The sequence below is a fragment of the Rhizobium sp. CNPSo 3670 genome, from assembly GCF_057784555.1.
In genome coordinates this window covers 1-55,598 of the sequence record NZ_JBXSOL010000007.1, presented here as the reverse complement: position 1 = coordinate 55,598, position 55,598 = coordinate 1, and the positions used below count along the sequence as shown (strand labels likewise).

General features: G+C 61.6%; 55 protein-coding genes, 1 other RNA gene and 2 pseudogenes (1 of these 58 running past the window's edge). 26 read left to right on the top strand and 32 right to left on the bottom strand.

From position 1 onward, the window contains the following. From AC13QO_RS09140 to AC13QO_RS09120, 5 genes are all read right to left on the bottom strand, one after another. On the bottom strand, positions 1-378 hold the 5' portion of the coding sequence (locus AC13QO_RS09140; RefSeq protein WP_097597281.1) for a tetratricopeptide repeat protein. Its footprint begins 237 nt before the window's first position; the window shows 378 of its 615 coding nt (coding positions 1-378); it begins with the start codon at positions 376-378; its stop codon lies off the left edge, out of view. A 107-nt stretch (positions 379-485) separates the two neighbouring features. Beyond that, positions 486-611, bottom strand: a complete 126-nt coding sequence (ykgO, locus tag AC13QO_RS09135; RefSeq protein ID WP_003582204.1) for a type B 50S ribosomal protein L36 — start codon at positions 609-611, stop codon at positions 486-488. A gap of 165 nt (positions 612-776) precedes the next feature. Beyond that, positions 777-1,853, bottom strand: a complete 1,077-nt coding sequence (locus tag AC13QO_RS09130; protein WP_488540495.1) for a 5-(carboxyamino)imidazole ribonucleotide synthase — start codon at positions 1,851-1,853, stop codon at positions 777-779. Beyond that, a complete protein-coding gene (purE, locus tag AC13QO_RS09125) occupies positions 1,850-2,344 on the bottom strand; it encodes a 5-(carboxyamino)imidazole ribonucleotide mutase (protein WP_064811306.1) in 495 nt (164 codons plus the stop codon). Before purE ends, AC13QO_RS09130 begins: the two co-directional genes overlap by 4 nt. A 16-nt stretch (positions 2,345-2,360) precedes the next feature. Continuing rightward, the gene (locus AC13QO_RS09120; RefSeq protein WP_010028538.1) at positions 2,361-2,564 is read right to left on the bottom strand and encodes a YdcH family protein; all 204 of its coding nucleotides are present in this window, start codon (positions 2,562-2,564) and stop codon (positions 2,361-2,363) included. Between the two features lie 228 nt (positions 2,565-2,792). Here AC13QO_RS09120 and AC13QO_RS09115 point away from each other — a divergent pair, with 228 nt between their 5' ends. Then, positions 2,793-2,966 carry a YdcH family protein gene (locus tag AC13QO_RS09115; RefSeq protein ID WP_008533139.1) on the top strand — a complete coding sequence of 58 codons (174 nt, stop codon included), beginning with the start codon at positions 2,793-2,795 and terminating at the stop codon, positions 2,964-2,966. 200 nt (positions 2,967-3,166) lie between these two features. Here AC13QO_RS09115 and AC13QO_RS09110 read toward each other — a convergent pair whose 3' ends face one another. Continuing rightward, positions 3,167-3,427 carry an ArsR/SmtB family transcription factor gene (locus AC13QO_RS09110; RefSeq protein ID WP_003542830.1) on the bottom strand — a complete coding sequence of 87 codons (261 nt, stop codon included), beginning with the start codon at positions 3,425-3,427 and terminating at the stop codon, positions 3,167-3,169. Positions 3,428-3,497: 70 nt separating this feature from the next. Beyond that, a complete protein-coding gene (locus AC13QO_RS09105; RefSeq protein ID WP_285192594.1) occupies positions 3,498-4,262 on the bottom strand; it encodes a sulfite exporter TauE/SafE family protein in 765 nt (254 codons plus the stop codon). Between the two features lie 107 nt (positions 4,263-4,369). Here AC13QO_RS09105 and AC13QO_RS09100 point away from each other — a divergent pair, with 107 nt between their 5' ends. Beyond that, positions 4,370-5,023: a thiamine phosphate synthase gene (locus AC13QO_RS09100; RefSeq protein WP_183698791.1), complete on the top strand. Its 654-nt coding sequence runs from the start codon at positions 4,370-4,372 to the stop codon at positions 5,021-5,023. A gap of 10 nt (positions 5,024-5,033) precedes the next feature. Next, positions 5,034-6,116 (top strand): tetratricopeptide repeat protein, encoded by a 1,083-nt coding sequence (locus tag AC13QO_RS09095; RefSeq protein ID WP_085779375.1) that lies wholly within the window; start codon positions 5,034-5,036, stop codon positions 6,114-6,116. A gap of 18 nt (positions 6,117-6,134) precedes the next feature. Here the strand turns inward: AC13QO_RS09095 and AC13QO_RS09090 are convergent, their stop codons facing one another. Further along, positions 6,135-7,874 carry a chemotaxis protein gene (locus tag AC13QO_RS09090; RefSeq protein WP_488540494.1) on the bottom strand — a complete coding sequence of 580 codons (1,740 nt, stop codon included), beginning with the start codon at positions 7,872-7,874 and terminating at the stop codon, positions 6,135-6,137. 339 nt (positions 7,875-8,213) lie between these two features. Here AC13QO_RS09090 and AC13QO_RS09085 point away from each other — a divergent pair, with 339 nt between their 5' ends. From AC13QO_RS09085 to AC13QO_RS09025, 13 genes are all read left to right on the top strand, one after another. Continuing rightward, positions 8,214-8,543 carry an STAS domain-containing protein gene (locus AC13QO_RS09085; protein ID WP_285192600.1) on the top strand — a complete coding sequence of 110 codons (330 nt, stop codon included), beginning with the start codon at positions 8,214-8,216 and terminating at the stop codon, positions 8,541-8,543. Continuing rightward, positions 8,540-8,908: a response regulator gene (locus AC13QO_RS09080; RefSeq protein ID WP_488540493.1), complete on the top strand. Its 369-nt coding sequence runs from the start codon at positions 8,540-8,542 to the stop codon at positions 8,906-8,908. The genes AC13QO_RS09085 and AC13QO_RS09080 overlap by 4 nt, the downstream gene beginning before the upstream one ends. Then, positions 8,905-10,944, top strand: coding sequence for a chemotaxis protein CheA (locus AC13QO_RS09075; protein WP_183698799.1), 2,040 nt, complete (start codon positions 8,905-8,907; stop codon positions 10,942-10,944). The genes AC13QO_RS09080 and AC13QO_RS09075 overlap by 4 nt, the downstream gene beginning before the upstream one ends. Next, positions 10,941-11,450: a chemotaxis protein CheW gene (locus AC13QO_RS09070; RefSeq protein ID WP_285192605.1), complete on the top strand. Its 510-nt coding sequence runs from the start codon at positions 10,941-10,943 to the stop codon at positions 11,448-11,450. The genes AC13QO_RS09075 and AC13QO_RS09070 overlap by 4 nt, the downstream gene beginning before the upstream one ends. Positions 11,451-11,479: 29 nt before the next feature. Beyond that, complete coding sequence (locus AC13QO_RS09065; RefSeq protein WP_488540492.1) at positions 11,480-13,183, top strand: methyl-accepting chemotaxis protein; 1,704 nt, start codon at positions 11,480-11,482, stop codon at positions 13,181-13,183. A gap of 265 nt (positions 13,184-13,448) precedes the next feature. Then, entirely contained in the window at positions 13,449-15,371 is a 1,923-nt protein-coding gene (locus tag AC13QO_RS09060) for a HAMP domain-containing methyl-accepting chemotaxis protein (RefSeq protein WP_488540491.1), read from the top strand. 205 nt (positions 15,372-15,576) lie between these two features. Next, positions 15,577-17,382, top strand: a complete 1,806-nt coding sequence (locus tag AC13QO_RS09055) for a methyl-accepting chemotaxis protein (protein ID WP_488540490.1) — start codon at positions 15,577-15,579, stop codon at positions 17,380-17,382. Further along, positions 17,379-17,861 (top strand): chemotaxis protein CheW, encoded by a 483-nt coding sequence (locus tag AC13QO_RS09050; protein ID WP_488540489.1) that lies wholly within the window; start codon positions 17,379-17,381, stop codon positions 17,859-17,861. Before AC13QO_RS09055 ends, AC13QO_RS09050 begins: the two co-directional genes overlap by 4 nt. 29 nt (positions 17,862-17,890) lie before the next feature. Further along, entirely contained in the window at positions 17,891-18,745 is an 855-nt protein-coding gene (locus AC13QO_RS09045; RefSeq protein ID WP_488540488.1) for a CheR family methyltransferase, read from the top strand. Between the two features lie 8 nt (positions 18,746-18,753). Continuing rightward, positions 18,754-19,851 (top strand): protein-glutamate methylesterase/protein-glutamine glutaminase, encoded by a 1,098-nt coding sequence (locus AC13QO_RS09040; RefSeq protein ID WP_488540487.1) that lies wholly within the window; start codon positions 18,754-18,756, stop codon positions 19,849-19,851. 199 nt (positions 19,852-20,050) lie between these two features. After that, positions 20,051-20,851, top strand: a complete 801-nt coding sequence (locus AC13QO_RS09035; RefSeq protein ID WP_488540486.1) for an inositol monophosphatase family protein — start codon at positions 20,051-20,053, stop codon at positions 20,849-20,851. Between the two features lie 112 nt (positions 20,852-20,963). Continuing rightward, a complete protein-coding gene (locus AC13QO_RS09030; RefSeq protein WP_097597296.1) occupies positions 20,964-22,067 on the top strand; it encodes a MotA/TolQ/ExbB proton channel family protein in 1,104 nt (367 codons plus the stop codon). Between the two features lie 3 nt (positions 22,068-22,070). Then, positions 22,071-23,102, top strand: a complete 1,032-nt coding sequence (locus AC13QO_RS09025) for a peptidoglycan -binding protein (protein ID WP_085779362.1) — start codon at positions 22,071-22,073, stop codon at positions 23,100-23,102. Here AC13QO_RS09025 and AC13QO_RS09020 read toward each other — a convergent pair whose 3' ends face one another. The 5 genes from AC13QO_RS09020 to AC13QO_RS09000 all read right to left on the bottom strand — a co-directional run bounded on the left by AC13QO_RS09020 (position 23,103) and on the right by AC13QO_RS09000 (position 28,221). Next, positions 23,103-24,353, bottom strand: coding sequence for an RNA polymerase sigma factor (locus AC13QO_RS09020; RefSeq protein ID WP_488540485.1), 1,251 nt, complete (start codon positions 24,351-24,353; stop codon positions 23,103-23,105). It lies immediately after the preceding gene. 7 nt (positions 24,354-24,360) lie between these two features. Next, complete coding sequence (locus tag AC13QO_RS09015) at positions 24,361-24,699, bottom strand: YciI family protein (RefSeq protein WP_085779360.1); 339 nt, start codon at positions 24,697-24,699, stop codon at positions 24,361-24,363. Positions 24,700-24,951: 252 nt separating this feature from the next. Beyond that, positions 24,952-25,140 (bottom strand): YegP family protein, encoded by a 189-nt coding sequence (locus tag AC13QO_RS09010; protein WP_064694384.1) that lies wholly within the window; start codon positions 25,138-25,140, stop codon positions 24,952-24,954. 145 nt (positions 25,141-25,285) lie between these two features. Next, positions 25,286-26,278 (bottom strand): Bug family tripartite tricarboxylate transporter substrate binding protein, encoded by a 993-nt coding sequence (locus tag AC13QO_RS09005; RefSeq protein WP_488540484.1) that lies wholly within the window; start codon positions 26,276-26,278, stop codon positions 25,286-25,288. Between the two features lie 140 nt (positions 26,279-26,418). Next, a complete protein-coding gene (locus AC13QO_RS09000) occupies positions 26,419-28,221 on the bottom strand; it encodes an ABC transporter transmembrane domain-containing protein (protein WP_488540483.1) in 1,803 nt (600 codons plus the stop codon). A gap of 192 nt (positions 28,222-28,413) precedes the next feature. Here AC13QO_RS09000 and rpmE point away from each other — a divergent pair, with 192 nt between their 5' ends. Then, the gene (rpmE, locus tag AC13QO_RS08995; protein ID WP_003566413.1) at positions 28,414-28,635 is read left to right on the top strand and encodes a 50S ribosomal protein L31; all 222 of its coding nucleotides are present in this window, start codon (positions 28,414-28,416) and stop codon (positions 28,633-28,635) included. Positions 28,636-28,770: 135 nt separating this feature from the next. On the opposite strand, the gene rcdA is transcribed toward rpmE, so the two are convergent. The 3 genes from rcdA to AC13QO_RS08980 all read right to left on the bottom strand — a co-directional run bounded on the left by rcdA (position 28,771) and on the right by AC13QO_RS08980 (position 31,309). Continuing rightward, the gene (rcdA, locus tag AC13QO_RS08990) at positions 28,771-29,286 is read right to left on the bottom strand and encodes a protease adaptor protein RcdA (protein WP_085779357.1); all 516 of its coding nucleotides are present in this window, start codon (positions 29,284-29,286) and stop codon (positions 28,771-28,773) included. A gap of 390 nt (positions 29,287-29,676) precedes the next feature. Then, a complete protein-coding gene (locus tag AC13QO_RS08985) occupies positions 29,677-29,868 on the bottom strand; it encodes a DUF1192 domain-containing protein (RefSeq protein ID WP_488540482.1) in 192 nt (63 codons plus the stop codon). Positions 29,869-30,028: 160 nt separating this feature from the next. Further along, entirely contained in the window at positions 30,029-31,309 is a 1,281-nt protein-coding gene (locus AC13QO_RS08980; RefSeq protein WP_488540481.1) for an MFS transporter, read from the bottom strand. Between the two features lie 173 nt (positions 31,310-31,482). On the opposite strand from AC13QO_RS08980, the gene AC13QO_RS08975 reads away from it, so the two are divergent. Next, the gene (locus AC13QO_RS08975) at positions 31,483-31,647 is read left to right on the top strand and encodes a hypothetical protein (RefSeq protein ID WP_285192624.1); all 165 of its coding nucleotides are present in this window, start codon (positions 31,483-31,485) and stop codon (positions 31,645-31,647) included. A gap of 28 nt (positions 31,648-31,675) precedes the next feature. On the opposite strand, the gene AC13QO_RS08970 is transcribed toward AC13QO_RS08975, so the two are convergent. The 8 genes from AC13QO_RS08970 to tkt all read right to left on the bottom strand — a co-directional run bounded on the left by AC13QO_RS08970 (position 31,676) and on the right by tkt (position 41,393). Continuing rightward, the gene (locus AC13QO_RS08970) at positions 31,676-32,599 is read right to left on the bottom strand and encodes a PhzF family phenazine biosynthesis protein (protein ID WP_488540480.1); all 924 of its coding nucleotides are present in this window, start codon (positions 32,597-32,599) and stop codon (positions 31,676-31,678) included. A 142-nt stretch (positions 32,600-32,741) separates the two neighbouring features. Further along, entirely contained in the window at positions 32,742-33,767 is a 1,026-nt protein-coding gene (locus AC13QO_RS08965) for a class I fructose-bisphosphate aldolase (protein ID WP_085779354.1), read from the bottom strand. Positions 33,768-33,989: 222 nt separating this feature from the next. Continuing rightward, positions 33,990-35,192: a phosphoglycerate kinase gene (locus AC13QO_RS08960; protein ID WP_198175466.1), complete on the bottom strand. Its 1,203-nt coding sequence runs from the start codon at positions 35,190-35,192 to the stop codon at positions 33,990-33,992. Positions 35,193-35,262: 70 nt separating this feature from the next. Continuing rightward, the gene (locus AC13QO_RS08955) at positions 35,263-37,137 is read right to left on the bottom strand and encodes a potassium/proton antiporter (protein ID WP_085779352.1); all 1,875 of its coding nucleotides are present in this window, start codon (positions 37,135-37,137) and stop codon (positions 35,263-35,265) included. Between the two features lie 400 nt (positions 37,138-37,537). After that, positions 37,538-37,714, bottom strand: coding sequence for a hypothetical protein (locus tag AC13QO_RS08950; RefSeq protein ID WP_198175465.1), 177 nt, complete (start codon positions 37,712-37,714; stop codon positions 37,538-37,540). Positions 37,715-37,879: 165 nt separating this feature from the next. Further along, positions 37,880-38,194 carry a hypothetical protein gene (locus AC13QO_RS08945; protein WP_488540479.1) on the bottom strand — a complete coding sequence of 105 codons (315 nt, stop codon included), beginning with the start codon at positions 38,192-38,194 and terminating at the stop codon, positions 37,880-37,882. Positions 38,195-38,324: 130 nt separating this feature from the next. Beyond that, positions 38,325-39,335 carry a type I glyceraldehyde-3-phosphate dehydrogenase gene (gap, locus tag AC13QO_RS08940; RefSeq protein ID WP_221157199.1) on the bottom strand — a complete coding sequence of 337 codons (1,011 nt, stop codon included), beginning with the start codon at positions 39,333-39,335 and terminating at the stop codon, positions 38,325-38,327. 84 nt (positions 39,336-39,419) lie between these two features. Further along, positions 39,420-41,393, bottom strand: a complete 1,974-nt coding sequence (gene tkt, locus AC13QO_RS08935) for a transketolase (protein ID WP_488540478.1) — start codon at positions 41,391-41,393, stop codon at positions 39,420-39,422. A gap of 332 nt (positions 41,394-41,725) precedes the next feature. Here tkt and AC13QO_RS08930 point away from each other — a divergent pair, with 332 nt between their 5' ends. The 3 genes from AC13QO_RS08930 (at position 41,726) to ssrS (ending at position 42,623) form a co-directional block, all read left to right on the top strand. After that, on the top strand, positions 41,726-42,001 hold the full coding sequence (locus AC13QO_RS08930; protein ID WP_011426717.1) for a DUF4164 domain-containing protein: 276 nt from the start codon (positions 41,726-41,728) through the stop codon (positions 41,999-42,001). A 16-nt stretch (positions 42,002-42,017) separates the two neighbouring features. After that, entirely contained in the window at positions 42,018-42,395 is a 378-nt protein-coding gene (locus tag AC13QO_RS08925) for a cell division protein ZapA (protein ID WP_488540477.1), read from the top strand. Positions 42,396-42,464: 69 nt separating this feature from the next. After that, a non-coding RNA gene (gene ssrS / locus AC13QO_RS08920) (6S RNA) lies at positions 42,465-42,623 on the top strand. Between the two features lie 83 nt (positions 42,624-42,706). On the opposite strand, the pseudogene AC13QO_RS08915 reads toward ssrS, so the two are convergent. The 4 genes and pseudogenes from AC13QO_RS08915 to AC13QO_RS08900 form a co-directional block, all read right to left on the bottom strand. Beyond that, positions 42,707-42,885 (bottom strand): annotated as a pseudogene (locus AC13QO_RS08915) (esterase-like activity of phytase family protein); the annotation flags it as partial. A gap of 37 nt (positions 42,886-42,922) precedes the next feature. Then, the gene (locus AC13QO_RS08910; RefSeq protein WP_488540476.1) at positions 42,923-43,906 is read right to left on the bottom strand and encodes an NAD-dependent epimerase/dehydratase family protein; all 984 of its coding nucleotides are present in this window, start codon (positions 43,904-43,906) and stop codon (positions 42,923-42,925) included. Between the two features lie 98 nt (positions 43,907-44,004). Continuing rightward, a complete protein-coding gene (locus AC13QO_RS08905) occupies positions 44,005-44,541 on the bottom strand; it encodes a helix-turn-helix transcriptional regulator (protein ID WP_221157197.1) in 537 nt (178 codons plus the stop codon). Positions 44,542-44,617: 76 nt separating this feature from the next. Then, positions 44,618-44,953 carry an ArsR/SmtB family transcription factor gene (locus AC13QO_RS08900; protein ID WP_085779346.1) on the bottom strand — a complete coding sequence of 112 codons (336 nt, stop codon included), beginning with the start codon at positions 44,951-44,953 and terminating at the stop codon, positions 44,618-44,620. A 55-nt stretch (positions 44,954-45,008) separates the two neighbouring features. On the opposite strand from AC13QO_RS08900, the gene AC13QO_RS08895 reads away from it, so the two are divergent. The 5 genes from AC13QO_RS08895 (at position 45,009) to AC13QO_RS08875 (ending at position 53,155) form a co-directional block, all read left to right on the top strand. Continuing rightward, a complete protein-coding gene (locus AC13QO_RS08895; RefSeq protein ID WP_085779345.1) occupies positions 45,009-45,491 on the top strand; it encodes an SRPBCC domain-containing protein in 483 nt (160 codons plus the stop codon). 112 nt (positions 45,492-45,603) lie between these two features. Beyond that, entirely contained in the window at positions 45,604-46,635 is a 1,032-nt protein-coding gene (gene gnd, locus AC13QO_RS08890; protein WP_085779344.1) for a phosphogluconate dehydrogenase (NAD(+)-dependent, decarboxylating), read from the top strand. Positions 46,636-46,836: 201 nt separating this feature from the next. Further along, positions 46,837-48,951 carry a mechanosensitive ion channel family protein gene (locus AC13QO_RS08885; protein ID WP_488540475.1) on the top strand — a complete coding sequence of 705 codons (2,115 nt, stop codon included), beginning with the start codon at positions 46,837-46,839 and terminating at the stop codon, positions 48,949-48,951. 221 nt (positions 48,952-49,172) lie between these two features. Next, a complete protein-coding gene (gene mprF / locus AC13QO_RS08880) occupies positions 49,173-51,776 on the top strand; it encodes a bifunctional lysylphosphatidylglycerol flippase/synthetase MprF (protein ID WP_488540474.1) in 2,604 nt (867 codons plus the stop codon). Continuing rightward, on the top strand, positions 51,773-53,155 hold the full coding sequence (locus tag AC13QO_RS08875) for a virulence factor family protein (RefSeq protein ID WP_285192637.1): 1,383 nt from the start codon (positions 51,773-51,775) through the stop codon (positions 53,153-53,155). Before mprF ends, AC13QO_RS08875 begins: the two co-directional genes overlap by 4 nt. Here AC13QO_RS08875 and AC13QO_RS08870 read toward each other — a convergent pair. The 4 genes and pseudogenes from AC13QO_RS08870 to AC13QO_RS08855 all read right to left on the bottom strand — a co-directional run. Further along, on the bottom strand, positions 53,152-53,715 hold the full coding sequence (locus AC13QO_RS08870) for a DinB family protein (RefSeq protein ID WP_488540473.1): 564 nt from the start codon (positions 53,713-53,715) through the stop codon (positions 53,152-53,154). The two genes, AC13QO_RS08875 and AC13QO_RS08870, sit on opposite strands and share 4 nt — an antisense overlap. A gap of 38 nt (positions 53,716-53,753) precedes the next feature. Continuing rightward, positions 53,754-54,260: pseudogene (locus tag AC13QO_RS08865) on the bottom strand (NUDIX hydrolase). 7 nt (positions 54,261-54,267) lie between these two features. Beyond that, the gene (locus AC13QO_RS08860; protein ID WP_488540472.1) at positions 54,268-55,170 is read right to left on the bottom strand and encodes a metallophosphoesterase; all 903 of its coding nucleotides are present in this window, start codon (positions 55,168-55,170) and stop codon (positions 54,268-54,270) included. Continuing rightward, positions 55,171-55,598: Holliday junction DNA helicase RuvB C-terminal domain-containing protein (locus tag AC13QO_RS08855; protein WP_488540471.1), on the bottom strand; the 428-nt coding region annotated here is incomplete at its 5' end.

The following is a 55,598-nucleotide window of genomic DNA, read 5'->3' as shown; positions in this document are numbered from 1 at the left end:
CGTGGCGCGGCGATTCCAGCTCTCGGCGTAATCGGGCTTGAGGGCAATCGCCTCGTCGAGGAAATCGAGGGCGGCGGGATTGCGTTTTTCCTCGATCGCCTTGTCGGCCCATTGCATCAGCAGGTTCACGGTCGCACTGCCGGAATCATTCCACTCCAGGCGAATTTCATTGGCGATGCTGCTGGCCTTATCAGGATCACGCTCGCGTTTCAGCTGACTGAAGAGCTGATCGAGACGCTGCTTCGGCGAACTAGTGGCATCCCTCCGCTCGACAATGACGTTCTTTTCCGCCGCGGCGACCGGAAACGGGGAGGTGGAGAGGATGAAGGCGAGCGGCAGCACCGCTGACGTCAAAGCAAAAAAGCGCATGGCGGACATATTAGTCCGCCAGCGCCGAAGATCAAACAAATTAGCCGTGATCACCGCAGCGACCCCCGGATGTCCGTTGCCGCACTCTGAGCGGCGCACGATCCGGATTCGCGCAATCAGCCCTGACGAGCCTTGTAGCGCGGGTTCAGCTTGTTGATGATGTAAATGCGGCCCTTGCGACGAACCAGACGGTTGTCACGGTGACGTGCCTTGAGCGACTTGAGCGAATTCTTGATCTTCATTTTTCTGATCCGCGATCTCTATGGGGGAATTCACATTCGCCCGTAACTTTAACAATCAAAAGCGCGCCGTCGGGGCGCGCTCTTTAGGTGGGGGTGCAGATACCTCGTCACCTCCAGCGTGTCAACCACGTGACGGTGTTTTTCCCAAGCCGCACGGCCGTTTTCTCATCCCGAAACCGGCAATTTCGGCGCCAATGTCGTGACATGACCCATCTTGCGGCCGGGGCGCCACTCGCTCTTGCCATAGAGGTGAACCAGCGTGTCGGGACGCTGCAGCCAGTCGCGGACGGCAAGGATATCGTCACCGACCAAATTCTGCATGACGCAGTCGGAGTGCCGCTCGCCATTGCCGAGCGGCAGGCCAGCGACAGCGCGGATATGCTGCTCGAACTGGCTGACCACGCAGGCGGCTTCCGTCCAATGACCGGAATTGTGGACGCGCGGCGCCATCTCGTTGGCGACCAGGCTGTCATCGGCGAGCACGAAGAATTCGATGCCGATCACGCCGACATAGTTCAACGCGGCGAGAATCTTTTCCGCCGATTGACGAGCGACCTCCGAAGTCGTCGCCGAGATTGCGGCCGGAACGGTCGAGGTGTGGAGGATGCCGTTGCGGTGGACATTCTCGGCGGGATCGAAGCAGACGACCGTCCCATCCGCGGCACGCGCGGCGATGATCGAGACCTCTCGCTCGAAGGCGACGAAGCTTTCGAGGATGAGCGGCACTGCCCCGAGCGCGGCATAGGCGCCGTCAGGATTGTCGGCGGGCGAGCGGAAAACCTTCTGCCCCTTGCCGTCATAACCGAGACGGCGGGTCTTCAGCACGCCTTGGCCGCCGAAATCTTTCAGTGCGGTTTCGAGATCGGCCTGGCTGTCGACTGCATGAAAGCGAGCGGTTGATATGCCGCAGCCGTTGAGGAAGCGTTTTTCGACGAGCCGATCCTGGGCGGCCTCGAGCGCCTTGGCAGGCGGATAGACGGCGATGCTTGCCGAGAGCGCTTCGGCGGCTGCGACGGGCACATTCTCGAATTCGTAGGTGACGACGTCGCAGGCGTCTGCCAGCTCGGCCAGCGCCGCCGGATCGTCATAGGCGGCGACGATCTGCCGGTTCGCCAGTTGGGCGGCGGGGCAGTCGAGCTGCGGCTCGAGGATGACAGTGCGGAAATTCAATCTGGCGGCGGCGATGGCCAGCATGCGGCCGAGCTGGCCGCCGCCGACAATGCCGATCGTTCCTATGGTCATTGGTCGTCCATTGGATATTCGGCGACGGCAGCACTCTGGCGCTCGCGCCATTCGTCGAGCCTGTCGGCAATCTCTTCGTCGGAAAGGGCCAGCACGGCGGCCGCGAGAAGAGCGGCGTTGACCGCACCCGCCTTGCCGATGGCGAGGGTCCCAACCGGAATGCCGGCCGGCATCTGCACGATGGAAAGAAGGCTGTCCTGGCCGGACATGGTCTTCGACTGAACCGGGACGCCGAAGACCGGCAGCGGCGTCATCGATGCGGTCATGCCCGGCAGATGCGCCGCACCACCGGCGCCGGCGATGATGACCTTGAAACCTTCCGCACGTGCGCCCTTGGCGAAATTCATCATTCGCTCGGGCGTACGGTGCGCTGAGATGATGCGCGCATCATAAGCGATTTCCAGCGCTTCCAGCGTGTCAGCCGCGTTCTTCATGGTCTCCCAATCGGACTGGCTGCCCATGATGATGGCGACGAGTGGTCTATCTGTCATCCTGCGACCGTTCCTTTCAGGCAATGATATCGGGAACGATCTGGTCTTCCAGCTTGGAGAGCTTGTCCTTGATGACGAGCTTCTTCTTCTTCATGCGCTGGATTCGCAGAGCGTCGCATCCGGTCTCGATCATGGCGTTTATCGCAGCGTCGAAATCCTCATGCTCCTGGCGCAGACGCGCCACCATGAGCCTGATTTCCGCCTGTTCCTGATCGGCCATATGCATTCCCCGTTATCGTCCTCGGACCTTGTCCGATCTGCCGATGATTTCCGCAAGCTCCTATCACCAAATACGGGTAACGGCTAGTTAGTCTTGATCATGAATTTGCCATCTCTTCTTCATCTTTTGGCCTTCGACAAGCCGTCAAAAATATGTCACAGTCCGCCCCGTTGACACCTTGATCCCCGACGATGATGGTCGGGGAGGGTAAGAGGAAGGAAGGGTCAAATGACAGTTGAAGCTCATCTTGAATCACTCCAGAAAAAGCACGTAGCACTCGAGGAGGAGTTGCACGCGCTCAGAACAGCTCCCTCTATCTCCGATACCGAAATTGCCGAATGCAAGCGCCGCAAGCTGCGCATCAAGGACGAGATTCAGCGTCTCAAGTCATCCGTCCATTAATCCTCCCAGGAGATCGCCGGTCGATCATCTTGCGTTAGAAGAGGTAAATCCATCCATTCCGCCTAAAATCAGCAAGATCCGGTGATCTCATACCAGATTTGCGCCAGTCCGATGCTTGAGGCATTGCGGCTGGCGCTTTCACGAGGGCATATTCGAGTGGTTTCATGTGATCGCAGCGTGTCCCACGGCGGGGACGCGCATCAGGCCCAGAACTGATCCAGCCATAAATTGAGCTTGTCGAAGCCTCGGTTGTTGACCGTGTAAATGCGCTTCGTGCCTTCCGAGGTCACCGAGACCAGATTGCTGTCGAGCAGCGCCTTTAGGTGTTGCGAGACCGCCGGGCGGCTGATCGGCAGCCCTTCGGCGAGCTCGTTGACCGTCCTTGGAGCGCGACGCAATTCCTCCAGCAGAAACCGCCGGTTCGGATCAGCAATCGCCGAGAAAGGGTCCGTGTTCGACATGCTGGAAAAGCTACGTCAAACCGGCCCTTCCGGCAAGGAAATTGTGCATTGCAGCGTAGCGTGGCCTTTGTCAGCCGCTAAGGCCCTCGCGCGCGATCAGAAAGGCGGCGATCAGGGCCATGGCATACATGAAAGGATAGAATATCTCCGGCTTCATGCGCCGCACGCACCAGGCGCCGGCAAGGGTAGCGAGTGGCGCGAAAGGCAGCAGCGTCGCCGAAGTCGCAAGATTCTGCGTGTCAAGCTGGCCGAGCGCGAAATAGGGGACCAGCTTGATGGCGTTGAGGATCGCGAAGAAACGCACGCTGGTGCCGGTATATTCGCGTGGCTGAAGTTTGAGCGGCAAAGCATAGATCTGGAAGGGGGCGCCGCCTGCATGGGCGACGAAGCTGCCGTAGCCGGAGAAGGCGCCCCAGAGGCCGGCGGCCACCGGCCGCTGGCCACGCGGCGGAACCACCTTGCCGGCACCCGGGCCGAAATTGTTCCAGAAATAGCGGAGGCAGAAGAGGATCGTCACCGCGCCGATGACGACGCGAAGGACGTTGCCGGGAACGAGCGCCGAGGTCGCCCAGCCGAGGGCAATGCCGAAAATTGCGCCCGGCAGCATGATCCTCAGCGTCGCCCAATCGCCATGCCTGCGCCAGATGACGAGCGAGATCATGTCCATGAAGACCAGGATCGGCAGCAGGATCGCCGCGGCTTCGAGCGGCGAGACGACCAGGGCGAGAAATGGCAGGCCGATCAGCGACAAAGCGTCGCCCATGCCGCCTTTTGCTAGGCCGACAAGCAGAACCGCGGGCACGGCGGCGTAGTAGAATGACAAGTCCTGCGGCATGCTTTCGACGTCCTCCTCTTGCAAGCCTCCTCTAACGGAACTACTCACACAAAACGAGTGCGGATCCGTCCTTTCGAGAAGGAATTCGCAGGAAACGGAAAGACCTCATGACCGAAGCCGAAAACCGCTGCCGCCTGGTGCTCATCGTCCCCGATATCGCCGACGCCGATGAACAGGCAAAGATCGTCGCCGATGCGCTGAAGGGCGGCGATGTCGCCTCCGTCATCGTGCCGCAATACGGGCTCGACGACGGCGCCTTCCAGAAACATGCCGAAAAGCTGGTGCCGGTGATCCAGGATGCGGGGGCCGCCGCGCTGATTGCAGGCGACAGCCGCGTGGCGGGACGGGCGAAGGCGGATGGCCTGCATATTACCGACAACGCCCAGGCACTGTCGGAGGCGATCGACAAACACGCTCCGAAGCTGATCGTCGGCGGCGGCAATGCCAGCGACCGGCACAATGCGCTGGAGATCGGCGAAGTCAGGCCGGATTATATCTTCTTCGGCAAGCTCGACGGGGATATCAAGCCGGAGGCGCATCCCAAGAACCTTGCGCTCGGCGAATGGTGGGCGTCAATGATCGAAATCCCCTGCATCGTCATGGGCGGCACCGATCCGGCGTCGGCTCTTGCCGTCGCTGAGACCGGAGCAGAGTTCGTGGCGCTGCGGCTGGCGGTATTCGGGGAGCCCGGCCGAGCGCCGTCCATCGTTGCCGAGATCAATGCTCTGCTCGACGAAAAAGCGCCACGGTTTGAGGATTGAAATCCCGCTCATGCCGATCCTGCCCGCCCGCCCTTTGAAATATCTGCTTGCCAGCATGGTCGCCCTCACTGCGGGCGGGTCTGATATCGCCGTGGCGCAGGCACCGGACAGCGTCATCAGCCAGCCAGGCACCGCGCCGGCGTCAAGCTTTCGCACCGACCGGCTCCCCAACGGGGATGTGAAGCCCTCGGATGGCGTCGGCGTTTTCGACCGCATGGGCGCGAAGTTGCCCGACCTTCCGCCGGAGAAGGACTACAAAGGGCCGATTGACGAGGCGTACGGCGCCTTTCAGCGCGGTTACTATCTGACCGCGATGGACAAGGCGCTGCCGCGCGCCCAACTGGGCGATCCGGCGGCGCAGACGCTGATTGGCGAAATCCTCTCGCAGGGTCTCGGCGTCAAGAAGGACGTGAAGAACGCCGCCTTCTGGTATGGCAAGGCGGCCGAAGGCGGCGATCCTGCGGCGATGTTCAAATATGCCCTGATGCTGATGGAAGGCCAGGGTGTGCCGCGCGACAAGGCCAAAGCCGACGACTATATGCGCAAGGCCGCCGAAGCCGGCAATCCTTCAGCCGAATTCAACTGGGCGCAGATCCTCGTCGCCGACAATCCCGGCGAAAAGGGGCTGAAGCTCGCGCTGCCGTTCTACGAGAAATCAGCCGAGCAGGGCATTGCCGATTCGCAATATGCCGTGGCGCAGATCTATGGAACGCTGAAGGACCTGCCGCAGGAAAAGAAGCAGCTCGCCCGCGAGTGGATGGCGCGCGCAGCGCGTGCCGGCTTCGACACCGCCCAGCTCGATCTCGGCATCTGGCTCGTCAACGGCGTTGGTGGCCCGAAGGATTACGTCAAGGGTTTCGAATGGCTGAAACTTGCCGCCAATGGCGGCAATGTCGTTGCGCAGAACAAGCTCGCCCATCTCTACATCAACGCCATCGGCACGCCGCCGAACCCGATCGAGGCGGCGAAATGGTATGTGCTGTCGCGCCGTGCGGGGCTTGCCGATCCGGCGCTGGAGGATTTTTATCTCGGCATCGAGGACGATCAGCAGAAGGCGGCTATAGATGCCGCCAACAAATTCCGGCGGCGATAGCCGCCGCGGTTTTATGCTCTAGAAAAGCGCGTCGGCGAAAAGATCCTCGTCGTTTTCGGCTTTAGCGGTCTCGGCAAGCGCTGAAATACTCTCCTCGCTTGCCGGGATGATGTCGCGATGAATGTTGCGCTCCTGGACCATCGTATAGAGCTTGAAAATCTTGCGGTCGAGCGGTGCGATGACCTCCGCGAGATCGGAGATATCGGCGACATCGGTGCCGGCGACGCCTTCGAGCGCATCGGCGCAGCGGGCAAGGACATCGCCGAGTTCGTGCTGGAAGTCGAGCTTGCCGATCAGCAGGCCGATCTTGGCGGCGACCTCGCGGCCGTTCTCGGCGAGCACCTTCAGCTCGTTTTCCATGACATTGGCCGCGGAACGGATGTTGCCGACGGCCGAGGTCAGGCTCTCGCCCAGTCCGCCGGCGGTGGCCGTGGTGGGAGCCACGCGCCCGGCGGCGGCTTCGAGCGCCGGCAGGCCGTTGACGATGGCGTCGGCGGATTCATCGAGTTTGCCGGCGAAGATGCGCAGCTCGGCGGTGACGACGTTGATCGATTTGCCTTCCTCGCCAAGCCGGCTGCAGCGCAGATTGGTGTTCAAGGCCATGTAATGGATGTCGGTCCTGACGACGCGAATGTTGACGATGGCTTCGGAAAGCTTGGCGGCCGTGCCGATTGTCGTATGGCTTACCTGGTCAGCCTGCAGGCTTGCCGTGTCGACCTGCTTGACGATCTCGTGGGCGGCAGAAACGCTGGATTCCAGTGCGCGCATGAAATTGCCGCCGGCTTCGCCGCTTTCGGTGCCCATTTGATCGCGCAGCTTGAGGATTTCCCGCATGTCGTGGTCGAAACTCGCAATCGTCTTGACGACGTTCTCCGAATCCCGCTGGAAATTGACGCACATGTCGCTCATCTGCGCCGCTGTCAGATGGTGAACGACATTCTGGAGACGCTGGCGCGCACCGGCGTCGAGCCCGGCGCCATCTTCGCCGGCGAAGAAATCTTCAAGCAGCGAAAAGGTTGCCTGTACATGTTCGATACGCTGACGGGTGATATCGCCGATTTGCAGGGCTGATAGAGTCGAGCTGACCTTGCTCTGGACGCCGCGTGCGATCGCGCCGACCTCGCGGGCGAGGATGCCGAGATTTTTGCGGTGTTCGGCGATCTTGGCGGCATCGTCGCGCAGGGCTCCGGCGACGGCCGGAACGGTATCGGCGTAGCTCCTGGAGACGTTAGCCCCGAAGGAAGCGGCGAGTTTGACCTCTTTCTCGAGGCTGTCGAGATGGGCGGCGAAGCGATTCACCTCATCGGTGCCCGAATAGATACGTTCCAAAATCTCCTGCGCAAAGCCGGCGAATTCGACAAGGCCGGCGCCGGTGATCTTTACAGTCACGGCAAAGGTTCTGAGATAACGCATCGTCTCCTGCATATCGGCGACGTGCTTGCGCAGTTCCCTGCCGGTTTGCGCCAGCGAGATGAGCGCCTGCTGGCGATTTTCTTCGGTGACCGGCAATGCAGTCAGGCTTTCCACCGTGGCGCGGAGATCGGCGCTGGTATCGCTCGCCTCGTTGTCATCGAGTGCCTTGGCGACACTTTCGAGCGAATTCAGCAGGCGGTTGAGGACATCCATCACCGACAGCAGCACCGACCCGCCCTCGAGAAAACGCTCCTCGACTTGGCTGCGGGCGGATTCCAGGATCTGACTGATCTCCCGCCCCGATGTGTAGGCTGCAGCGTTGGATGTTACCAGAGCGTGTGCCACATTTATACCTTTTCTTAAAACGCAGGCCATTTTGACTCTATTTCTACGGGCAGGATGGAAATGTCCGGTAAACGCGCCAGACTCGCCTGCGTTGTGATTAATGAAAGGTGTGAGACAAGGCTTTCGGTGCGGCGCATGGCAAGTGAGATCATTTAAGATTTTGTTCTTATTCTATTATTTCCGAGCTTAGAGAGAAGGATACAACTTATTCTCGATAAGAATTAGGAGTCGCGGAATGCGCTTCACGTCGGTTTTCTACAACCTCTGTTTACGCTGCATTAACGCTGTCGTGAGAGTCCTCTTAGGGTCGAAAGTATTTCTCGGGCCCAGGAGGCTGCATTGGATACTCAGAGTCAATATTGTGAATCTATAACTTTGCCAGACGTGCTAAACATTCGGCACGCGGCTGAATTACACACCAAGATCAATGACGCATTTGGTAGTAAAGATACCATCCTCTTTAGCATTCCTGCTGATGCTGAAGCTGATCTGAGTTTCATCCAACTTATGGAAGCGGCCCGCCGTCAGGCAAAAGCCGCCGGAAAGACGCTCAACCTTTCTTCTCCCGCCAGCGGCTCCGTGTTGAACGTACTTGAGCGTTCCGGTTTCATCGAATCCTTCGATCATGAAGACTTAAAGTTTTGGTTGCATAAAGAGGTGACATTATGAGTGCCAACATCCTGACGGTAGACGATTCCGCCAGCATCCGCCTGACCACAAAGGTCACGCTGACCAATGCCGGCTACAGCGTCACCGAAGCGGTCAACGGGGCGGAAGGCCTCATTGCGGCCAAGGGCAGCAGCTTCGATCTGATCGTGACGGATCTCAACATGCCTGTCATGGACGGGCTGACGATGATCGAGGAACTGCGCAAGGTGCCGGCGCAGGCCGGTGTTCCGATTATCTTTCTAACGACGGAATCTGACGCCGACCTCAAGGCACGTGCAAAGGCTGCCGGCGCGACCGGCTGGCTGACCAAGCCGTTCGATCCGGAAAATCTCGTGAAGATCGTGAAGAAGGTTCTCGGAAGATGAGTACGCTCGACCCCGTCGCCGTATTCCGCACGGAGGCTGCCGAATGCCTCGAAGCGATCGAGACCGGCCTTCTCGACCTCACGCACCAACTCGACAATAGGGATCTCGTCGACGCGGTATTCCGCGGGCTTCACACGCTCAAGGGATCGGGCGCGATGTTCGGTTTCGAGGCGCTGGCGGCCTTCACCCATCATTGCGAAACGGCCTTCGACCGCGTTCGAAAGGGCGAGGTCGCGGCCACCAGCGAACTCGTCGCCGCCGTTCTCGCCGCCCAGGACCATATGCGTGCCCTCGTCGATCAGCCCGACGCCGATCATGGCGACACCGGGCACAAGCTTCTGGCACAGCTGCAGGCCGCCGTCGGCGCAAAGGCTGCGGCGCCAGCCACCGTCGCAGCGCCCGTGCAGGAGGCGTCGACGAAAAAGACGAGGAACAGCTGGCGCATCCGCTTCAGCCTGCCGGCCAATTCGATGGCCAACGGCACCAATCCGCTCGGCCTGCTGGACGAACTGCGCGATCTCGGCGAATGCACCGTGCGCGCCGACACTTCGGCCATTCCGCCCCTCGATGAGCTCACGCCGACGGAACTCTATATTTCCTGGGATGTGACGCTGATTAGCGAGCAGGACCGTTCAGCGATCGACGACGTCTTCATCTTCGTGCTCGACGACATGGAACTCAGCGTCGAGGAGATCGACGGCACTGTAGCGGCAACGGCCGCTCCGGCTGAAACAATGCCGGTGCCTGCCGCTGCCGCCTCAGCACCACCACCGCCTGTCCCGGCGGCCGCCGTGCCGGAATTTCGTCCCGTCGAAGCGGTTCCCGTCAAGCGTGAGGCACCCGCCGCCAGCCAGGCGAAGGCTGCCGAGAACGTGCGCGTTCCGGCAGAGCGCCTGGACGAACTGATGGACCGCGTCGGTGAGCTCGTGATCGCGCAATCGCGCCTCAGCCAGCTCGCGAGCGCCAGCACCGATATCGCACTGCGCTCCGTCTCGGAAGAAATCGAACGTCTGTCCGGCGAATTGCGCGACACGATGATGGTGCTGCGCATGGTGCCGGTTGCGACCCTCTTTTCCCGTTTCCGCCGCCTCGTCCACGATCTTGCCCGCGAGACCGGCAAGGTGATCGAATTGGTGACGGAAGGCGAGAGCACCGAGGTCGATAAAACGGTGATCGAACGGCTGGCCGATCCGCTGGTGCACCTGGTGCGCAACTCGATCGATCACGGCCTCGAAGTGCCCGCCGACCGCCTTGCCGCCGGCAAGGCCAAGGCCGGCACGGTAACACTTTCGGCCCGTCAGGCCGGTGGCGAGGTGATTATCTCGATCAAGGACGACGGCCGCGGCATCAACCGTGAACGGGTCCGCGCCAAGGCGGAATCCTCCGGCCTCATCCATCCGGGCCAGCCGCTTTCGGACCCCGAGCTCTTGCAACTGATCTTTGCTCCCGGGTTTTCGACGGCGGCGGCGATCACCAATCTGTCCGGCCGCGGCGTCGGCATGGACGTGGTCAAGAAGACGGTCGAAGAGCTTCGCGGCGCGATCGATATCGTCAGTGTGCCCGGACAGGGTTCGGAAGTGTCGCTGCGCATTCCGCTGACGCTTGCCATTATCGACGGTCTGTTGGTGCGTGTCGGTACCGGCCGTTACGTCATCCCGCTTTCGGCCGTCGAGGAATGCCTCGAACTGTCGCTCGAGGAGGATCTGCGCTCGCGCGGCCGCAGCTTCATCTCGCTACGCGACAGCCTGGTGCCGTTCCTGCGCCTGCGGGATCTTTTCCGCACCGGCACGAAGCCCGACGTGCACCAGAAGGTCGTCGTCATCTCGACCGGCACGGAGCGCGTGGGCCTCGTCGTCGACCAGATCATCGGCGACCATCAGACTGTCATCAAGTCGATGTCGAAACTGCACAACGACGTGGCGACTTTTTCAGGCGCCACCATTCTAGGCGACGGCAGCGTCGCCCTCATTCTCGACGTCGGGCACCTGGTTGCCGCGGGTCAGCAACAGGAGGCGCAATTGCGGGTAGCAGGATGAGTGCAGCAGCAACAGCCGAACGTTTCGACAATCATTGGAGCTATGCCGAGGAAGTCGAGGTCCTGACCTTCGATCTCAACGGCGAGACTTTTGCGCTGGAGGCGGTCATCGTCCAGGAAATCCTGGATCTGCTTCCGGAGACGGCGGTGCCGGGCAGCCAGCCCTTCGTCGCCAGCGTCATCAACTTCCGCGGCAAGGTCATTCCGCTCGCCGACCTGCGTCTCGCTTTCGGGATGGAGGCGACGGAGGCGACGATCGACAGCCGCTTCATCGTCATTGAGATCGATCTGCAGGGCGAGCCGACGCTCGTCGGCCTCAGAACCGATAAGGTGAACGAGGTGACGACGCTCGCAAAGATCGCGAGCGAGGCGCCACCGAGCGTCGGCATGCGCTGGCGGGCCGACTACATCAACTGCCTGGTGAAGAGGGGTGGAGAGTTCATCATTCTCCCGAATCTGCAGGCGATTTTTTCATCGCGACATGACGCAGCTGGGGCCGTCAGTTGACGGCACGTAATCCAAGAGGGGTTGGGACGATGAGACTGACAATCAAGACGAAACTGGTGACGGCGTTCACCTTTATTATTCTCATGTTATTGGGCACTGCCGCTTATGGCATTTTCAGCCTTGGATCACTGAACGATACCATCGGAAATCTTCTTGCCGGCCCGGCAGCCCGCCTCGACCTTGCGCAGCAGATCAACATCGCGCAGCTCGAAGCCATCCGCCAACAGAAGAACCTGCTCACCGCCCGTACTTCCGAAGAAAGTGCCCGTGCGACCGACAAGGGCAACGCGGCTCGTAAGGATTTCAGCGATGCCTTCAACCAGGTTCTGGCGCTTGCCACGGAAGAAGGCAAGGCGCGTTGGGCGCGTATTGCCGAGCTTTCCAAGGCCTTCAACGCAGCCGACGACCAGATCCGCGACTATCTGAAGGCCGGCAATGCGGACGGTGCCAACACTATCTCCATCACGACGGCGCGTGCCGCCGCCAACGATATTGACTCGACACTCGCCGAAATTCTTGCGCTTGAGAAGCAGCGCATGAAGACCGCCGACGCCGATGCCGACGCGCAGTATGCGACCACACGCACGACGATGATTGCCGTCGCTGTCGTTGCACTGCTGGTTGCCGCGATCACGGCCTTGTGGATCGCCAGCACGATCAGCAAAGGCCTCGGCCGCGCCAACACCGTGGTTCGCGAAGTGTCCGAAGGCGACCTGACGAAAATGGCCGATATCACCAGCCATGACGAAATCGGCGAGCTTCTGGGCAATGTCAACATCATGATCGAACGCCTGCGGGGCGTCGTCACCGATGCGCTGTCGGCCGCGGAGAACGTCTCGTCCGGCAGCCAGCAGCTTTCGGCGAGCTCCGAACAGGTGTCGCAGGGCGCCACGGAGCAGGCCGCGTCCGCCGAGGAGGCCTCCGCTTCGATGGAGCAGATGGCCGCCAACATCAAGCAGAATGCCGACAACGCCGCCCAGACCGAAAAGATCGCCCGCCAGTCGGCCAGGGACGCCGAAGCCAGCGGCGAAGCGGTAACGCGCGCTGTCGACGCCATGCGCACGATCGCCCAGAAGATCGGCATCGTGCAGGAGATCGCCCGTCAGACCGATCTGCTGGCCCTCAATGCCGCAGTCGAAGCCGCACGCGCCGGCGAACACGGTAAAGGTTTTGCCGTGGTCGCCTCGGAAGTGCGCAAGCTTGCCGAACGCAGCCAGTCGGCGGCGGCCGAAATCAGCTCGATGTCCGGTGATACCGTCAAGGCCGCTGCTGATGCCGGTGAGATGCTCGGCCGCCTGGTGCCCGACATCCGCAAGACGGCGGAACTCGTTTCCGAGATCAGCGCCGCCTGCCGTGAGCAGGATATCGGTGCCTCGCAGATCAACGAAGCGATCCAGCAGCTCGACAAGGTGACGCAGCAGAACGCCGGCGCCTCAGAGCAGATGTCGGCAACCTCCGAGGAGCTCGCTTCCCAGGCGGAAGAACTGCAGACGTCGATCGCCTTCTTCAAGGTCGATACGACGGGCAGCGCGCGGTCCGGCGCCCAGAAGATGCCGGCGAACGGCTCAGCCAAGGTGGTGAAGGCCCCGGCCCGCAAGGCTCCGGCGCAGGTCCAAAGCCAGGGCCGCGGTCAGACGGTTTCGGCTCAGCAGCAGCGTCTCAAGGGCTTTGCTCTCGATATGTCGATGGGCGGTCCGGACGCCAGTGACGACGACTTTCGGGAAAGCGCGTAGGCGCTTCCCGGGGCGCGCATAGCGTTCCGCCGGCGAGGCAGCTGAGCCGCCTCCGCCCTCATCGGAAATCTCGGGCCGCTCCGGTGGCCCGAGGCGGAATGTCCCCAACGCGTGTAGGCGTTGGCGCTGCGACGATAGATGTCCGGCTGCCGGGAAGTGAATGCAGTCGCTTTCCCTCTTTCAGACACGTCACTCTGAAGTTCGGCGTTCCCGGATCGGAACGTCTCTCTATTCAATCGTTTTGGCGCATAAAATGGGGTATCACATGCGTTTCACTATCAAACTGAAATTAGGTCTCGCTTTCGGGATCATGACGCTGCTGCTGATCGGCATTGCGGTTTATGGAAGCTTCAGCCTCGGCACATTGAACGAGGCGAGCGGCAACATGATCAACGGCCCGATGCGCCGGCTGGAACTGGCGCTGAATGCAAACATCGCCGAAGTTAACGCCATTCGGGCTCAGAAGAACGCGCTGCTTTCCACCGATCCGGACGCGGCCGCCGGTTTCTACAAAGAGGCCGATCAGAATCTGCAGGCCATGTTCGACGCTGTCGACGCCGGCTTGGCCATCGCCTCTCCGGAAGGGAAGCCGCATTGGGAGAAGCTGCGGAGCGTTGGCGGGAAATTCCGCGAGAAGTCCGCCGAGCTGCAGCAACTCGATGTCAGGGGTGACAAGGCAGGCGCCCTGGCGCTTTCACTTGGCGATCTCCGGGCGATGACCGGCGACATGGGCGATGCGATCGCAGCCCTCACCGAGATCCAGCGTAAAGGCATGCAAGCGACCGATCAGTCGAACAGCGATCTTTACAATTCCACCAAGCTCATCCTCACCACAGCATCCGGGCTCGCCGTGCTTGTGGCGCTCGGCGCCGCATTATGGATCACGCTCGGCATCAACAATGGTCTGAGAAAGATCACGAGCGTCGCAAACGCCGTGGCAATCGGCGATCTCAATCAGAAAGTCGATGTCAGGACCAATGACGAGATCAAGGACCTCATCGAGACGGTCAACACCATGACCGCCAATCTGCGCGCGACCGCCGCCCTTGCCGACCAGATCGCCACGGGCGATCTGACCACCGATGCCAAGCCTCTCTCGGACAAGGACTCGCTCGGGATTGCGATGCAGAGCATGATCGCCAATCTGAGGACCACGGCGGGGATTGCCAACCAGATCGCCAATGGCGATCTCACCGTGTCTCCGAAGCCGCTTTCCGACAAGGATGCGCTGGGCCTTGCGCTGGAGCAGATGGTCGAGCGGTTGCGCGGTGTGGTCGCGGACGCGATTTCGGCCGCCGAGAACGTCTCCTCTGGCAGCCAGCAGCTCTCATCGAGTTCCGAGCAGGTGTCGCAGGGCGCTACCGAGCAGGCGGCTTCGGCCGAAGAAGCTTCCGCCTCGATGGAGGAGATGGCCTCCAACATCAAGCAGAATGCCGACAATGCCGCCCAGACCGAGAAAATCGCCCGGCAGTCGGCCAAGGACGCGGAAGCCAGCGGCGAAGCCGTCGCCCGAGCGGTTGATGCCATGCGCACGATCGCACAGAAGATCGGCATCGTGCAGGAGATCGCCCGTCAGACCGACCTCTTGGCTCTCAACGCTGCCGTCGAAGCCGCACGCGCCGGCGAGCATGGTAAAGGTTTTGCCGTAGTGGCCTCGGAAGTGCGCAAGCTTGCCGAACGCAGCCAGTCGGCCGCTGCCGAAATCAGCGCCATGTCAGGCGACACAGTGACAGCCGCCCAGGAAGCCGGCGAAATGCTGGGGCGCCTGGTGCCTGATATCCGCAAGACGGCGGAACTCGTTTCCGAGATCAGTGCTGCCTGCCGTGAGCAGGATATCGGTGCAGCCCAGATCAATGAGGCGATCCAGCAGCTCGACAAGGTGACGCAGCAGAACGCCGGCGCCTCCGAACAGATGTCGGCGACGTCCGAAGAGCTCGCTTCGCAGGCGGAAGAACTGCAGACCTCGATCGCCTTCTTCAAGGTCGATATAGCGGGTGGGCGCCGCGATCGCACACAGGGCGCCAAGATGACGGTTCGTAGCCCGGCCCCTGCCGCTCGCAGGCCGGCGGCCAAGAAGCCGGCAACCGACAGCGTTGCAGGCCAGCAGGCCCGCGTGAAGGGCTTTGCCCTTGACCTGTCGATGGGCGGCCCTGACGCCGGCGACGACGATTTCAGGGAGAGCGCATGACGCTTCCCAGAGAATAGGCGGCTTTCCCTTGCAACTGTCGTGGGCCAGCCAGCACGGCCCGCGACGCAATTCCGGCGCCCCGGGGGCGTCGCCACGGAAGTCCGCCAATTCTTCTTACCTGTCTTCGCCTGCCGGACTTTCTTTGCTGCATGACGCCGCGCGCCCGGTCCACATCATTCCTTCGCTCTCAGAGAGGAATATTGAGATGCGTATCACGATCAAACTCAAACTCGCAGCCGCATTTGGTGTCGTCATACTATTGCTGGTGGGTAGCGCGATTTATGGCATCATCAGTCTCAGTTCGCTGAACGACGCTGTCGGCAGCCTTATCTCCGGTCCTGCAAAAAGCCTCGAACTGGCTCTGGAGGCCAAGACGGCCGAGCTCAATGCGGTTCGCTGGCAGAAGAATGCCCTTCTGGAAATGAATCCCGAAACAGCGGTCAAGAACTATCAGAACTCGGCAAAGAGCGCGGATGATATGCTCGCCTTCGCTACAAGCGGTCAACAGCTCGCAACCACCGAGGGCAAACCCAACTGGGATAGGCTGATCGAGCTGGCCAAGCGCTTCAGCGAAGGTTCCGCCAGAGTTGCCGCAAGCCAAGAAAGCGGTGACAGGGCAGGGGCCGCAGCGCTTTCGTCAGGAGAGGTTCGCGCTGTCGTCGTGGAACTGGAAGAGGTGTTCGAGGCGCTTGTATCGCTGCAGCAAAAGGCCATGATACAGGCTGATAACGACACTGAAGTCCTCTATGGCTCTACCAAGAACATGCTGATCGTCATTGCGGTTGGTGCGTCAGTTATCGCTTTCGCGGCTGCACTGTGGATAGGCCTCGGCGTCAACAGCGGCCTGCGCAAGATCATGGACGTTGCCAATGCCGTCGCCATCGGCGACCTAAACCAGAAGGTGGAGATCAAGAGTAATGACGAGATCAGGGATCTCGTGAATACAATCAATGTCATGACCGATAATCTTCGAGCCACCGCCGACATCGCTACGCAAATCGCCGGCGGCGACCTGAGGGTCTCGCCGAAGCCGCTATCGGAGAAGGATACACTGGGCATCGCGCTGGAACAGATGGTCGAACGGCTGCGCGGCGTCGTCGCCGATGCGATCTCGGCCGCCGAGAACGTCTCGGCCGGCAGCCAGGAACTTTCGGCAAGCTCCGAACAGGTGTCACAGGGTGCCAGCGAACAGGCAGCCTCCGCCGAAGAGGCTTCCGCCTCAATGGAGGAGATGGCCGCCAATATCAAGCAGAATGCAGACAATGCCGCCCAGACAGAAAAGATCGCTCGCCAGTCGGCCAAGGATGCGGAGATGAGCGGCGAAGCCGTTTCGCGCGCGGTGCAGGCGATGCGGACCATCGCCGACAAGATCAGTATCGTCCAGGAAATCGCCCGCCAGACCGACCTGCTGGCGCTGAACGCCGCCGTCGAAGCGGCGCGCGCCGGCGAACATGGCAAGGGCTTTGCGGTCGTCGCCTCCGAGGTGCGCAAGCTTGCTGAGCGCAGCCAGTCGGCGGCGGCCGAAATCAGCTCTATGTCGGGCGATACCGTTAAGGCTGCCCAGGAAGCCGGCGACATGCTCGGCCGCCTGGTGCCCGACATTCGTAAGACGGCCGAACTCGTGGCCGAGATCAGCGCCGCCTGCCGCGAGCAGGACGTCGGTGCGGCCCAGATCAATGAAGCGATCCAGCAGCTCGACAAGGTGACGCAGCAGAATGCGGGTGCCTCCGAGCAGATGTCTGCGACCTCAGAGGAACTTGCCTCCCAGGCCGAGGAACTGCAGGCCTCGATCGCCTTCTTCAACGTCGATGCGGCCGGCAACCGCCAGTCCCGCACGCCGGCCGCCAGAATGACGGTCCGCAGTCCGGCTCAGGGCTCCGCCCGCAAGCCTGCCGCCAAGAAACCGGCCAACAGCGTTGCCGGTCAACAGGCGCGGGTGAAAGGTTTCGCTCTCGATCTCTCCATGGGCGGCCCCGATGATGGGGACGCTGAATTCAAGGAAAGCGCATGATCATGGCTACCATATCTCTGGAAGCGCAATTCGTGACCTTCAGCCTCGGCGACGAGATTTTCGCCGTGCCGGTTGAGGTCGTACGTGAAATCCTCGACTATGCGGAAGCCTTCAAGATTCCGAACGGTCCCGACTATCTGCTCGGCCTGCGCGACGTGCGCGGGCAAGGCGTGCCGACCATCGATCTTCGCTTGAAGCTTGGCATGACCAAGACCGTGCCGACGCCGCACACGCGGGTGCTGGTGCTCGACGTGCCGATGGAAAACCGGCTCCTGACTCTGGGCCTCGTCGCCGACCGCGTCTTCGAGGTCACTCCGTTCCGGCGCGACCAGATCGAGGCGGCGCCCGACATCGGCGTGCGTTGGCGTTCGGATTATATCGCCGGCGTCGTTCGCCGTGAAAACGGCTTCGTTGTCATCATCGATCTTGCACGACTCCTGTCGCGCGAGGACGCCTCGGCACTGCAATCGGCAGCCTGACGCCGCATCAAATCGGAGTTCTGCGTTCTATGAGTATGGCAGCTGTGGAAACCCAATTGCCGGGCGACCGGATCAGCAAGCGCAATTTCGACAAGCTTGCCCAGTTCATCTACGACTATAGCGGCATCAAGATGCCGCCGACCAAGCTGACGATGCTCGAGGGGCGGCTGAGGCGCCGCCTTCGCGCGACCAACCATTCGACCTTCGACGATTATTGCGATTTTCTGTTCAATCACGATGGGCTTGCCCAGGAAACCGTCTACCTCATCGACGTGGTGACGACCAACAAGACCGACTTCTTCCGGGAAGCCAAGCATTTTGAATATATGCAGACCGTGGCGCTGCCGGCGATCGCCAATAGCGGTGTGCGCACCATCCGCACCTGGAGCTCGGCCTGCTCGACGGGAGCCGAACCCTATACGATGGCAATGGTGCTGGCGGAATTCGCGGAAGGCCGCAGGGATGTTTCCTATAGCGTGCTTGCCACCGATCTTTCCACCGACGTGCTGCAGACGGCGCGTCAGGGCATCTATCCGGAAGACCTGATTGCGCCCGTGCCGCGCGACCTGCAGCGCAAATATGTGCTGGTCGCCAAGCAGTCTGGCCGCAAGGAGGTGCGCATAAGCCCGAAGCTGCGCAGCAGAGTGGGGTTTGCACGGATGAACCTGATGGACGACAAATATCCGGTTGGCGACTTGATGAACGTCATCTTCTGCCGCAACGTGCTGATCTACTTCGACAAGCAGACCCAGGCTGGCGTGCTCAGCCGCCTCTGCGATTGCCTGGCGAAGGGCGGCTATCTGTTCATCGGTCATTCCGAATCGATCACCGGCTTCGACCTGCCGCTGAAGCAGGTCTCGAATACGGTGTTTCAGCGTATCTAGAGGCATTCATGCGCAAGAAAATCCGGGTTCTCATCATCGACGATTCCGCCAGCGTCCGGCAGACGCTGGCTCATGTGCTGGAGCAGGATCCTGATATCGAGATCATGGCAGTGGCGTCCGATCCTTTCGTGGCGGCGCGGAGGCTGCAGGAGGAGATTCCCGACGTCATCACGCTCGACGTGGAGATGCCGCGCATGGACGGCATCACCTTCCTGCGCAAACTGATGTCGCAGCGGCCGATCCCGGTCGTGATGTGTTCGTCGCTGACGGAAGCGGGCTCGGAAACGCTGATCCAGGCGCTGGAGGCGGGCGCCGTCGACGTCATTCTGAAATCGAAGATCGGCGCTGCCGACGGTCTTGCCGATGATGCGATGCGCATTCGCGAAGTCGTCAAGAGCGCCTCGCACGCGCGACTTTCCATCGCGCGCCGTGCCGCCGGAACCATTCGTTCCGCTTCCGCCGAGGGACCGGCCAGGAAGCTGACGGCCGATGCCATGCTGCCGCCGCCAACGGGCCGCGCCATGGCGAAGACGACGGAGATGGTCGTCTGCGTCGGCGCCTCCACCGGCGGAACCGAAGCGTTGCGCGAATTCCTGGAGGAGCTGCCGGCCAATGCGCCCGGCATGGTGATCGTCCAGCATATGCCGGAGAAATTCACAGCCGCCTTCGCCAAGCGCCTGAACGGGCTCTGCGAGGTCGAGGTCAAGGAGGCCGCCGACGGCGATCCGGTGCTGCGCGGCCATGTGCTGATCGCGCCCGGTGACAAGCACACGCTGCTCGAACGCCAGGGTGCGCGCTATTATGTGAGCGTGAAGACCGGGCCGCTGGTCTCCCGCCACCGGCCTTCCGTCGACGTGCTCTTCCGTTCGGCGGCGCGCTCGGCCGGCTCGAACGCCATGGGGATCATCATGACGGGTATGGGCGACGACGGTGCGCGCGGCATGCTGGAGATGCATGAAGCCGGCGCCTATACCGTGGCCCAGGACGAGGCGAGTTCGGTTGTCTTCGGCATGCCGAAGGAGGCGATTGTAAAAGGCGGCGTCGACCGCATTCTGCCGCTCGATCAGATCGCCCGCGAAGTCCTGATAACGCAGCAGAAGTTCTGAGGCCGGTTCTGGATCCGATGGCAAATTAGGCCATGCTTTTCCGGCCTGCGGGCAGCCATGCGTGCCTCCCCTTGAAATTTCCGCGATTTTGTGGTCTTGAGGCCGCCAATCTTTGCTAGCGCTGCCTGTCATACATGTTCAGGGACATTTCCCGCCCCTGGCAGCGCGCGTCCCGTATCAGTCCCAAGGAAATGCGCCGATGGCCCGTTCAGCTCTTCTCAATGTCATGGTTCAGGCTGCTCTCAAGGCCGGAAAATCGCTGGGGCGTGATTTCGGCGAAGTGCAGAACCTGCAGGTTTCGGTGAAGGGACCGGGCGATTTCGTTTCCGCCGCCGACCGCAAGGCCGAGAAGATCGTCAGGGAAGAACTGTTGAAGGCGCGGCCGACCTATGGCTTCCTCGGCGAGGAAAGCGAGGAGATCAAGGGCACCGACGGCGCGCATCGCTGGATCGTCGACCCGCTCGACGGCACGACGAACTTCCTGCATGGCATCCCGGCCTTCGCCGTTTCGATTGCGCTCGAGCGCAATGGCGAGATCGTTGCCGCCGTCGTCTTCAATCCGGCGACCGACGAACTTTATACTGCCGAGCGCGGCGGCGGCGCCTTCCTCAATGACCGGCGCCTGCGCGTCGCTGCGCGCCGCGTGCTGTCGGATTGCGTCATCGGCTGCGGTGTGCCCGCGCTCGGCAAGCGCAATCACGGCAAGTTCCTGGTCGAACTGCGCCACGTGATGGGCGAAGTGGCCGGCATCCGCCGCCTGGGCGCACCGACCCTCGATCTCGCCCATGTCGCCGCCGGACGTTTCGACGGCTTCTGGGAGGCGGAGCTTGCGCCCTGGGACATGGCAGCCGGTATCCTGCTCATCCGCGAAGCCGGCGGCTTCGTCACCGACTGGGATGGCGGAACGGCCATTCTGGAGGGCGGCGCGATCGTCGCCGGCAACGAACACATCCATAAGGCGCTGATCGAGGTCATCAAGCGGCCGATTCCCGCCAAGTGAGCGCATAAAAATCCGGCTGTTGTAAAGTCACGGTTTTCGCCACGGCATACTTCAATTCGGCACAATGTTGCTCTAGTCTCCGCCAGCAATGAGTTCGGAGGCTGCTGGACCTATGGAAAATGTGAATGTGGCGGAGATCGGCTCCACCGAAAAGACGGCCGGCGGTTATACCTACAGGCTCTCGAGCCCCATGCCCTTCCTTTGGACGATGCTGCTTTTCCTCGTCATTGTCGGGTTCATTGCCGCGATCCTCTTTCGGCAGACGCAAACAGCCTTCATGCACAATCCGGGCCTCAACGGCCTGATCCTCGGCGTTCTCGCAGTCGGAATCGTCCTTGTTTTCAATCACGTGCTAGCGCTTCGCCCCGAAGTGCGCTGGTTCAACTCCTTCCGCGCTGCCGGCAGCGCGGATAAGGTCAACCGTAACCCGCGGCTGCTTGCGCCGATGCGGGCGCTGATCGGCAGCCGCAAGAGCTCGGTGGCGCTGTCGACGACGGCGCTGCGTTCGATTTTGGATTCGATCGCCACCCGCCTCGACGAATCGCGTGACGTTTCGCGCTACCTGATCGGCCTCCTGGTATTCCTCGGCCTGCTCGGCACGTTTTGGGGTCTCATCGGCACAATCGGCTCGATCAGCGCCGTCATCCAGTCGCTCGATCCCGGCTCGAACGGCACGGGAGACGTGCTCTCGGCGCTGAAGGAGGGACTTTCCATGCCGCTTTCCGGCATGGGGCAGGCCTTCTCGTCGTCGCTGCTCGGCCTCTCCGGTTCGCTCATTCTCGGCTTCCTCGACCTGCAGGCCGGGCGCGCGCAGAATCGCTTCTATACGGAGTTGGAAAACTGGCTCTCCTCGGTCACCGATGTCGGCTCCGATCTTGCGCCGGCGCTCGACGCCGTTGCCGGGTCTTCCTCGGACGACATGCGCGCACTTTCCGAGTATCTGCGCAAGGTCTCCGAAGAAGGCGGTGTCGGCAACCAGCGCTCTGTCGCTGCCATGGCAAGCCTTGCCGAAGGCATTCAGGGTCTGGTCAAGAATATGCGCAACGAGCAGCAGATGCTGCGTGACTGGATCGAGGCGCAGCAGGACGAGGCGAAAGCCATGCGCCGGACGCTCGACCGGCTGGCCGAGCGCATCGGCCTGCAGGAGCGGGGCGGCGAGCGGTCCGAGCGGCTGCGCGAGCGCACGAGCCATGCAGAAAAGAGCGAGGGCAAGTAAGCCATGGCACTTGCCCGCAACCGCCGCCGCGAACGCACGGTGGATTACTGGCCGGGCTTCGTCGATGCGTTGTCGACGCTGCTCATTTCGATCATGTTCCTGCTGACCGTCTTCGTCGTTGGGCAGTTCATCCTAAGCCGCGAAATCACCGGGCGCGACGAGGTGCTCAATCGCCTCAATAGCCAGATCAACGAGCTGACGCAGCTTCTGGCACTCGAAAAGGGTAGCAATCAGGATCTCCAGGATTCGGTCGCCAACCTGCAGGCTTCGCTCGCGACTGCCGAAGGGGAACGCTCACGGCTTCAGGCGCTGCTGAACGCCGGCTCGGGCGGCCAGGATGCGGCTCAGAAGCGGATCGGCGCGATGACCCAGGAGCTCGACGAGCAGAAGCAGGTGAGCGAACGGGCGCTGAGCCAGGTCGAACTCTTGAACCAGCAGATCGCCGCACTCCGCAGCCAGATCGCCGCGGTCGAAGCGGCGCTGCAGGCATCCGAGGAGAAGGACCGGGTCTCGCAGACCAAGATCGCCGATCTCGGCAGTCGCCTCAACGTGGCGCTGGCGGCGCGCGTGCAGGAACTGAATCGCTACCGCTCCGACTTCTTCGGTCGCCTGCGTGAAATCCTTTCGGATCGCGAGAACATTCGTATCGTCGGCGATCGGTTTGTCTTCCAGTCCGAAGTGCTGTTTCCCTCGGGCAGCGCCGATCTCAACCCGGAAGGGCAGGGGGAGATGGCGAAGCTTGCCGCGGCGTTGCTCGACCTCGCCAAAGAAATTCCGCCGGAGATCAACTGGGTTTTGCGCGTTGACGGCCATACCGACAATGTGCCGCTTGCGGGAACGGGCCGCTATCGCGATAATTGGGAGCTTTCCTCCGCACGCGCGATTTCGGTCGTCAAATTCCTGATCGGCCAGGGTGTGCCGGCGGACCGGCTCGTTGCCGCGGGCTTCGGCGAATTTCAGCCGATCGCACCCGGCGATGCCCCGGACGCCCGTTCCACGAACCGCCGCATCGAGCTGAAGCTCACCGAGAAATGATCAGCCTGATGTCGTCCGCCGCGCTTCGGCGAGCCGATCGACGAGAAAGGCTCGGACAGAGGGGCTGTCGCTGAGGCCGATCGCCGTCATGTAGGCATCGGCCGCGGCCGCATCGTCGCCCGCTCGTGCCAGAAGAAAGGCACGTACGGCCCAGTAGGGCTGATAGGCAGCGATCGCGCGCGGATCGATCCTGTCGAGCAGGGTCAGGCCTTCGGCGGGGCTTAAAGCCCGGCCGATCACCGCCGCTTGGGCGACGCGCGCGCCGAGCGTCGGCTTCATCGTCAGCAACGCGGCATAGAGCGTCGTGAGCGCCTGCCAGTTGGTCACTCCCGAAAGGCGGCGCGCCGCATGCACCGATTGAATCGCCGCCTGGCACTGATAGGGGCCTAAACGGTTGAAGCTTCCGGCCTTGCGCAGCAGCGCATCCGCCTCCGCGATCATGGTGGCGTCCCAGCCGGCCGGATCCTGCTCGTCCAGCGGCACATAACGCCCGTTGCCGTCGCGGCGGGCGCTACGGCGGGCTTCGCAGTGAAGCATCAGCGAGAGAAGGCCGATCGCTTCCGGCTCATCCGGAAGTACCGTCAGAAGCGCCCGGCCGAGCCAGATCGCTTCGCCGGCAAGCGAATGGTGCGCTTCCTCGCCATCGAGACCATCCCATCCGAGGCCGTAGGCGGCGTAGACCGCCGAAAGCACGGCGGCAAGCCGCCCAGGCAGCGCGGGCCGAGGTGGTATGGTGAAGGGAATGCCGGCATCACGGATCTTCACCTTGGCCCGCACCAGCCGCTGGCTCATCGCTTCCGCTGAAACGACGAAGGCCCGGGCGATGGTTCTGGCTTCGATGCCGAGAATCGCTTGCAGCATCAGCGCCGTATGCACGGAGCTGTCGATGGCAGGATGGGTGCAGGCGAAGAGTAGCTTCAGCCGTTCATCGGGAAAGACGGAATTGCCGGCCTCGTTCATTCGTGCCTCCGCTTCCTCGAGGGCGAGTGATATCGTCGTTTGTGCGTTGGCCTCGACAGTGCGGTGCCGGGCCGCCTGCATCAAATTGCGGCGGGCAGCCACCAGCAGCCAGGCTTCCGGATTGGCGGGAATGCCGCGCTCCGCCCAGACGCGAAGGGCCGAAGCCAGCGCTTCCGACAATGCGTCTTCTGCCGCCGGCACGTCGCGCGAGCGGGCGGCGAGAAAGGCGATCAGCCTGCCATAGGACTGTCGCGCCACTTGTTCGGCGGCGCGTCCGGCATCGGGCGGCATTGCCACCTCACATCTGCAGGCGCGGGCGCACCTCGACCGAACCCTTGTCGGAGATAGGAATACGGGTAGCCCATTCGAGCGCGGTGTCGATGTCCGGGACCTCGATCAGATAGAAGCCGCCGAGCTGCTCCTTGCCTTCCGGATAGGGACCGTCCTGGACATCGTGATCCTCGCCCTTGCGGCGTATGACCGTGCCGGTCTCGGGGGCTGTCAGCCCCGCGCCGCCGGTCATGATCCCGGCCTGGACAAGCGCCTGGGTGTAAGCAACCCAGCCGTCGCGATAGGCCGGATCGCTACGGCGGGCGAAATCCTCCGGCGCTTCGCGAATGATGAGGGCATATTGCATGGAAAACTCCTGATATTGTTGTTGGCATTGATCCAGGCCGCCGGCGAAAGCCGTCGAGCCTGGTGGAGCGGCTAGCCGTTCCGAGACAATGAGGCGCGATCGCCAGTCGTTTCGACATGGCTTTGAAAAAAATATTTGAAAAAGAAAAATCGCGCCGGAAATCACAAACAGGCGAGCCGGTCTCTAAGACACCAGCGCCGCTCGAGGGCGCAAAAAAGCAGGGCGGCATTGATGCCGCCCGTGCCATGCCGCTCAGGCTTCGGCCTTCGTCTGGTCGACGATCTCGGCGCCGGAGGTATTCTTCTTGATGGACTCGATGGCATTCAGGGCGGACGCCTTCGCCTTGTAACCCTCGGAGCTGAACATGGTTTCCCCGTTCGATGCCTTGAAGCGGAAACGGAATTCGCCTGATTTATCCTTGTAGACTTCGAATTTATACATGGATGTCTCCCGAAACGCTGAATTGCACCATCAGCGTCGAGGAGGCTAGATCAAAATGCCGAGCTTTTCCACTGCCTTAATGAGGATTGAGTTCAACTGGTGCTAATCAGCGCTGCGCGGAAGATGCCGGGCAAATGTCCTCGCATCATTCCATCTGGATGTTTGCGCCCTTGACGACCGGCCCCCATTTGGCGAGCTCAGCCTTCACGTGGGCGGCAAGTTCCTCGGGCGTCGAGCCGACGATGGTGGCGCTGAATTCCTTCATGCGTTCGGCAACGGCCGGGTCTTTGAGCGCCTTGTTCGCCGAGGCGTTGAGGCGCGTCACCACCCCGCCCGGCGTGTTGGCTGGGGCAAAAAGCGCGTTCCAGGTATAGGTCTCGTAACCCGGTATGCCCGACTCGGCGATCGTGGGTACATCGGGGAAGGAGGGCGCGCGCTCGGCGGTGGTCACCGCCAGCGCCCTCAGCGTGCCCGCCTTGATGTGGCTGGAGGAGGAGGGCAGGTTGTCGAACATGATCGGCACCTGGTTGCCGATGACATCGTTCAATGCCGGACCGGCGCCCTTATAGGGGATATGCTGCATGCTGACGCCGGCCATGGACTTGAAGAGTTCGCCGGAGAGATGCAGCGGCGTGCCGTTGCCGGACGAGGCGTAACTGTATTTGTCGGGCTCGGCTTTCAGCAGCGCGACCAGTTCCTGCACCGTTTTTGCCGGCAATTCCGGATTGACGACCAGCACGTTCGGCACGACGACGAGCAGGGAGACCGGCGCGAAATCTTTCTCCGGGTCGTAGGGCGTCGATTTGAGGATCAGCGGATTGAGGGCGTGGGTCGCAACGGTGCCCATCAGAATGGTGTAGCCGTCAGGCTCGGCGCGGGCGACGTTGCCGGCCCCGAGATTGCCGCCGGCACCGGCGACATTCTGGACGATCACCTGCTGGCCGAGATCCTCCGACATCTTCTGCGCGACGATACGGGCGACGACATCGGTCGAGCCGCCGGCCGCAAAGGGCACGACCATGGTGATCGGACGATCGGGAAAATCTGCAGCAACAGCAGAGCTGCTGAACCCCAGCATTGCAGTCAGGCCCAGAACGAGCGCGAGCCCCGTGCGTCGCGTCATGTCGGAAAGCGCCATTCCTATCTCCTCCCGCGATTTCAACAGCAATCCCCACCCAGGGGCATGAAGAGGGTAGGGCAGGAGGCGGGAAAGACAACCGCAGGGAGGTGTGGTCGGCCTGAGACTTTAGTCGCTATCGGTGGAGAAGCGCGTACCGGTTAGTTGGCAGGAGCGAGCACATCCTCATTGGCGGCGTCGAATTGCAGGCGCGCCAGCCGGGCATAGATGCCCCCCTGGCGGATCAGGCTCTGATGCGTGCCTTCCTCGACGACGCGGCCCTTGTCCATGACGAGGATTCGGTCGGCCTTCAGCACCGTCGCCAGGCGATGGGCGATGACCAGTGTCGTGCGACCGTCAACCAGGCCGTCGAGCGCCTTCTGCACCAGCGTCTCGCTTTCGGCGTCAAGCGCTGAGGTCGCCTCGTCGAGCAGCAGCACGGGCGCGTTCTTCAGGATGGCGCGGGCAATGGCGATGCGCTGTCGCTGGCCGCCGGAGAGGGTGACGCCTCGTTCGCCGACCTCGGTCTCATAGCCGTTATCCAGCCGGGCGATGAATTCGTCGGCCTGGGCGGCAAGCGCTGCGGCGCGGACTTCCTCACGCGATGCACCAGGGCGGCCGAAAGCGATGTTGTCATGGATCGATGCGGCGAAAATGGTGACGTCCTGCGGCACGATGGCGATGCGCTGGCGCACCTCGTCAGGTGTCGCCAGCCGCGCATCGACACCATCAATCGCCACGCTGCCCTGCTGCGGATCGTAGAAGCGCAAGAGCAGCGAAAAGACTGTGGTCTTGCCGGCGCCGGAGGGGCCGACAATCGCGACGGTTTCGCCCGGCGAGACAGCGAAGTCCAAGCCATGCAGGGCCGATTTGCCGGGGCGCGAGGGATAGGCGAAATGCACGTCGGAAAACTCGACGCGGCCGCGGCTGGGCGAAGGGAGAGGCTCGGGGTTGGCGGGGGCTGATATCGGCGACACCTCGTCGAGGAGTTCGGTCAGCCGGTCGGCGGCGCCGGCCGCCTGCGAGAGTTCGCCCCAGACCTCCGACAGCGCGCCGAGCGATCCCGCGGAGATGACGGCATAAAGCAGGAACTGGCCGAGCGTGCCGGCAGACAGCGTGCCGGCCAGCACGCTGTGGGCGCCGACCCAGAGCACGGCGACGACGCTGCCGAAGATCAGCGTGATGGCGATGCCGGTCAAGAGTGCGCGCGAGCGGATGGCGGCGCGGGCGGCCTCGTAGGCGGATTCGACGGCGCCGGCGTAACGTCTCGCTGCGGCGTCCTCGCCGTTGAAGGCCTGTACCGTACGGGTCGCGGCGATCGTCTCGTTGGCGAAGGCGGACGCTTCGGCAAGCGTGTCCTGAGCGGCGCGGGAGCGCCTGCGCACCGAGCGGCCGAAGGCGACGAGCGGGAAGACGATCAGCGGGATCGCTCCGATGACGAGGCTCGACAGTTTCGGCGAAGTGACGACCATCATGCCCAAGGCGCCGAGACAGAGAATGAGATTCCTAAGCGCCACCGAGGCGGTGGCGCCGACGGCGGACTTGATCTGCGTCGTATCGGCGGTCAGCCGCGAGACGATCTCTCCGGACTGGTTGACGTCGAAGAAGGAGGGCGACAGCCGTGTCACATGGTTAAAGACGTCGCGGCGAAGATCGGCGACGATGCGTTCGCCGATGGTGATGACGAAATAATAACGCAACGCGCTCGCGATCGCGAGCACGACGGCCATGACCATCAGCATAGCGAAGTAGCTGTTGATGAAGCTGCCGTCGGACCCGGTGAAGCCGTGGTCGATCATGCGGCGCACGGCGAGCGGCAACGCCAGCGAGGTCATGGCGGCGAGCGCCAGTGAAATCAGCGCGCCGGCCACCAGCCCGCGATAACGCATGACATAAGGCATCAGCCTGCCGAGTGGCCGCAGCGACCGCCTTCTGTTTTCCTCAGCCCGTGCCTGATCTGCCAAATCGTCTCCGATCGCCCGCAGGACCCGCTAATGCGGCCTGTTGGCTCTTGTTATCCCGGCGTCCTTCATGTATAGGCACCGCATCCTAATGGGAAGCCGTAGCCATCACGACTGCGGCTTCATTTATTCAATCGGTTCGGTGGCCGCAACTGCATGCGGCAAATTGAACTCCGGTATCGCAGGAAGATTGTTATGAAGGCAGGCATCCATCCCGACTATCACATGATCAAGGTAGTCATGACCGATGGCACCGAATACGAAACCCGCTCGACCTGGGGTTCGGAAGGCGCTGTCATGAACCTCGAAATCGATTCCAAGTCGCATCCGGCCTGGACGGGCGGCAACCAGCAGCTCATGGACCGCGGCGGCCGCGTTTCCAAGTTCAACAAGCGTTTCGGCGGCCTCGGTCTCTAATCGCTTCTGCTTGACGACGTTTCGCAAGGAGCCCGGTTCTGCCGGGCTTTTTTGCGTTGGCGGAACGATGCGCAGCGGCAACAAAAAACCGGCCGCGCACTGCGCAGCCGGCCCAAATGGATTTAGCAGCTCTGGTCAGTTGTTGCCGAAGGCCGTCTGCAGCAGCGAAAGCTGCGCCTGGACGCTGTTCTGATTGTCATGAACGATCACGGCTTCGGCCGGACGATAGATTTCGCGATCCAGCAGCGCGATGCGGTTCTGCAGGCGCAGGGAGCGCTCGACGAGGTCTCGGAACGATTCCGGCAGATCGCCCCAGCCGGGTGCTGCGCGGTCGACGTTGAAACCGTCGAGGCGGACCTTGTTCTTCTCGGCCAGCACCTGGTCGCGCGACATCTCGCCATTGTTGACGGCGCGCTGCAACAGCAGCCACGAGGCCATCTGCATCAGGCGGGTGGTCAGCCGCATCGATTCCGCGGCGTAGAGGACGGATGCCATGCGCGGCAGAACCTTGGAGGCTGCGCGGCCTTGGCCGTCAAGATAGGCGGCGGTCTCTTCGACCAGCGACATGCCTTCGCCATAGAGTGCCTTGAACTGAGAGGATGCAGCCGCGCGGCCCGCAAAACTGATCGTGTTCAATCCAACTTCCGACATCGCAATAGTCCCTGTTGCACGCAGCTACTTATGGTCAGGTAACGCCGGGGTTGACGGAAAAGTTTCCGCGTCCGGTCTTTATGACTTTAAGATGGTATCATTAGCGCAAATGCGCAAGCCGTTTCTTAAGAAAGGGTTAATCTCCACAGTTTCATGGAAATGCGCCGGCCGCAGCAAAAAGAAGAGCCGCAAAAGCGGCTCTCAAGGTAAAACAGGGAGAAAAATCAGACCAATTCACCGCTTGGAAAACTGTCTGAGATCCAGAGAAAGTCTGGATGATTACAGTAATACCTCATAAAGCTTAATATCTTATTAACATTGTGCCGAATGAAGACTTGAGGCTGGCTCATTTTCCTGCCCATGCCCTTGTTTTCGGAGGCTTTTAGCGGATCACGAGCGGAAGAAGCTTTCAGCGGCCTGCCGCCCGGATGCCTTGCGGATAGCTTCGGCTTCGAGCCGGGCGATCTCGGTTTTCAGCAATTCCACTCGCGCCTTCAACTCATCCACTGAAAGCATGGAGAGATCGGCGCCGATCTCGTGGGCGGTTTTCTTCTGCGGTCGGTCGTCATCGATAAAGCTCATCGATTCTCCTCCTTTTGCTGCCGGCAGCATAATGCCGAAAAATGCGGCCCACACGGAATCGGAATTTAGGTCGATCCGGCCCAAATCCAGCCTCGCCCTCCCCATTTTTATTTTTCCCGAGCCAGGGCGAAAACCGCAGTGCGGCTTTTGTAGAGAGGGCCTAACCGAACTTTACAGCAGGATCGCTGCTTTCGGGAGATTTACCTGTGCCGCGATCGGCCAGCGACATGCTCTGCGGCGTCAGCATCGGCGAAGTGCCGGTCGGGATCGTCGTATAGGCGTCGCGGTCGCTGACTGGGACGGCCGCGCGGATGCGGCTTCTGATGATGGCGTAAACGGTGATCAGCACGTGAGCGACGGCGGTGACCAGGAAAAGCGCATGCGGGGTGATTGCCGACATGACCGGGCCGCCGAGCGTCGGGCCGATGACTGTGCCGATGCCGTAGAGCAGCAGCAGGCCGCCGGAGACCTTGACGAAATCCTCCGACGCCGCGAAGTCGTTCGCGTGAGCCACAGCGATCGGATAGAGCGTGTTGGCCACCGCGCCGTAGAGGACAACGAGCCCGATCAGCAAGGCAGGGGATGTCGGGTGAAGCAGAAAGATCAGCAAGCCGGCGATGGCGGCAATCGCCGACAGGGCGGCGAGCACGTAGCGCCGGTCGACGCGATCAGAAAGCCGGCCGGCCGGCAGCTGCATCATCGCGCCGGCGAAGATGGTGGAACTCATCATGACGGCGATGCTGGTGTCGGAAAGGCCGGCGCCGGCGCCGAAGACAGCCCCGAGCGTGCCGTAAGCGCCGTTGGCAATGCCGACGAGCAGAATGCCAAGGCAGGACACGGGCGAATTGCGGTAGAGCGCCGGCAGGTCGAGGCGCACAGCTTTCAGCGGCTGTGGTGAGGCCGCGGTCGAAAGCGTCGTCGGCAGCATCGCGATGCAATAGAAGATGCCGCAGATCATGAACAGCACCGGCGTGCGCACATCTTCGAGCGGGATCATCATCTGGCCGCCGACGACGCCGAGCAGGGTGATGCCGATATAGAGCGAGAAAATCGCGCCACGGCTCTCGTTGCTGGCGCGCTCGTTCAGCCAGCTTTCGATGATCATGGACGTGCCGGCGGTGGAGAAGCCAGTCACCGCACGCAGGATCACCCACCAGAACGGATCGATGATGATGCCGCTGACCAGTGCGATGATGGCGATGATCGAGATGAAGCCGGAGAAGGCTCTGACATGGCCGACGCGGCGCACCAGTTTCGGCGCCACCAGGCAGCCGATGACGAAGCCGCCCGCCCATGAGGTGCCGAGCAGGCCGAGCGTCGTCGTGGCATAGCCTTCGAGATTGCCGCGCACGGGAAGCAGGATACCCTGCAGACCATTGCCCATGAAAAGGAAGAGCGTGCCAAACAGCAGCGCAGCGACAGACAGCAGATTTCTCTTCATTTCCCCAGACTCGGTCTTAACGATTTACGATGGACATAAGGCACGACCTCAGTCAGCCCAGTCTCAAGATGATTGATTGTGCCCCGGAATGTCTTTACGGCGTGTCGAGATCCTCTTGTTCGCGCGGAAAAATGTCCGTCCTGTGACATTCCGAAAAACGGAAAAAATAAAGCATGACAAAGCTGATAGCCTTGCTGCTCATCCTTGCCATGGCGATACAGCTGATCAAGCCGCTCGGGCTTCCCGGCCTCCGGCGGCGGATGGATTTCTGGAAGATCGCGCTGATCGCCTTCGGCATATGGGCAGTGGCGCTGCTGTTGCGCGACTTCCTGATGTAAGCCTCGGATTCGAGCTTCGATGCGGGCGTTAGTCCCGCAGGATGATTTCGCCGCGCATCACGGAAACGCAGCTTCCCGAGATGACGACGTCAGTGACGGTGCCATCGCACTTCGTGACATCAAGGGCGATGATGCTGCGGCGGCCCATTTCCACGCCCTGTTCGATGGTGATGCGGACGATCATGTCGGCCTCCGCCGTCAGTGTGACGAGATAGGCACCGAGGGCTGCGGAAGCGCTGCCGGTCGCGGGGTCCTCGGGCACGTTATCGAGCGGCGCGAACATGCGAGCGCGTATATTCCACGGATCTTCGGATGTCCTGACATAGACGAAGAGCGAGAAGTCATGGCCGCTCGTCGTCTGGTGGCCGGCAGCCGCCTGGAATCCGGCAAGGTCCGGTCGGGCGGCGGCCAGCGCTTCAAGCCCGCTCAACTCGGCAATGGCGAAGTTCAGACCGACCGAGGCAAAGACCGGGGCGTGGTTGGTCTTGAGGATTGCCCCGGGTTCGAGCCCGATGCAGCGGGCGATAGTTTCCTCGGCAATGACATCGCCGATTGTCAGCGGCTGCGGCGCGCGGATGGCGGCGGCCGCGACCTTTCCGCCGCTGCGTTTGAGGGCGACTTCGACGATCCCAGCCTGTTCCTCGAAACGCAGCTTCTCGCCAACGGGCTTGCCGAAGATCTCCGCCTGCCGGCCGAGTACACAGGCGGTGCCGACGTTCGGATGACCGGCGAATGGTATTTCCATCGTCGGAGTGAAGATGCGGACACGGGCCGAATTGCGAGGATCCTCCGGCGGCAGGACGAAGGTCACTTCGGAATAGTTAAATTCGGTGGCGATCATTTGCATCGCTGCATCGCTGAGCCCGCGCGCATCGGAAATGACGGCAAGCGGATTGCCCTCGAAACGCGTGGAGGTGAAGACATCGACGGTGACGTAGGGGATGGTATCCATAGCGGCTCCTGTTTCGGCGGGCCTTTATGAATAATCACGATTTTTCGTCAGGCGAAGCGGTATCTTGTCGCCGAGACAATGAGGAAGGGCGGCAACATAGCGTTGCCGCCCCTTCCTGCAGGCGATTAAAGGCTCATTATAATCAGGCTGCCTTTTCCAGATCCTTCTGCCAGCTGCCCTTGGCGGCAAGGCTGTTCATCTCGGCGCGGTGCGTGAATTCGCGCTGGCCGGCGGCGACATTTTCCGGTTTGCCGTTCCAGGCCTTGAGCGCACTGTCCTGAAGGGCGCGGCCGTAGGAGAAGGTGACGAACCAGGGCAGGTCGGCCGTGGCATTGATGGCGGAAAGATGTGCGGTTGCCTCTTCGGTCGACTGGCCGCCGGAGAGGAAGGCGATGCCCGGAACCGCTGATGGGACCGTGCGCTTCAGCACCTGCACGGTGCGCTCCGCGACCTCGGCGACAGAGGCCTTGCGGGCGTTCTTGCCGTCGATGACCATATTCGGCTTCAGGATCATGCCTTCGAGGCTGACTCGGGCTTCGGCCAGCTCTTCGAAAACGATGCGCAGCGTGGATTCGGTGACTTCGGCGCAGCGGTCGATATTGTGGTCGCCCGGCTTGCCGTCCATCAGGCATTCCGGCTCGACGATCGGAACGATCTTGGCTTCCTGGCAGAGGGCCGCGTACCGGGCAAGCGCCTGAGCGTTGGCGCGAACCGAGCCGCGGGTAGGCAGCGTCGAGGAGATGGCGATGACGCCGCGCCACTTGGCGAAACGGGCGCCGGCCTCATAATAGCGAGCAAGGCGCTCGCCGAGGCCATCGAGGCCTTCGGTGATGGTTTCGCCCGGGAACTTGGCCATCGGCTTGGCGCCGGTATCGACCTTGATGCCGGGAATGGAACCAGCAGCGCGAATGATGTCGACGAAAGGCGTGCCGTCTGCGGCCTTCTGGAAGAGCGTCTCTTCGAAGAGGATGACGCCGGAAATATATTTCTTCATCGCCTCGTCGGAGCGGAAGAGCATCTCGCGGTAATCGCGACGGCTCGTTTCGGTCGATTCGAGATTGATCGTGTCGAAACGCTTCTTGATGGTGGAGGTCGATTCATCAGCCGCAAGCAGTCCCCGGCCGCCTGCAACCATCTGCACTGCGATGTCTTCCAGTCGTTCGCTCATTCGTTCTCTCCACAGCATGAAACATCGGCGGTTTAAGAATATAGGACGGCGATAACAGAAGTTTATAGGGAGGAAAATGGAAGGCTAAGTCACTGAAACGATTGAAATCGTTTCAATCGTTTGAAAGACTGGGAATTTTTCCGGCGCTTGAGCAAAAGACCGCGGAAGGCTTCTCGCCGCCGCGGTCTATCCACATGTAAAATCTGCCAAATCCGCTTAGCGTCATTTATCGGCGTTGAGAACGGCGACGCCGGGTAACTCCTTGCCTTCCATCCATTCGAGGAAAGCGCCGCCTGCGGTGGAGACATAGGTGAAGTCGTCGGCAACGCCGGCATGGTTCAGAGCTGAGACGGTATCGCCGCCGCCGGCTACGGAGGTCAGCTTGCCGGCCGCCGTGCGCTCGGCGGCGTATTTTGCGGCAGCAACCGTTGCTGCATCGAAGGGCTCGATCTCGAAGGCGCCGAGCGGACCGTTCCAGACGAGCGTCGAGGCGCGCTCGATCCAGGCATTGATGGCCTGAACGGATTGCGGCCCGACGTCGAGCACCATGGCATCGGCGGGAATTGCGTTGATACCGACCGTCTCATTGGCGGCACCCGCCTTGAACTCGCGGGCGACGACGCCGTCTTCCGGCAGGATGATGGCACAGCCTGATGTCGCGGCCTCGATCATGATCTGCTTGGCGGTTTCAGCGAGATCATGCTCGCATAGTGACTTGCCGACATTGGTGCCACGCGCGGCGACGAAGGTATTGGCCATGCCTCCGCCGATGACGAGTGCATCGACCTTCTTCACGAGATTCATCAAAAGATCGATCTTGGTCGAAACCTTGGCGCCGCCGACGATTGCGACGACGGGACGGGTGGGATTGCCGAGACCTTTTTCAAGCGCCTCCAGCTCGGCCTGCATGGTGCGGCCGGCATAGGCCGGCAGGTGGTGGGCAAGGCCTTCGGTGGAAGCATGGGCGCGGTGGGCGGCGGAGAAGGCGTCGTTGACATAGATATCGCCATTGGCGGCAAGCGCCTTGGTGAAGTCAGGATCGTTCTTTTCCTCGCCCTTGTGAAAGCGGGTGTTTTCCAGCAGCAGAATATCGCCATTCTTCATTGCGGCAACGGCGGAGGCGGCGGCCTCGCCGATGCAGTCGGAGGCCGTCAGCACGGCATGATCGAGCACTTCCTCGACGGAAGGGGCGATTAGCGACAGTGACAGATCCGGCGACGGACCGTCCTTTGGCCGGCCGAAATGAGCAAGCAGGATGACCTTGGCGCCCTTGCCCGATAGTTCGAGGATCGTCGGCGCCACCCGCTCGATGCGCGTCGTATCAGTAACCTTGCCGTCCTTGACCGGGACGTTGAGGTCGACGCGGATGAGCACGCGCTTGCCGCTGATGTCGGAGAGATCGTCGAGGGTCTTGAAAGAAGGCATGGGGAAGATCCAGTCTTGGTTGGCGGAAGTCGCGCCGACCATAGCAAGGATCATTCGAGACGCAAGGCGTTCAGCGACCGTTTTCGCGTCTGGCTTTCTCGCCTCCGACCGATGTTTTCGGCATGGTTTCGGGGACCGCCGCTTCGCGGTTGCGGCGTCCCTTCAACCGGTCGCGGATGCGCTGAATAATGTCCTTGAGGTTGATGAAGATCGGCAGGGTGGTGGCGGGTTCGACCGCTTCGAGAGACATGCCGACGGAGGTGATATGGTCGTGCTCGTCGAGATCGCGGACGATGAGGATGATCGAGCCGAGACGGACGCGATCGGCATAATCGGCCTTGCCGCCGAGGCGCTGCCGCATCAGTTCCGCGATCGTCAGGCCTTTCTCGGATTCGTTGAGCAGGCCGGGCCCATAGGCGGCATCGAGATCGGCGGCGGGACGGGCAGGCGAGAGCGCGAAGGCGCCGAAGAATTCGGCATCATCCTCGTCCACCGGCGCCCGGCTGGCGAAGAGCCGGTCGAGCAGCCGGGAATAACTCGGCACGATGAAGAGATAGATCAGATCGTTTTCGCGCAGCCGCCCGGCATACTGATAACGCATTGACTTGCCGTCGCGAATGACAAGCGAAGGGGTAGCCCATCGCGGAATGCGCTCGCCGCGCAAAACCGGGCTATCCTTGATGACACGGTAGGAGAGAAGCTCATGGTTGGCAGCGCCCGGAAGATCGACCTCGACCTTGTCAACGGCGCCGATGCGCGGCGGAATGATCAGACCGAGCTTCTTGGCGATTGGCTTGATCGTCCAGCCCTGGACGAGCAGGGAAACCAACACAATGATGAAGGCGGTGTTGAAGAAGAGCTGACCGTTTTCCAGGCCGCCGAGGATGGGCATGATAGCAAGCAAAATGGAGACGGCGCCGCGCAGGCCAACCCAGGCGACGAAACCGATCTCCTGCTGCGTATAATCGAATGGAAGCAGCGACAGCCAGATTGCCAGTGGTCGGGCAATGAAGATCAGGAAGAGGGCAAGCAGGATGGCCGGTATGACGATGGCGGGAAATTGTGATGGAGTGGCGAGCAGGCCGAGCACCAGGAACATGATGATCTGCGCCAGCCAGGTCATGCCGTCCTGGAAGCGTTTGATGGTGCCGAGCGCCTGCATTCTCCGGTTTCCGGCGTAGATGCCGGCGACATAGACGGCGAGGAAGCCGCTGCCGCCGACTGCGCCGGCGAAGGAGAAGACGAGAAGTGCAAGCGCCAGCACGAAGATCGGCGTGAGGCCACGATCTGTATCGAGCTTGCTGACGATCAACACGATCATCATGCCGCCGAGCAGGCCGAGGATTACGCCGAGCCCCATCTGCTGCACGAACATGGCGAGCATGCCGATATTGATGCCGGCATAACGCTCGCCGCTCGCCAGGACCTCGACAAGGGCGATGGTGAGGAAGATCGCCATCGGGTCGTTGGTGCCGGATTCGACTTCCAACGTCGAGCGCACCTTATCGCGGATGTTGATGCCGCCGATGCGCAGCAGGAAGAAGACGGCGGCGGCATCCGTCGATGCGACGATCGAACCGAGCAGCAGGCCTTCGAGCCAGGTGAAGTTCAACAGCCACATGGCAGCGACGGCAAAGAGGGAGGCGGTGATCAGAACGCCGACCGAGGCGAGCGTCAGAGAAGGCACGGCCGCGAGCCGAAAGGCCTGCATCGGCGTGCCGAAGCCGGAATCGAACAGGATGACCGCGAGAGCAATAGAGCCGAGAATATAGGCGAGATAGTTGTTGCTGAATTCGATGCCGAGCCCGTCGACGCCAGCGGCAAGGCCGATCATCAGGAAGAGCAGCAGCAGCGGGGCGCCGAAGCGGAAGGCGAGCAGGCTCGAAAAAGCGGCAAGAAGCACGAGCGCCGTCGCGACCAGCACCACAATATAGAACGCTTCCATGCCCACCCCTTTCTATCGAATCCTTCGCGGATGTGGCCACCCCCGACCGATCCGCCTGTCTCAACCCCTCCATTCCACGTCGATCCATCAGTAAACGGCAAACCGGCATAGAAGGGTAGGCCTTGCGGCTTAACCTCGTCTCGTGCTGCATCATGCTGCTGAACGGCTGCCGGACACCGACACGGAAATGCTACGGGAGAAACTCTCTACAAAGAATGTATAAGAAAATCAGGCAAGAGCAGGGCGAAAGAAGGTACGATCGATTTTTCCAGCAGCTACCCATAGATCGCAATAGTATAGGACACATTCCTCCGCGCGGCCGGTTTGGCTTTGCCCGATGAAGCGAATAGTCTGCGGGGATGAGCCGACTGTGGCTATGTGGCCGGCCATTGCTCCGCTATCAAAACACCGCCTGAAGTATGATGACGGCGAGAAACGCAACACCGATGAACGCGGCGACCCGGACGACCAGACGATTGGCCTTTGCCAGCACGGCAGGTCGGACGTCCCGCTTGGGGTGAAACCGCTGCCGCCGCTTGAGGGTGCTGTGGGGCAAGCGTTTTTGCACCTCTGCCATTTATCGCCTCCGCTTGGATCATTCAGCCATTGTGCAACGTGATGCACCCTTCAGTTTATCACGCTTGGGCAGGGGATTGCCAACCGTGATTCCGTCCCGCGGCCGCAGCGAAATCGTCGCTTCGAGATTGGCTTTTAAACTTGGAAGGCCGATACATATCGACTGTCAGTCTTCGGTGTCCTCACCCTCTTCGGTCAGATCTTCGACCGGGACCAGGAAAACCACGAACTCGTCGTCGATGGTCCTTTCCGGATCGTCGTCGAATTCATAGGCGTGCTCGACTTCGCTTGCTTCTTCAGCAGTCGCCTTGCGCAGGCTGAGCGTCGCCTTGCGGTCCCACAGGGGCTTGCCCTCGGACTCAAGGATGGTCAGGTCGTCGCGAAAATCTTCCGCCTCGAAGAAATGCGTCGCTTCCTCATGATTCTTCGAGCGAAAGCTGGCGACGGCGCGGCCGGCGATTTCAACGGTAAAATAATCCATCCATCCCTCTTTATCTCCCCGAGTGCGATTGCGGCTCCGGGGTTATCAACAATGCCATCACCGGCTTCGTGCGCCTATAACAAAACGGCCCGGTTTCCCGGGCCGTCTGCGATTTTCGATAGTCGGGCGCTCAGATGAGCTTGGCGAAGGCGACTGCCGTGTCGGACATGCGGCTGGAGAAGCCCCACTCGTTGTCGTACCAGGACAGGACGCGCACGAAATTGCCTTCCATGACCTTCGTCTGATCGGTTGCGAAGATCGAGGAGTGGCTGTCGTGGTTGAAGTCGCGGGAGACGAGGGGCTCGTCGGTGTAACCGAGGATGCCCTTCAGCTTGCCGTTGGAGGCAGCCTTGATGGCTTCGTTGATTTCGCCGACCGTCGTGGCCTTCTTGGAGACGAACTTGAAGTCGACGACCGAGACGTTCGGGGTGGGAACGCGGATCGAGGTGCCGTCGAGCTTGCCCTTGAGGTGCGGCAGCACGAGTCCGACGGCCTTGGCGGCGCCCGTCGAGGTCGGGATCATGGAGAGGGCGGCAGCGCGGGCGCGATACAGGTCCTTGTGCATCGTGTCGAGCGTCGGCTGGTCGCCGGTGTAGGAGTGGATGGTCGTCATGAAGCCGTGGTCGATGCCGACGGCGTCGTCGAGAACCTTCACGACCGGTACCAGGCAGTTGGTGGTGCAGGAGGCGTTGGAGATGACCATGTGCTCCTTGGTGAGCTGGTCATGGTTGACGCCGAAGACGACCGTCAGGTCAGCGCCGTCGGCGGGAGCCGAGACGATGACGCGCTTGGCGCCGGCCGTCAGGTGGGCGGCGGCCTTGTCGCGGGCGGTGAAGATGCCGGTGCATTCCATGGCGATATCGACGCCGAGCTCGCGGTGCGGCAGCGTTGCCGGATCCTTGATCGCGGTGACCTTGATCGGCTTGCCGCCGCCGACGATGATCGTGTCGCCTTCGACCTTCACCTCGGCCGGGAACTTGCCGTGGATCGAGTCGTAACGCAGCAGATGCGCATTGGTCTCGACCGGACCGAGGTCGTTGATGGCGACGACCTCGATGTCGGTACGGCCGGATTCGACGATAGCGCGGAGGACGTTACGGCCGATGCGGCCGAAACCATTGATGGCAACCTTGACTGTCATGTTCATTCACTCCCGATAGAATAGGGCCCGATAGGCCGGGCGGCCTGGAATTGAGGAGATGGAGAGCGCCTCAAGGCGCTCTCATTAAAGCTTTGCTTCGGCGGCCGCAACGACAGCGTCGGCGGTGATGCCGAAATGCTTGTAAACGTCCTTGACCGGACCAGACGCGCCAAAACCCTTCATGCCGATGAAGCTGCCTTCCGGTCCGATGAAGGCGTCCCAGCCTTCGCGAACGGCGGCTTCGACGGCAATCTTGACCTGTGAGTTGCCGAGCACGTCCTTGCGGTAGGCGTCCGGCTGCTCGAAGAACAGTTCCGTGCAGGGCACCGAGACGACACGCACCGAAACGCCCCTGGCTTCCAGAGTTGCGCGGGCGGCAACGGCGATTTCGACCTCGGAGCCCGAAGCGAAGATCGTCACCTTGGCATCGGCATTGCCGGCAAGCGTGTAGGCTCCGAGTTCGCAGAGGTTCTTCGCATTATACTCTGTGCGGACGGTCGTCAGGTTCTGGCGGGTGAGAGCCAGAGCGGACGGGCGGTTCTTGCTCTTCATGGCGATCTGCCAGCATTCCGCCGTCTCGACGGCGTCGGCCGGACGGAAGACCTGCAGGTTCGGAACGGCGCGCAGCCCGGCGATCTGCTCGACCGGCTGGTGAGTCGGGCCATCTTCGCCAACGCCGATCGAGTCATGGGTCAGGACGTGGACGACGCGAATGCCCATCAGAGCCGAGAGGCGGATCGGCGGGCGGCAATAATCCGAGAAGATCATGAAGCCGCCGCCATAAGGGATGAGACCGCCGTGCAGCGAAATGCCATTCATGGCAGATGCCATGCCATGTTCGCGGATGCCCCAGTGCATGTAACGACCGGCGAAATCCGTCGGCGTGATCGAGTGCATCTGGCTGGTTTTGGTGTTGTTCGACGGGGTCAGGTCGGCGGAACCGCCTAGCGTTTCCGGCACGAAACCGTTGATGATTTCAAGCGCGTCTTCCGATGCCTTGCGGGTCGCAACCGTCGGCCTGGTTTCCGCGAGCTTCTTCTTGTAATCGTCGATCGCCTTGTCGAAACCTTCGGGCAGATCGCCGGCAAAACGGCGGGTGAACTCGGCCTTGGCAGGCGACTTGGCAAGCGTTTCTTCCCATGCCTTGACGATGTTGTCGGAGCGGGTGCCGGCCGCGCGCCATTCATCGAGAAGATCGGAGGGGATGACGAAGGGCTCGTACTCCCAATTCAGCGCCTTGCGGGTGGCTGCGATCTCATCGGCACCGAGCGGGCTGCCGTGAACCTTGTGGCTGCCGGCCTTGTTCGGGGCGCCGAAGCCGATCACCGTCTTGCAGGCGATGAAGGTCGGACGATCGGACTTGTGAGCGGCTTCGATCGCGTTGGCGATGGCGGCCTGATCGTGGCCGTCGATCTCGATCGTGTTCCAGTGAACGGCTTTGAAGCGGGCGATCTGATCGGTCGAGTCCGACAGCGAGACGGCGCCGTCGATGGTGATCGAATTGTTGTCCCAGAAGAGGATCAGCTTATTGAGCTTCAGGTGGCCGGCAAGGGCGATGGCTTCATGGCTGATGCCCTCCATCAGGCAGCCGTCGCCATTGATCACGTAGGTGTGGTGGTCCTGGAGGTCCGCACCGAATTCCTCGCGCAGCTTGCGTTCGGCGATCGCCATGCCGACCGCATTGGCGATGCCCTGGCCGAGCGGCCCGGTGGTGGTCTCGATGCCAGTTGCGTGGCCGTATTCAGGGTGGCCGGCGGTCTTGGAGCCGACCTGACGGAACTGCTTCAGGTCCTCGATCGTCATGTCGGGATAACCGGTCAGATACAGCAGCGAGTAGAGCAGCATCGAGCCATGGCCGGCCGACAGCACGAAGCGGTCGCGGTTTGGCCAATGCGGCTTCTTGGGGTCGAAGCGCAGATATTTGGTGAACAGGACCGTCGCCACATCAGCCATGCCCATCGGCATACCAGGGTGGCCGGAATTCGCCTTTTCCACGGCGTCCATGGCGAGGAAACGGATCGCGTTCGCCATCCGGTCGTTTTGTTGGAGAGAGGTCATGGCTTTTCTGCAAGCTCCGGGTGTCGGGGGATGGCCTCGAGCCTCCAAGACCATCGAGTGAAAGCGGCTGACACATAGCAGTTGGGGCTGGCGAGTCAATCAATGGCGGGGCAAAACCCAGCGGCCTGCGGCAATTTTTTGACATTTGATCGCGCAACTTTACAAAAGACCAAAGCGGCACGGCGGGCCTGCCCAAACGTTCATCCACAGATAGGCAGGCCGCCGGGTGACGGGATTTATTGACGGGCCGTTGGCGAGCTGCATATCCTCTTGAAATCAAAAGATCGGCAGATGTGGCCGATTCGCAGGTCCTGCACGGGAATCGGAAAGGCATGATGCCCACAGGCAAAACCATGGAAGCAGCGCTCGACGAATTGAGACAGGCGATTTCGAGCCTCGAGAACGCCGTCGACATGCGCATCGAGCGGCAGCGAGAGCAGGGTGAGATCGAGGGCGAGGTGCGACGTGTGCATGCCGACCGCTCCCGTCTGGCCCAGGAGCTCGATCAGGCCGAGTTTCGCGCCAACCGGCTGGAAGAGGTCAATCGTGAGGTATCGCGGCGGCTGGTGACGGCCATGGAGACGATCCGCGCGGTTCTGGACCGCTGATGAGAGAGAATTTGATATGGCGCAGGTGACGGTAACGATCGACGGCAAGGCTTATCGCATGGCCTGCGAGGAAGGGCAGGAGGATCATCTGACCGACCTCGCCACTCGTTTTGACAGCTATGTCGGCCATCTCAAGGGCCAGTTCGGTGAGATCGGCGATCTCCGGATCACCGTCATGGCCGGTATCATGATCATGGATGAGATTGCCGAGCTGACACGTCGCATCGCGGAGCTGGAATCCGAGCTCGAGTCGCTGCGCGGCAACCGCGACACCGTGCTTGCCGCGACTGCCCGCACCGAGGAAAGCCTCGCGGCGGCGCTCGGCGAGGTGTCGAGCCGCATTCGCGGCATCACCGACAAGCTGAATGGCCGGGCCGCCCCCGAACTCAATTGATGTCAATTAAATAGAGTCGGGCTGCGGTCGCCACTGGCGCGCCGGTGCAAACGACCTTATATATCGCGATGCGGTCTGCGCCTCTCGACAGGAACCACAATCCCTGGGGCCATACTCGATCCAAAGGGAGCTGTCCCTGTCCGGGCTCGTGGGCCTGGACACACGGTGCCCACCTACGTTTGTAGGCGCCCAGGATCGTAAACATCCATCGGTCGTCGTGGATCGCACTTTCTCTTTATCGTTGGCAGGGCGCCGGATGCAGGAGCGAACGTGAGTTGCACGTCCGCCCCTTTCAAGATGTCCTTATTTCTTCAGGCAAGGGTGACCTGGAAGACCTGGAACATCGTGTCGACGTCGGCGCCGCGTCCGCCTTGTAGGCTGCGCCCACCTGGAAGCCATCCTGTGTGAGGAAGTCGTTGTCGTTGGCGACAAACAGGAAGTAATCGTCCGGCGACTGCGGATCGAGAACGCTTGCAATGCCCATGGCTTCGATGACGCTTTGCGATCCCGGCATTCAGCGTCTTATCTCAGGCGACCGGATAGGGTCCTTCAGCGAAGACTTCGTCATGATAGCCCTTGGAGCCGACGTCGATCGCCAATGGGCTTCGCCATTCCCGGCGCTCGCGCAGGCAGTCGACCACGAAACGGAAATCATAGCGCGGCTGCCAGCCAAGTTCGCGCCTTGCGCGTTCGTTGACGTAGACGCGATCGAGCGTCGGGAACATTTTCCAGCCGCGTTCGGCGTAAAGCGTGTTTGCACCTGGAAACAGCCGCTCGACGACAGCAGGCGCGTCACGCCTGAGCTCAGCAACGTCGCCCGATAGAAACGGCGTCGTGGCCGAGATGATATAGCGGCCGAAGCCGATCGCCGGTGCCTTTTCGAGCGCCAGCAAATGGGCGCCGACCACGTCGCTGATATCGACGCGGCGATGAAGCAACTCGTTGGCCTGCGCATTTTCCGCCGAATAGCTGTTGCGAATCTCGGAATCATCATCGCTTTCGGGAAAGAAACGCGATGTTCTGAGGATGACGACAGGCAGGCGGAATTTGCGGGCGAAGAGTTCGCAGACGCCTTCGGCGGCGAGCTTCGTCACGCCGTAGATATTCTTCGCTATAGGAGGCACGTCCTCGGTGACCCACGCGGCAGGTTCGCCGGCGGCCGGCGTCAATGCGGCACCGAAGGCGCTGGTGGTGCTGGTGAAGACGAAGCTTGCAACGCCCGCGGCGGTCGCCTCTTCAAGCAGGTTCAGCGTGCCGCCGACATTGGTGTCGAGGAAATCGCGATTGCCGTGGGTCGCCACATGCGGCTTGTGGAGTGTCGCGGCATGGACGACATGGCTGATGCCCGACATCGCCCGCCGGATGAAGCCCCGGTCACCGATGGAACCAACCATATCGGTAAAAGCCGATGGCCTGATGTCGATGCCCCGCGCCCACCGGCTCTGAGCTCTCAAGCTGCGCATCAGCGCCTCGCCGAGATGGCCTGCGCTTCCCGTCACCAATATCATCATCGCATCCTCTCCTGACCGTGTCAGCGGCGGACGCTATAAAGACCGGTGTCGTGGGACAACGCATAAATTATGCACGGGCATGCAGGAAAGCTGCAAGCTCAGCGGATTGTGGTGACGAGGCGGCCAGCGCTGCCGTCGGAAAGCCTGATCCGCTCCCAGGTGACGCGGCCGGGGGCAATCGGCAGGCGTGCATTGCCGTTGGCGCCGGTATCGAAGGTCAACGACAGCAGCCTGCCCTCGTGCCAGCCTCTTACCTCCAGAGACTGTTCGGCGGCGGCGATCTCGGTGGAAGCGTAAGAGAAAAGAGAGCGGCCGAGAAAAGTGCTGAGCGGGGCGCGCCATTCCGCCTGCCGCAAGCGAGAGGCAGAAAGCAGCCGATGGGTGCTATCGCAGATCAGATGTACAGGCCGGACGGAATCCTCGACCAGGCGCCTTAAAGCCGCGTCGGCCGCAGCATGTTGCGGCGAGGCGAAGATCCGCTCCAGCTTGACGGCCTGTTCGGGCGAGGGGCCAAGCTGGCCGCGCTCCCAGCGCGAGACGGTCGCCTGGTTGACGCCGAGGAGTTCCGCAAGGTGCTGCTGCTTCATGCTGCGCAGCAACCGCATGCGGCGTATGCCGGCTCCTGATATCGTCATTTGTCGTGAGCTCCCATGCATCTCTGCCAGGATAGGAGTTCGGCGGGCCGGAAGGCAAGCCGATCCTCACGCCGGATCATTGTTCCGGCTGGTCTTCGAGATCGCTTCTTAGCTGATCGAGGATCGACAGGGCATGACCTGCATAGGCGCTGATCCAGCGGTCGTAGATATGCTTGATCGGCAGGCTGTTCAGGTGGTTCCAGCGTTCGCGGCCCTCCTTTCTGACGATGATCAGATCCGCTTCCTCAAGCACCTTCAGATGCTGCATCACCGTGCAGCGGTCCATTTCCGGAAACATTTCGCAAAGCGTTCCGGTGGTGCGGGGCGCGTCCTTGAGCAGGTCGAGAATCTCGCGGCGGCGATGATGCGCTAGCGCCTTGAAGACAGAGTTGTCGGTTGATTCGCTTGACATGTTATATTTTTATAACATAATGGCATCAGGCACAATGGAGAAGAGGAGAAGTGCCATGTCTCTCGGAATCCGCGTTTCCGGCCGGATCGGCCGTCCTGTTGCCGAAGTGTTCGATGCCGTCGTCAACCCGAAGAAGCTCAGCAGCTATTTCACCACGATCGGCGGGGCGAGCGCCCCGCTCGTTCAAGGCACGACAGTAACCTGGTGGAAGGATGCGCCGGTCGAGGTTGTTGAGCTTGTGCCGGAAAGCCGCATCGTGCTTCGCTGGGACGGCGGCACTGCTGAGGACAAGACAAGGTATAAGACGCTGGTGGAAATGAATTTCAAGCCGCTGGAGGACGGCGGCACGCTGGTGACGATTGCCGAGAACGGCTGGCGCGAGGACGAGGCCGGCCGGCGCGGCACCTATCTCAACTGCGAAGGCTGGACGCAGATGCTTTGCAGCATGAAGGCCTTCGTCGAATACGGCATCAATTTGCGCGACGGCATGTATCTCAGCGAGATGAAGGGCGAGCCGGCCAGCGCCCCGGATGTCTGACGAGGCTGTCTCGAAGGAGATCGGCGGCCATCGCCAGACTTTGCTTGCCTGTCACACTGCGGGTGCTAGTTTCCGGAGTCGATACTTCATCTCGGTTTCCAGGAGATTCATTATGCAGCTTGGTATGGTCGGTTTGGGCCGCATGGGCAATTATATGGTCCAGCGCCTGATGCGGGGCGGTCACGAATGCGTCGTCTACGACACCAGGCCCGAAAGCGTTGCCGATTTGGCAGGTCTCGGCGCGACCGGCAGCGCTTCGCTGGAGGAATTCGTCTCGAAGCTCACGCATCCGCGTGCGATCTGGCTGATGCTGCCGGCGGCGATCGTCGACAAGGTGCTGGCGAGCCTGGTGCCGCTGCTGCAGAACGGCGATATCGTCATTGATGGCGGCAATTCCTACTATCATGACGACATCCGCCGCGGCGCTGAGCTGATCACCAAGGGCATTCATTATGTCGACGTCGGTACCAGCGGCGGCGTCTTCGGCCTGGAGCGTGGCTATTGCCTGATGATCGGCGGCGAAAAGGGCATCGTCCAGCACCTTTCGCCGATCTTCGCGACGCTGGCGCCAGGGGCCGGCAAGACGGAGGCCTCGCCGAACCGCAGCGCCGAGGCGGCCGCGGCCAGCACCGCCGAACAGGGCTATCTGCATTGCGGCCCGCATGGCGCCGGCCATTTCGTCAAGATGGTGCATAACGGCATCGAGTACGGTTTGATGGCCGCCTATGCCGAGGGCCTCAACATTCTGAAACATGCCAATATCGGCGCCGCTTCGCATGATGCCGATGCGGAAACTGCGCCGCTCGCACATCCCGAACATTTCCAATACGACTTCAATCTGCAGGATGTCGCGGAAGTCTGGCGCCGCGGCAGCGTCATCACCTCCTGGCTGCTTGATCTCACCGCCGATGCACTGCATGCCGACCCCGCACTTTCGAAATTTGCCGGGCGGGTCTCGGATAGCGGCGAGGGCCGCTGGACGATCATGGCGGCAATCGATGAAAGCGTGCCGACGCCGGTGCTGAGTGCGGCGCTCTACGGCCGCTTCTCCTCGCGCGACAATGACGAGTTTGCCAATAAGGTGCTGTCGGCAATGCGGGCGGGTTTCGGAGGCCACGTGGAAAAGCCGGCTTCGAAATCCTGAGGCTCCCTTCACTGAGTCCAAGGCGACCGTCGCCCCGTAAATGGCGGATTGAAGGCGTGGCTCGGGCAGGCGACAGCCGCGGCTGTTCCTAGCCATCGGCATGGTTTTTCTACCGCTTGCTGGCGGCAGCAGTCGCGAGTATCCATTGCAAGATGTCGGCCTCGTTTCGTGCAAGCGCCGACACTTCGTTGGAGGGCGGTCGTGAAGCGTGACAGGGCAGGCGGCTTGACGGCCGCCATATCGGGCATATTGGCATTCATTGCGCTTTTCTCCGTGGCTTCGCCCAGCTTTGCCCAGGCCCAGCCGGCGCAAGCGCCAGCCGCGGCCAACCCGCCGGCCCAGGTGCGTGAGATGATGCAGCTAATGCAGACGCCCGAGGTCAAGCAATGGATGTCGACCCAGATGGCGGCGACGCCCGCGGGCGATACAGCGGCGGAAAACCAGATGTCCGTCTTGTCGGGTTTGCTGCAGCATTCCCGCCGTCATGTCTCGATGGTTTCCGATGCCGCGATGACGCTGCCCTCGCAGATTAGCAATGCATCCTCGCTGCTTTTCGGCGAAATCGCCGCCACTGGCCGGGTCCGTATGATCGCCCAGTTCCTGGCGATCTTTCTGCTGGGCGCGATCATTGAAAGCATTGCCCGCTATGCCTTCCGCCGCCGCCGTCGCCGTCTGGCTCAGATGGCAGGCATGCATCTGGCGCCACGCGTCATCCCGGCACTGATCTTCGCGGCGGCGACTGTGTTGACGCTGCTCAGCCTCTACTGGCCGCCGCTCAGCCAGAGTATCGCGATCGTCTGTGTCGTTGCGCTGATCGTCCAGCGTTTTACAATCTGCCTCGGCGGTGTGCTGGTCGATCTCATCGGACTGGCGCGAGCCGAGGAAGAACGGCAGGGCGTCCCCGCGCCGACCATGCCGGGACGTGCCGTCGCACTCTTCTGGTATCGCCGCTCTGCAACCTTCGTCATCTATTTTATCTTTGGCTGGGCGGCCATTCAGTCGATGGAGCCGCTCGGCTTTTCCCCGAGCGCCCGGCTGTTTGTGGGGTACATTCTCGGCATTGGACTGCTGCTGATCGCCATCGAGGCGGTCTGGTCGCGGCCTCATAAGGACGAGAAGCGCGGTCACGAGATTTCCTGGACGCTCACCGTTTATTTCCTGCTGCTCTGGGGCCTCTGGGTCACCGGCTTCAACTGGCTGCTCTGGCTCGGCATCTATGTGCTGATGCTGCCGCGGGTGCTCGCCGTCGCGACGATCGCGGTGAAATCGCTGCGGCAGACCGAGGCGAGTTTCCTTGCCACGCGCCGCATCGCCACCGTGTTGCTTGATCGCGGTGTGCGTGCGCTGATCATCGCAATCGCGGCAATCTGGCTCGGTCGATTGCTTGGTGTCGGCGCTGACACGATGGCTGCCGGCGACAAGATGGTCGACAAGATCGCTCGCGGCGTCATCGGAGGCATTGTCATCCTGCTTGCGGCTGATCTGCTCTGGCACGTCGTCAAAGCCTATATTGACGGCAAGCTGCTCGATTCACCCCTGGATGGTACCGCGACGGACGAGGAAAAGGCGAAACATGCGCGGATCCAGACGCTACTGCCGATCTTCCGCAATATCCTTGCCGTGGTTATCGCTGTCATCGCGGTTCTGATGGTGCTCTCCGGCCTCGGCATCGAGATCGGGCCGCTGATTGCCGGAGCCGGGGTCGTCGGCGTTGCCGTCGGCTTCGGCGCCCAGACGATCGTCAAGGACGTCATCAGCGGCATGTTCTATCTCTGGGACGATGCTTTCCGCGTCGGCGAATATATCGAAAGCGGCAGCCACAAGGGCGTCGTCGAAGCCTTCAGCCTGCGATCGGTGAAGCTCAGACATCATCGCGGGCCGCTGACAACAGTGCCGTTCGGCGAACTCGGCGCGGTGAAGAACTTGAATCGCGACTGGACGATCGACAAGATCAGCCTAAACGTCAAATACGACACCGATCTCGTTAAGGCGAAGAAGGTGATCAAGCAGATCGGCCAGACACTGCTCGAAAACCCGGAATTCGGCCCGCACATCATCGAGACACTGAAGATGAAGGGCGTCGAGCAATTCGGAGAATTCGCAATCGAGATCCGCCTGTCGATGATGACGAAGCCCGGCGAGCAATTCGTCATCCGACGCAACGCACTGGCGATGATCCGCAACGCCTTCAAGGAAAGCGGCATCGAGTTCGCCGTGCCGACGGTGCAGGTGGCGGGCGATCGAGAGGCCGATTTGGAGGCTGCCGTCGCGCGTTACGCTTCTCATATGCGAGCCAACGGCGAACCGGCTGCATGAATGCCGCCACCTGAACCTCATTACCGCCGCAAGGCATTCAAGCTTACGAAAATGCAATGTGCCATCAGGTATTCCTGCGCAAATTCGCCCCAATTGAAGATGATTGAGGCGCAGGCGGCGGGGTCGGGTAGCGTCGGCATGGCTTCATAGAGCTTCTATGCCCGTCATGTTACGTCTTCGAAAAATGATTCCCGTCGAATTGGAAACTGCGCAGGTAAGAGATGTCGGGTCACGGCAATTTGGAAGAGATCGAGGCGACGGACGGGTTTTCTTTTCGCACGCTTTTCAGACGTTACAGAACGCCGCTCACTGCGGCAGCGACGCTTATCGTCTTCTGTCTCGTCGGTTACGCGATCATGCAGCTTACCAACGAGGTGCGCTATGACGATGTCGTCGCAGCGCTGGCTGCGACGAGGCCGAGCGCGATCCTGCTTGCTCTGTTCTTCACGGCGCTGAGTTTCCTTTCGCTGGTCTTCTATGATCTCAATGCGATCGAATATATCGGCAAGAAGCTGCCCTTTCCGCATGTGGCGCTGACGGCATTCAGCGCCTATGCCGTCGGCAACACCGCCGGCTTCGGCGCACTGTCGGGCGGGGCGATCCGCTATCGCGCCTATACGCGCCTCGGGCTCTCGCCGGAAGATATCGGCCGCATCATCGCCTTCGTCACGCTCTCCTTCGGCCTTGGGCTGGCGGCCGTCGCGTCGATCGCCCTCATCATCATCGCCAGCGAGATCGGGCCGCTGGTCGGTGTCAGTCCATTTCTTCTGCGGCTGATTGCCGGCTCGATCATCGCCATTCTCGGGGCTGTAATGATCATCGGCCGCGAGGGTCGTGTGCTCGATTTCGGGGCCGTGGCAATCCGCCTGCCGGACTCGCGCACCTGGTCGCGCCAATTTCTGGTCACCGCCTTCGATATTGCCGCCTCCGCGTCGGTGCTCTACGTGCTCTTGCCGCAGACGGCGATTGGATGGCCGGTCTTCCTCGCCGTCTATGCGATCGCCGTCGGTCTCGGCGTGCTCAGCCACGTTCCCGCCGGGCTCGGCGTGTTCGAGACCGTGATCATCGCTTCGCTCGGCAGCGCGGTGAATATCGACGCGGTGCTGGGATCGCTGGTGCTCTACCGGCTGATCTACCATGTCTTGCCGCTGTTGATCGCCGTGCTCGCGGTCTCGGCGGCGGAGTTGCGCCGTTTCGTCGATCACCCCGCCGCCTCCAGCGTCCGCCGTATCGGCGGACGGCTGATGCCGCAGCTGTTGTCAACCTTGGCGCTGCTGCTCGGCGTCATGCTGGTGTTTTCGAGCGTCACGCCGACGCCGGACCAGAACCTGGAATTTCTTTCCAACTATCTGCCGTTGCCGATGGTCGAAGGGGCGCACTTCCTCTCCAGCCTGCTCGGGCTCGCGCTGGTGGTCGCGGCGCGCGGCCTCGGTCAGAGGCTCGACGGCGCATGGTGGGTGGCCGTGTTTTCGGCCGTTGCCGCATTGACCTTGTCGCTTCTGAAGGCGATTGCCCTCGTCGAAGCAGCCTTTCTCGCCTTTCTCATCTTCGGGCTCTTCGTTAGCCGGCGGCTCTTCACCCGGCATGCATCGCTGCTCAACCAGGCGATGACGGCATCCTGGCTGATGGCGATCGCCGTGATCGTCGTTGGCGCCGTCGTCATCCTGCTCTTCGTCTATCGCGATGTCGAATACAGCAACGAACTCTGGTGGCAATTCGAATTCACCGCCGAGGCGCCGCGGGGACTGCGCGCCTTGCTCGGCATCACCATCATCTCCTCGGCGATCGCCATTTTCAGCCTGCTCCGACCGGCTGCTTTCCGGCCCGAGCCGGCGACAGAGGAGGCGCTGACGCGTGCCGTCGACATTGTCAGGAAGCAGGGCAATGCCGATGCCAATCTGGTGCGCATGGGCGACAAGAGCATCATGTTTTCGGAAAAGGGCGACGCTTTCATCATGTACGGCCGGCAGGGCCGCTCATGGATCGCACTGTTCGACCCGATTGGCGATCATCGCGCCGTGCAGGAACTTGTCTGGCGGTTCGTCGAAGCGGCGCGCGCTGCCGGCTGCCGCGCCGTCTTCTACCAGATTTCGCCGGCGCTGCTTTCCCATTGCGCCGATGCCGGCCTCCGCGCCTTCAAGCTCGGCGAACTGGCGGTGGTTGACCTCCGGACCTTCGAAATGAAGGGCGGCAAATGGGCGAACCTTCGCCAGACGGCGAGCCGAGCCCAGCGCGACGGGCTGGAATTCGCGGTGGTAGAGGCCGAGGACGTGCCTGATATCATCGATGATCTCGCCGCCGTTTCCACGGCCTGGCTCGAACATCACAATGCCAAGGAAAAAGGCTTCTCGCTCGGTTCCTTCGATCCCGATTACGTTTCCTCGCAACCGGTCGGCATCCTGAAGAAGGACGGCAAGATCGTCGCCTTCGCCAATATCCTCGTCACCGAATCCCGGGAGGAGAGCACGATCGATCTGATGCGCTTCTCGCCGGACGCGCCGAAGGGCTCAATGGACTTTCTCTTCGTGCAGATCATGGAATATCTGCGTAACCAGGGTTTCACCCACTTCAATCTCGGCATGGCGCCTCTCTCCGGCATGTCGAAACGCGAAGCAGCGCCCGTCTGGGACCGTATCGGTAGCACCATCTTCGAGCACGGCGAGCGCTTCTATAACTTCAAAGGCCTTCGGGCATTCAAATCCAAGTTTCATCCGCACTGGCAACCGCGCTATCTTGCGGTTTCCGGAGGAGGCAATCCGATGATCGCGTTGATGGACGCGACATTTCTGATCGGGGGCGGATTGAAAGGGGTAGTGAGAAAATGATCAGGACAATCCTTCTTGCCACGGCATGCGTCTGCATGCTCGCGGCCGCGCCGGCTGATGCCGCCGAGGAAACCACGCAGAGCTTCGAAAGTGGACTCATCCCATCGCCGCACATCTTCCTGCCGGAAGGGGAGGTGAAGGGCACCGTGATGCTGATCTCGGATGCCGCCGGCTGGGGCGATTATGAGAAGGCCGAGGCCGACAGGCTGGTCGCCGAAGGCGCTGTCGTCATCGGCGTCGACTTTCCCTCTTATATGCAGGCGCTCAGCCGCTACGACGTCAGCCTCAACGACGGCTGCATCTACATGGTCTCGGATATCGAATCGCTGAGCCAGCAGGTTCAACGCGCGACCGGCAACAATGCCTATCACCTGCCGATCGTCGCCGGCATCGGCGAGGGCGGCGCCTTGGCCTTGGCGATCGCGGCTCAGACGCCGGATGCGACGATCGGTCAGACGCTTGCGGTCGATCCGCTGGCCGGCATTCCGCTAACCAAGGAGCTTTGCACGCCGGCTTCCAAGAAGGTGATCGGCCAACGCACGGTCTATGGCCTCAGCGACGGCGCCCTGCCGGATCCGATCATATCAGTTTTCACGCCTAAAGCTGACAAGGACGGCCGGGCGCATGCCGAGGCGCTACAGAAAGCCCATTCCGAGATCGAGATCCGCGATTCCACAGACGATGCACAGACGGTATTCGGCGACACGCTCGATGACCTCGTCACTGCCTCCGGCGCCTTCGGCAATCCGCTCGGCCTGCCGCTGGCGGTGCTGGAAGCAACGCCTGCCTTTGATACGATGGCCGTGATCTATTCCGGCGACGGCGGTTGGCGCGACATCGACAAGGAGGTCGGCGGCACGCTGCAAAAAGAAGGCATTCCCGTCGTCGGCGTTGATTCACTTCATTATTTCTGGTCGGAGCGCAAGCCCGAGGAGACAGCCAACGATCTTTCGAAGATCATCGATTTCTATCGTAAGCAGTGGAAGGTGAAGCATGTTCTGCTCGTCGGCTACTCTTTCGGCGCCGATGTCGTGCCCGCCACCTATCAGCTTCTCAAACCGGCCGAGAAGTCCTCCGTGGTGCAGTTGTCGCTGCTGTCGCTCTCGCACCAAGTTGATTACGTCATCTCCGTTCTCGGCTGGCTCGGCCAGAAGACCGAAGGGGCAGGGGGAGATCCGATCAGCGACCTGAAGAACGTCGATCCGAAGTTGGTGCAGTGCATCTACGGCAAGGAAGATGACGATGATGTCGCTTGTCCGGCACTCAAAAATAGCGGCGCCGAAGTGGTCGAACTGCCCGGCGACCATCATTTTGATGAGAACTACGATCTTCTCACCAAGTCAATCATCGATGGGCTGAAGAGACGGCTGCAGGATTAACGCATCAGCCGTTCTTCACTCCAGCCGAGTTCGGCGAGTTCCCTGCCGCGAAACCGCGCATCATCGGCGACGATGAATTCGTCGAGTTGCGGCGGGGTAACGCTGGTGCCGGCAAGCATCGCATGGACCTGGCCGCGATGATGGGTCTGATGCTGAAAAAGGTGGGCAAGCACGTCGTCCGTCCGCTCCTGCTGAATACGATCGCCGCGATGGAGACTGACGATCGAGATCAGCCTTTCCGGCGTCAGGACTTCGCAAAGGTCGATCAGGCGCTGATCGACCTTTGCCTGCGCTTGGGTCAGTGACTCGACATCGTCGAAGGGTTCGTCCACCTCGAAAGCCTGGAAGCCGAGCGTGCCACCTTCCATGCCGTCGACATAGAACCAGTCGACGGTGATGATATGATTCAGGGTCTCCTTGATCGACGGAAAGAAGCTCGTGCGCGGCGCTTCGAATTCGCCCGCCTTCAACGCCGCGCAGGCGTGAAGCAGCCGGTGGTTGGCAAGGGCGTTGTTATAGGCAAGCTTGCGAAACGCCCTGGCGGGATCGAAGGTCGACATCGGCGGCTTTCCTCTTTCAGCACTCCGGAATGTTTGCGTCAGTCATCGAGATTGCCGTCGCGCCAGACGAGATGACGTGGTGCCCCGGGCAGGTTCTCGATTTCATCAGCGATGAAATAGGGCGGGATGTCGAGCGCGGTCAGGGCCGCGCGCGTTGCCGGCACCTATTTGAATTAGGTATGGTTGTCGCCATCTTCGACGCGATGGATGATCTCATGCGGCTGAAAGGGAAATTCCGCCGGGATTTCCATCAGATAATAGAAGCCGAGTTCATGCCAGTCGCGTTGTTCGTAGTGGAAAAAGTTCTCGACGATCCAGAGCAGGCGCAAGACGGTGACCTTGAGGCCAAGCTCCTCCATCATCTCGCGTTTCAGCGTTTCCTCCGACGTCTCGCCGATTTCCGCCCGACCGCCCGGAAAGGTCCAGAAGGGCTCGTGCACGGCGCGATGAACAAGCACGTGCCCATCGCGAAAGCCGAGGCCGGCAATACGGTAGTTTAAACGCGCAGCACCCTGAGTCAGGCGGATGGGAGTGCGCTTGCTCATGTCGTTCTTATCCGAGATCGATTACGACGATTTCCGGTGGTACGCCGAAGCGGACAGGAGCAATGGAGCAGCCGAGCCCACCGGAAACGATGATATTGCGCCCCTCCTCGACGATATGGCCATAGGCGTAGCGATCGCCGTAGCGCGAGGGGACGATTGGTGAACGGCCGAAGAACCGGATCTGTCCGCCGTGGGTGTGACCCGAGAGCGTCAGCGAGACACGCTCGGGCACGCGGGGAAAGATATCGGGCTCATGGGCAAGCAGGATGACGGGCGCGTCATCGGTGACCTGAGCCATCGTTCCATCGAGATCGTCGAGGCCGGTCATGCGCGTGCGACCCCATTTCCTGCCCGGGAGCAGCGCCAGCTGATCTTCGAGCCCTGCGAGCCAGAAGCCGCGGCCATCCTTTTCGAGCCGGACGGCGCGGTTGCTGTAGACAGGGATGCCGACATCGGCAAGAGCCCGGTGCCCGAAGGTTTCCATCCCGCCGGTCTTCTGGGCGGTCCTGTCTTCCCACCAGTCGTGATTGCCCATGATTGCGTGGACGCCGAGTGGTGCCTGGAGTGCGGCCAGCGCCTTGGACCATTGGCTCGAATGCACGTACTGCGTCACCATGTTCATGCCCGAGGCGTAATCGCCGAGCAGGACGGTCACGTCGCCTTCGAGTTCGTTGGCCCGGTGGCAGATCGAGGTAATGCGGTTTGCCGACATCCAGGGTTCGCAGGCATGGATATCGGCGAGTGCGACAACGCGAAGCTTCAGCCCCGATGTCCATCCCGGCGGCGTCAGTCGGTAGCGGGTGATGCCGAGCCGCGCCAGCGGTTCATAGGCGAAGGCATAACCGCCGAGCGCCATGACGCCTGCGACACCCCCGCCAAGAACCTTGAAAAATCCGCGGCGGGTGATCACTCAGTCGTCCTCCTGGAACAGCCGGAACTGCGCAGCCTCCATCTCCTTGGGCGGTTGCATTCCCAGATGTTTCCACGCGATTGCGGTCAGAACGCGGCCGCGCGGCGTACGCTGAATGAAGCCCTGCTGGATCATGTAGGGCTCGATAATGTCCTCGATCGCGTCGCGCGGTTCCGAAAGGCCGGCGGCGATGGTTTCGATACCGACCGGTCCGCCGCCGAAATTGACTGCGATCATGTTGAGGTAACGTTTGTCGAGCTGATCGAAACCGACATTGTCGACCAGCAGGCGGGTCAGCGCTTCGTCGGCGATCTCGCGGGTGACGGCCTCGGCCCTTGCCACTTCGGCGAAATCACGCACGCGCCGCAGCAGCCGGCCCGCAATGCGCGGCGTGCCGCGGGCCCGCCTGGCGATCTCGCGGGCGCCTT

Excerpts from the sequence above, each read along its gene's own strand:
- ykgO (WP_003582204.1), bottom strand. The coding sequence starts at position 611 with ATGAAGATCAAGAATTCGCTCAAGTCGCTCAAGGCACGTCACCGTGAC.
- AC13QO_RS09130 (WP_488540495.1), bottom strand. The coding sequence starts at position 1,853 with ATGACCATAGGAACGATCGGCATTGTCGGCGGCGGCCAGCTCGGCCGC.
- purE (WP_064811306.1), bottom strand. The coding sequence starts at position 2,344 with ATGACAGATAGACCACTCGTCGCCATCATCATGGGCAGCCAGTCCGAT.
- AC13QO_RS09120 (WP_010028538.1), bottom strand. The coding sequence starts at position 2,564 with ATGGCCGATCAGGAACAGGCGGAAATCAGGCTCATGGTGGCGCGTCTG.
- AC13QO_RS09115 (WP_008533139.1), top strand. The coding sequence starts at position 2,793 with ATGACAGTTGAAGCTCATCTTGAATCACTCCAGAAAAAGCACGTAGCA.
- AC13QO_RS09110 (WP_003542830.1), bottom strand. The coding sequence starts at position 3,427 with ATGTCGAACACGGACCCTTTCTCGGCGATTGCTGATCCGAACCGGCGG.
- AC13QO_RS09105 (WP_285192594.1), bottom strand. The coding sequence starts at position 4,262 with ATGCCGCAGGACTTGTCATTCTACTACGCCGCCGTGCCCGCGGTTCTG.
- AC13QO_RS09100 (WP_183698791.1), top strand. The coding sequence starts at position 4,370 with ATGACCGAAGCCGAAAACCGCTGCCGCCTGGTGCTCATCGTCCCCGAT.
- AC13QO_RS09095 (WP_085779375.1), top strand. The coding sequence starts at position 5,034 with ATGCCGATCCTGCCCGCCCGCCCTTTGAAATATCTGCTTGCCAGCATG.
- AC13QO_RS09080 (WP_488540493.1), top strand. The coding sequence starts at position 8,540 with ATGAGTGCCAACATCCTGACGGTAGACGATTCCGCCAGCATCCGCCTG.
- AC13QO_RS09075 (WP_183698799.1), top strand. The coding sequence starts at position 8,905 with ATGAGTACGCTCGACCCCGTCGCCGTATTCCGCACGGAGGCTGCCGAA.
- AC13QO_RS09070 (WP_285192605.1), top strand. The coding sequence starts at position 10,941 with ATGAGTGCAGCAGCAACAGCCGAACGTTTCGACAATCATTGGAGCTAT.
- AC13QO_RS09065 (WP_488540492.1), top strand. The coding sequence starts at position 11,480 with ATGAGACTGACAATCAAGACGAAACTGGTGACGGCGTTCACCTTTATT.
- AC13QO_RS09060 (WP_488540491.1), top strand. The coding sequence starts at position 13,449 with ATGCGTTTCACTATCAAACTGAAATTAGGTCTCGCTTTCGGGATCATG.
- AC13QO_RS09055 (WP_488540490.1), top strand. The coding sequence starts at position 15,577 with ATGCGTATCACGATCAAACTCAAACTCGCAGCCGCATTTGGTGTCGTC.
- AC13QO_RS09050 (WP_488540489.1), top strand. The coding sequence starts at position 17,379 with ATGATCATGGCTACCATATCTCTGGAAGCGCAATTCGTGACCTTCAGC.
- AC13QO_RS09045 (WP_488540488.1), top strand. The coding sequence starts at position 17,891 with ATGAGTATGGCAGCTGTGGAAACCCAATTGCCGGGCGACCGGATCAGC.
- AC13QO_RS09040 (WP_488540487.1), top strand. The coding sequence starts at position 18,754 with ATGCGCAAGAAAATCCGGGTTCTCATCATCGACGATTCCGCCAGCGTC.
- AC13QO_RS09035 (WP_488540486.1), top strand. The coding sequence starts at position 20,051 with ATGGCCCGTTCAGCTCTTCTCAATGTCATGGTTCAGGCTGCTCTCAAG.
- AC13QO_RS09030 (WP_097597296.1), top strand. The coding sequence starts at position 20,964 with ATGGAAAATGTGAATGTGGCGGAGATCGGCTCCACCGAAAAGACGGCC.
- AC13QO_RS09025 (WP_085779362.1), top strand. The coding sequence starts at position 22,071 with ATGGCACTTGCCCGCAACCGCCGCCGCGAACGCACGGTGGATTACTGG.
- AC13QO_RS09020 (WP_488540485.1), bottom strand. The coding sequence starts at position 24,353 with ATGCCGCCCGATGCCGGACGCGCCGCCGAACAAGTGGCGCGACAGTCC.
- AC13QO_RS09015 (WP_085779360.1), bottom strand. The coding sequence starts at position 24,699 with ATGCAATATGCCCTCATCATTCGCGAAGCGCCGGAGGATTTCGCCCGC.
- AC13QO_RS09010 (WP_064694384.1), bottom strand. The coding sequence starts at position 25,140 with ATGTATAAATTCGAAGTCTACAAGGATAAATCAGGCGAATTCCGTTTC.
- AC13QO_RS09005 (WP_488540484.1), bottom strand. The coding sequence starts at position 26,278 with ATGGCGCTTTCCGACATGACGCGACGCACGGGGCTCGCGCTCGTTCTG.
- rpmE (WP_003566413.1), top strand. The coding sequence starts at position 28,414 with ATGAAGGCAGGCATCCATCCCGACTATCACATGATCAAGGTAGTCATG.
- rcdA (WP_085779357.1), bottom strand. The coding sequence starts at position 29,286 with ATGTCGGAAGTTGGATTGAACACGATCAGTTTTGCGGGCCGCGCGGCT.
- AC13QO_RS08985 (WP_488540482.1), bottom strand. The coding sequence starts at position 29,868 with ATGAGCTTTATCGATGACGACCGACCGCAGAAGAAAACCGCCCACGAG.
- AC13QO_RS08980 (WP_488540481.1), bottom strand. The coding sequence starts at position 31,309 with ATGAAGAGAAATCTGCTGTCTGTCGCTGCGCTGCTGTTTGGCACGCTC.
- AC13QO_RS08975 (WP_285192624.1), top strand. The coding sequence starts at position 31,483 with ATGACAAAGCTGATAGCCTTGCTGCTCATCCTTGCCATGGCGATACAG.
- AC13QO_RS08970 (WP_488540480.1), bottom strand. The coding sequence starts at position 32,599 with ATGGATACCATCCCCTACGTCACCGTCGATGTCTTCACCTCCACGCGT.
- AC13QO_RS08965 (WP_085779354.1), bottom strand. The coding sequence starts at position 33,767 with ATGAGCGAACGACTGGAAGACATCGCAGTGCAGATGGTTGCAGGCGGC.
- AC13QO_RS08960 (WP_198175466.1), bottom strand. The coding sequence starts at position 35,192 with ATGCCTTCTTTCAAGACCCTCGACGATCTCTCCGACATCAGCGGCAAG.
- AC13QO_RS08955 (WP_085779352.1), bottom strand. The coding sequence starts at position 37,137 with ATGGAAGCGTTCTATATTGTGGTGCTGGTCGCGACGGCGCTCGTGCTT.
- AC13QO_RS08950 (WP_198175465.1), bottom strand. The coding sequence starts at position 37,714 with ATGGCAGAGGTGCAAAAACGCTTGCCCCACAGCACCCTCAAGCGGCGG.
- AC13QO_RS08945 (WP_488540479.1), bottom strand. The coding sequence starts at position 38,194 with ATGGATTATTTTACCGTTGAAATCGCCGGCCGCGCCGTCGCCAGCTTT.
- gap (WP_221157199.1), bottom strand. The coding sequence starts at position 39,335 with ATGACAGTCAAGGTTGCCATCAATGGTTTCGGCCGCATCGGCCGTAAC.
- tkt (WP_488540478.1), bottom strand. The coding sequence starts at position 41,393 with ATGACCTCTCTCCAACAAAACGACCGGATGGCGAACGCGATCCGTTTC.
- AC13QO_RS08930 (WP_011426717.1), top strand. The coding sequence starts at position 41,726 with ATGATGCCCACAGGCAAAACCATGGAAGCAGCGCTCGACGAATTGAGA.
- AC13QO_RS08925 (WP_488540477.1), top strand. The coding sequence starts at position 42,018 with ATGGCGCAGGTGACGGTAACGATCGACGGCAAGGCTTATCGCATGGCC.
- AC13QO_RS08910 (WP_488540476.1), bottom strand. The coding sequence starts at position 43,906 with ATGATGATATTGGTGACGGGAAGCGCAGGCCATCTCGGCGAGGCGCTG.
- AC13QO_RS08905 (WP_221157197.1), bottom strand. The coding sequence starts at position 44,541 with ATGACGATATCAGGAGCCGGCATACGCCGCATGCGGTTGCTGCGCAGC.
- AC13QO_RS08900 (WP_085779346.1), bottom strand. The coding sequence starts at position 44,953 with ATGTCAAGCGAATCAACCGACAACTCTGTCTTCAAGGCGCTAGCGCAT.
- AC13QO_RS08895 (WP_085779345.1), top strand. The coding sequence starts at position 45,009 with ATGTCTCTCGGAATCCGCGTTTCCGGCCGGATCGGCCGTCCTGTTGCC.
- gnd (WP_085779344.1), top strand. The coding sequence starts at position 45,604 with ATGCAGCTTGGTATGGTCGGTTTGGGCCGCATGGGCAATTATATGGTC.
- mprF (WP_488540474.1), top strand. The coding sequence starts at position 49,173 with ATGTCGGGTCACGGCAATTTGGAAGAGATCGAGGCGACGGACGGGTTT.
- AC13QO_RS08875 (WP_285192637.1), top strand. The coding sequence starts at position 51,773 with ATGATCAGGACAATCCTTCTTGCCACGGCATGCGTCTGCATGCTCGCG.
- AC13QO_RS08870 (WP_488540473.1), bottom strand. The coding sequence starts at position 53,715 with ATGTCGACCTTCGATCCCGCCAGGGCGTTTCGCAAGCTTGCCTATAAC.